The 57,671-nt window shown below is 53.2% G+C and carries 47 protein-coding genes (1 of these 47 running past the window's edge); 31 read left to right on the plus strand and 16 right to left on the minus strand.

All coding sequences use genetic code 11. From position 1 onward, the window contains the following. The first annotated feature begins 65 nt into the window (after positions 1–65). From JIN87_RS16770 to JIN87_RS16780, 3 genes are all read left to right on the plus strand, one after another. Positions 66–857, plus strand: a complete 792-nt coding sequence (locus JIN87_RS16770) for an enoyl-CoA hydratase/isomerase family protein (protein ID WP_200356748.1) — start codon at positions 66–68, stop codon at positions 855–857. A 148-nt stretch (positions 858–1,005) separates the two neighbouring features. Then, a complete protein-coding gene (aldA, locus tag JIN87_RS16775) occupies positions 1,006–2,463 on the plus strand; it encodes an aldehyde dehydrogenase (RefSeq protein ID WP_200356749.1) in 1,458 nt (485 codons plus the stop codon). A gap of 136 nt (positions 2,464–2,599) precedes the next feature. Beyond that, on the plus strand, positions 2,600–2,824 hold the full coding sequence (locus JIN87_RS16780; protein ID WP_200356750.1) for a hypothetical protein: 225 nt from the start codon (positions 2,600–2,602) through the stop codon (positions 2,822–2,824). 83 nt (positions 2,825–2,907) lie between these two features. On the opposite strand, the gene JIN87_RS16785 is transcribed toward JIN87_RS16780, so the two are convergent. Next, positions 2,908–4,071 carry a mandelate racemase/muconate lactonizing enzyme family protein gene (locus JIN87_RS16785; protein WP_200356751.1) on the minus strand — a complete coding sequence of 388 codons (1,164 nt, stop codon included), beginning with the start codon at positions 4,069–4,071 and terminating at the stop codon, positions 2,908–2,910. 198 nt (positions 4,072–4,269) lie between these two features. Between JIN87_RS16785 and JIN87_RS16790 the strand changes: the two genes are divergently transcribed. The 8 genes from JIN87_RS16790 (at position 4,270) to lepB (ending at position 18,036) form a co-directional block, all read left to right on the plus strand. Continuing rightward, complete coding sequence (locus JIN87_RS16790; RefSeq protein ID WP_200356752.1) at positions 4,270–6,735, plus strand: glycoside hydrolase family 2 TIM barrel-domain containing protein; 2,466 nt, start codon at positions 4,270–4,272, stop codon at positions 6,733–6,735. A gap of 346 nt (positions 6,736–7,081) precedes the next feature. Beyond that, positions 7,082–9,454: a beta-mannosidase gene (locus JIN87_RS16795; RefSeq protein WP_200356753.1), complete on the plus strand. Its 2,373-nt coding sequence runs from the start codon at positions 7,082–7,084 to the stop codon at positions 9,452–9,454. A 93-nt stretch (positions 9,455–9,547) separates the two neighbouring features. Continuing rightward, positions 9,548–10,861, plus strand: a complete 1,314-nt coding sequence (locus JIN87_RS16800) for an MFS transporter (protein ID WP_200356754.1) — start codon at positions 9,548–9,550, stop codon at positions 10,859–10,861. Positions 10,862–11,130: 269 nt separating this feature from the next. Next, the gene (locus JIN87_RS16805; protein WP_200356755.1) at positions 11,131–12,207 is read left to right on the plus strand and encodes a glycoside hydrolase family 117 protein; all 1,077 of its coding nucleotides are present in this window, start codon (positions 11,131–11,133) and stop codon (positions 12,205–12,207) included. Between the two features lie 93 nt (positions 12,208–12,300). Continuing rightward, positions 12,301–13,701, plus strand: a complete 1,401-nt coding sequence (locus JIN87_RS16810; RefSeq protein ID WP_200356756.1) for a sulfatase-like hydrolase/transferase — start codon at positions 12,301–12,303, stop codon at positions 13,699–13,701. Between the two features lie 100 nt (positions 13,702–13,801). Next, positions 13,802–14,707, plus strand: a complete 906-nt coding sequence (gene fabD / locus JIN87_RS16815; protein ID WP_200356757.1) for an ACP S-malonyltransferase — start codon at positions 13,802–13,804, stop codon at positions 14,705–14,707. A 101-nt stretch (positions 14,708–14,808) separates the two neighbouring features. Continuing rightward, positions 14,809–16,605 (plus strand): translation elongation factor 4, encoded by a 1,797-nt coding sequence (lepA, locus tag JIN87_RS16820; RefSeq protein WP_200356758.1) that lies wholly within the window; start codon positions 14,809–14,811, stop codon positions 16,603–16,605. 102 nt (positions 16,606–16,707) lie between these two features. After that, positions 16,708–18,036: a signal peptidase I gene (gene lepB, locus JIN87_RS16825; protein ID WP_200356759.1), complete on the plus strand. Its 1,329-nt coding sequence runs from the start codon at positions 16,708–16,710 to the stop codon at positions 18,034–18,036. A gap of 5 nt (positions 18,037–18,041) precedes the next feature. Here lepB and JIN87_RS16830 read toward each other — a convergent pair whose 3' ends face one another. Continuing rightward, on the minus strand, positions 18,042–21,407 hold the full coding sequence (locus JIN87_RS16830; protein WP_200356760.1) for an ATP-binding protein: 3,366 nt from the start codon (positions 21,405–21,407) through the stop codon (positions 18,042–18,044). Positions 21,408–21,420: 13 nt separating this feature from the next. Further along, positions 21,421–23,253: a response regulator gene (locus tag JIN87_RS16835; RefSeq protein WP_200356761.1), complete on the minus strand. Its 1,833-nt coding sequence runs from the start codon at positions 23,251–23,253 to the stop codon at positions 21,421–21,423. Positions 23,254–23,733: 480 nt separating this feature from the next. Between JIN87_RS16835 and JIN87_RS16840 the strand changes: the two genes are divergently transcribed. From JIN87_RS16840 to JIN87_RS16880, 9 genes are all read left to right on the plus strand, one after another. Next, positions 23,734–24,387 (plus strand): c-type cytochrome, encoded by a 654-nt coding sequence (locus tag JIN87_RS16840; RefSeq protein ID WP_200356762.1) that lies wholly within the window; start codon positions 23,734–23,736, stop codon positions 24,385–24,387. A gap of 45 nt (positions 24,388–24,432) precedes the next feature. Continuing rightward, positions 24,433–24,582, plus strand: coding sequence for a hypothetical protein (locus JIN87_RS16845; protein WP_200356763.1), 150 nt, complete (start codon positions 24,433–24,435; stop codon positions 24,580–24,582). 41 nt (positions 24,583–24,623) lie between these two features. After that, positions 24,624–25,358 carry a cytochrome c oxidase subunit II gene (locus tag JIN87_RS16850; RefSeq protein ID WP_200356764.1) on the plus strand — a complete coding sequence of 245 codons (735 nt, stop codon included), beginning with the start codon at positions 24,624–24,626 and terminating at the stop codon, positions 25,356–25,358. Continuing rightward, positions 25,351–27,084 (plus strand): cytochrome c oxidase subunit I, encoded by a 1,734-nt coding sequence (locus JIN87_RS16855; RefSeq protein WP_200356765.1) that lies wholly within the window; start codon positions 25,351–25,353, stop codon positions 27,082–27,084. Before JIN87_RS16850 ends, JIN87_RS16855 begins: the two co-directional genes overlap by 8 nt. A gap of 27 nt (positions 27,085–27,111) precedes the next feature. Continuing rightward, positions 27,112–27,690, plus strand: a complete 579-nt coding sequence (locus tag JIN87_RS16860) for a cytochrome c oxidase subunit 3 (protein WP_200356766.1) — start codon at positions 27,112–27,114, stop codon at positions 27,688–27,690. Between the two features lie 30 nt (positions 27,691–27,720). Beyond that, complete coding sequence (locus JIN87_RS16865) at positions 27,721–28,128, plus strand: cytochrome C oxidase subunit IV family protein (protein WP_200356767.1); 408 nt, start codon at positions 27,721–27,723, stop codon at positions 28,126–28,128. Positions 28,129–28,146: 18 nt separating this feature from the next. Continuing rightward, complete coding sequence (locus JIN87_RS16870) at positions 28,147–28,743, plus strand: cytochrome c oxidase subunit 3 (protein ID WP_200356768.1); 597 nt, start codon at positions 28,147–28,149, stop codon at positions 28,741–28,743. 10 nt (positions 28,744–28,753) lie between these two features. Then, positions 28,754–28,981 carry a hypothetical protein gene (locus tag JIN87_RS16875; protein WP_200356769.1) on the plus strand — a complete coding sequence of 76 codons (228 nt, stop codon included), beginning with the start codon at positions 28,754–28,756 and terminating at the stop codon, positions 28,979–28,981. Between the two features lie 91 nt (positions 28,982–29,072). Continuing rightward, on the plus strand, positions 29,073–29,258 hold the full coding sequence (locus JIN87_RS16880) for a hypothetical protein (protein ID WP_200356770.1): 186 nt from the start codon (positions 29,073–29,075) through the stop codon (positions 29,256–29,258). Between the two features lie 112 nt (positions 29,259–29,370). Here JIN87_RS16880 and JIN87_RS16885 read toward each other — a convergent pair whose 3' ends face one another. The 5 genes from JIN87_RS16885 to JIN87_RS16905 all read right to left on the minus strand — a co-directional run bounded on the left by JIN87_RS16885 (position 29,371) and on the right by JIN87_RS16905 (position 36,276). Beyond that, entirely contained in the window at positions 29,371–30,612 is a 1,242-nt protein-coding gene (locus JIN87_RS16885) for an HlyD family type I secretion periplasmic adaptor subunit (protein WP_200356771.1), read from the minus strand. Further along, a complete protein-coding gene (locus JIN87_RS16890; RefSeq protein WP_200356772.1) occupies positions 30,612–32,849 on the minus strand; it encodes a type I secretion system permease/ATPase in 2,238 nt (745 codons plus the stop codon). Before JIN87_RS16890 ends, JIN87_RS16885 begins: the two co-directional genes overlap by 1 nt. Then, positions 32,849–33,724 carry a PAS domain-containing response regulator gene (locus JIN87_RS16895; RefSeq protein WP_200356773.1) on the minus strand — a complete coding sequence of 292 codons (876 nt, stop codon included), beginning with the start codon at positions 33,722–33,724 and terminating at the stop codon, positions 32,849–32,851. The genes JIN87_RS16890 and JIN87_RS16895 overlap by 1 nt, the downstream gene beginning before the upstream one ends. Positions 33,725–33,751: 27 nt before the next feature. Beyond that, positions 33,752–35,071, minus strand: coding sequence for a TolC family protein (locus JIN87_RS16900; RefSeq protein WP_325176394.1), 1,320 nt, complete (start codon positions 35,069–35,071; stop codon positions 33,752–33,754). 215 nt (positions 35,072–35,286) lie between these two features. Next, complete coding sequence (locus tag JIN87_RS16905; RefSeq protein ID WP_200356775.1) at positions 35,287–36,276, minus strand: 3'(2'),5'-bisphosphate nucleotidase; 990 nt, start codon at positions 36,274–36,276, stop codon at positions 35,287–35,289. Positions 36,277–36,354: 78 nt separating this feature from the next. Between JIN87_RS16905 and JIN87_RS16910 the strand changes: the two genes are divergently transcribed. The 3 genes from JIN87_RS16910 (at position 36,355) to JIN87_RS16920 (ending at position 38,575) form a co-directional block, all read left to right on the plus strand. Further along, entirely contained in the window at positions 36,355–37,209 is an 855-nt protein-coding gene (locus JIN87_RS16910) for a hypothetical protein (RefSeq protein ID WP_200356776.1), read from the plus strand. 5 nt (positions 37,210–37,214) lie between these two features. Beyond that, positions 37,215–37,625: a hypothetical protein gene (locus JIN87_RS16915; RefSeq protein WP_200356777.1), complete on the plus strand. Its 411-nt coding sequence runs from the start codon at positions 37,215–37,217 to the stop codon at positions 37,623–37,625. 383 nt (positions 37,626–38,008) lie between these two features. Further along, a complete protein-coding gene (locus tag JIN87_RS16920; RefSeq protein WP_200356778.1) occupies positions 38,009–38,575 on the plus strand; it encodes a PaaX family transcriptional regulator C-terminal domain-containing protein in 567 nt (188 codons plus the stop codon). Positions 38,576–38,636: 61 nt separating this feature from the next. Here the strand turns inward: JIN87_RS16920 and JIN87_RS16925 are convergent, their stop codons facing one another. Beyond that, complete coding sequence (locus JIN87_RS16925; RefSeq protein ID WP_200356779.1) at positions 38,637–41,090, minus strand: DEAD/DEAH box helicase; 2,454 nt, start codon at positions 41,088–41,090, stop codon at positions 38,637–38,639. A gap of 77 nt (positions 41,091–41,167) precedes the next feature. Then, positions 41,168–41,806: a 16S rRNA (guanine(527)-N(7))-methyltransferase RsmG gene (gene rsmG, locus JIN87_RS16930; RefSeq protein WP_200356780.1), complete on the minus strand. Its 639-nt coding sequence runs from the start codon at positions 41,804–41,806 to the stop codon at positions 41,168–41,170. A 136-nt stretch (positions 41,807–41,942) separates the two neighbouring features. Between rsmG and JIN87_RS16935 the strand changes: the two genes are divergently transcribed. The 3 genes from JIN87_RS16935 to JIN87_RS16945 are packed head-to-tail and all read left to right on the plus strand — an operon-like array spanning position 41,943 to position 45,790. After that, a complete protein-coding gene (locus tag JIN87_RS16935) occupies positions 41,943–43,415 on the plus strand; it encodes a hypothetical protein (RefSeq protein ID WP_200356781.1) in 1,473 nt (490 codons plus the stop codon). Between the two features lies 1 nt (position 43,416). After that, the gene (locus tag JIN87_RS16940; protein WP_200356782.1) at positions 43,417–45,123 is read left to right on the plus strand and encodes a sensor histidine kinase; all 1,707 of its coding nucleotides are present in this window, start codon (positions 43,417–43,419) and stop codon (positions 45,121–45,123) included. Further along, the gene (locus JIN87_RS16945) at positions 45,116–45,790 is read left to right on the plus strand and encodes a response regulator transcription factor (protein ID WP_200356783.1); all 675 of its coding nucleotides are present in this window, start codon (positions 45,116–45,118) and stop codon (positions 45,788–45,790) included. The genes JIN87_RS16940 and JIN87_RS16945 overlap by 8 nt, the downstream gene beginning before the upstream one ends. 70 nt (positions 45,791–45,860) lie before the next feature. Here JIN87_RS16945 and JIN87_RS16950 read toward each other — a convergent pair whose 3' ends face one another. From JIN87_RS16950 to hemG, 3 genes are all read right to left on the minus strand, one after another. Further along, complete coding sequence (locus JIN87_RS16950) at positions 45,861–46,616, minus strand: VPDSG-CTERM sorting domain-containing protein (RefSeq protein ID WP_200356784.1); 756 nt, start codon at positions 46,614–46,616, stop codon at positions 45,861–45,863. Between the two features lie 260 nt (positions 46,617–46,876). Continuing rightward, positions 46,877–48,826, minus strand: coding sequence for an alpha/beta hydrolase family protein (locus JIN87_RS16955; RefSeq protein ID WP_200356785.1), 1,950 nt, complete (start codon positions 48,824–48,826; stop codon positions 46,877–46,879). Between the two features lie 59 nt (positions 48,827–48,885). Then, positions 48,886–50,256, minus strand: a complete 1,371-nt coding sequence (gene hemG / locus JIN87_RS16960) for a protoporphyrinogen oxidase (RefSeq protein WP_200356786.1) — start codon at positions 50,254–50,256, stop codon at positions 48,886–48,888. A gap of 150 nt (positions 50,257–50,406) precedes the next feature. Between hemG and JIN87_RS16965 the strand changes: the two genes are divergently transcribed. After that, on the plus strand, positions 50,407–51,921 hold the full coding sequence (locus JIN87_RS16965) for a sulfatase family protein (protein WP_200356787.1): 1,515 nt from the start codon (positions 50,407–50,409) through the stop codon (positions 51,919–51,921). A 63-nt stretch (positions 51,922–51,984) separates the two neighbouring features. Then, positions 51,985–52,899, plus strand: a complete 915-nt coding sequence (locus tag JIN87_RS16970; RefSeq protein ID WP_200356788.1) for a carbohydrate kinase family protein — start codon at positions 51,985–51,987, stop codon at positions 52,897–52,899. A 12-nt stretch (positions 52,900–52,911) separates the two neighbouring features. On the opposite strand, the gene hemE is transcribed toward JIN87_RS16970, so the two are convergent. Together hemE and hemF are read right to left on the minus strand one after the other, a co-directional pair. Continuing rightward, complete coding sequence (hemE, locus tag JIN87_RS16975) at positions 52,912–53,937, minus strand: uroporphyrinogen decarboxylase (protein WP_200356789.1); 1,026 nt, start codon at positions 53,935–53,937, stop codon at positions 52,912–52,914. A gap of 24 nt (positions 53,938–53,961) precedes the next feature. After that, positions 53,962–54,882: an oxygen-dependent coproporphyrinogen oxidase gene (gene hemF, locus JIN87_RS16980; RefSeq protein WP_200356790.1), complete on the minus strand. Its 921-nt coding sequence runs from the start codon at positions 54,880–54,882 to the stop codon at positions 53,962–53,964. A gap of 120 nt (positions 54,883–55,002) precedes the next feature. Here hemF and JIN87_RS16985 point away from each other — a divergent pair, with 120 nt between their 5' ends. After that, the gene (locus JIN87_RS16985; RefSeq protein ID WP_200356791.1) at positions 55,003–55,164 is read left to right on the plus strand and encodes a hypothetical protein; all 162 of its coding nucleotides are present in this window, start codon (positions 55,003–55,005) and stop codon (positions 55,162–55,164) included. 90 nt (positions 55,165–55,254) lie between these two features. Here JIN87_RS16985 and JIN87_RS16990 read toward each other — a convergent pair whose 3' ends face one another. After that, entirely contained in the window at positions 55,255–55,998 is a 744-nt protein-coding gene (locus tag JIN87_RS16990; protein WP_200356792.1) for a response regulator transcription factor, read from the minus strand. A gap of 254 nt (positions 55,999–56,252) precedes the next feature. Between JIN87_RS16990 and hisG the strand changes: the two genes are divergently transcribed. After that, a complete protein-coding gene (gene hisG / locus JIN87_RS16995; protein WP_200356793.1) occupies positions 56,253–57,113 on the plus strand; it encodes an ATP phosphoribosyltransferase in 861 nt (286 codons plus the stop codon). Between the two features lie 310 nt (positions 57,114–57,423). Next, positions 57,424–57,671: the 5' portion of a 30S ribosomal protein S1 gene (rpsA, locus tag JIN87_RS17000; RefSeq protein ID WP_234033460.1), read on the plus strand. The gene runs 1,408 nt beyond the window's last position; the window shows 248 of its 1,656 coding nt (coding positions 1–248); it begins with the start codon at positions 57,424–57,426; its stop codon lies off the right edge, out of view.

Here is a 57,671-nt window from a genome sequence, read left to right on the forward strand (position 1 = left end):
GGGCCAGTCCGCCCTACCATTTTTATCCGCTTGATATTTGGAAGCTGTAATGCATATTGTATGCAATGTCATTAAATTCCGCAGAGTGGGTCCGTTTTGAACTCGAGGGAACGATTGGGGCGATCCGATTTAATCGTCCCAAGGCGAATGCCTACGATATCGATTTCATGCGGGCCTTTAACGCTGCGCTCGACGAGGCGAACGCGTGCGAGGGGGCTCGCGTTGTTGTTCTGAAGAGCGACTTGGAAAAGTTCTTTTGTGCGGGTTCGGACATTCGGACGTTTTCGGAGAATGACGTTGAGACCAATAAAGCGATGGTTGATCTCGCTCGGGCTGCCTTGGCTAAGATCGAGACGAGTTCAAAATTCTACATCGCGGTTCTAAGCGGACACGCGCTCGGCGGTGGACTAGAAATCGCTATGGCCTGCGATCTGCGTATCGCGAGCGAAGGGAAGTACCTGCTTGGCTTGCCGGAAGTGAAGCTTGGCTTGTTGCCAGGTAATGGTGGAACCCAGCGTTTGCTTCGGCTTGTTGGGGTGAGCAAAGCGATGGAGCTGATGGCACTGGGGGATAACATATCACCTCAAGAAGCGCACCGAATCGGCCTGGTGAATCGCCTGTATCCAGCAGATGGATTCGATGCTGCAGTTGCCGAGGATGCTCAGAATATTGCCGATGGTCCTCCGCTCACTCTAGCCGCTTTAAAGAAGTCCTTGCAGCAAGGCTGTGAAATGGGGCTAGCGGACGGTCTTCAACTGGAGGCCAACCTTGTCGACGATCTCTATAATACTCACGACGCACAGGAAGGCTTCAAGGCCTTCTGTGAAAAACGCCCACCGGTTTACATCGGGAAATGAACTCAAATTTTCAAAATGTAGGAGCGTGCTTGTCACGTGACTTGATCGATTTTCCCCCTGACCGAATCGCGTGACAAGCACGCCCCCACGTATCCATTTTTTGCTAATACTCTCAAAATAGAAACCTATACCCATACAAGAATCAGCTATGTCTACTACCTCAACTGAAGTTACTTACTATCAATGCTACATCGACGGCGAGTGGGTCGATAGCGCGAGCGGCGACCGTATAGACGTTGTCAATCCAGCTAACGATGAGATTTGGGCGCAGGTTCCATCCTGTACTGTTGCCCAGGCGGAAGCAGCTCTAGAAAGCTGCGAGAAAGCTCAACCAGCATGGCAAGCTTTGCCAGCGATGGAACGCGGCAACTACTTGATGGCAATCTGTGAAAAGCTCAGAGAGCGCAAGGAGCACTTCGCCAAACTGCTTGTTATGGAGCAGGGCAAGACTTTGGTTGAGGCCCGTGGTGAAGTTGATGGGACGATCACTTACATGGAGTATGCGGCGCAGGCAGCTCGTCGTCTCCAAGGACAGATTTTTCCTGCGGACGCACCCAGCGAGCAGCTATGGATCAATAAGGTTCCGTATGGTGTGACTGTTGGACTCTGCGCGTTCAATTACCCGCTGGCACTGATCGGTCGTAAGCTCGGCCCAGCGCTCGTGACGGGTAACACAATGGTGCTCAAGCCTCACGAAATCACTCCGGTTACTGCCTCTGAGTTTTGTAAGATCATCGAAGAGGTTAATTTGCCAAAGGGTGTAGTGAATATGGTGATCGGTACCGGCGCTGAGATTGGATCTGCGCTAGTCGAAGATTTCCGCACCAAGCTCGTGACCATGACCGGGAGTATTCGAGCCGGTCAGGCGATTGCTGCTTCTGCGGCGAAGAACATTTCCAAGCTCGTTCTAGAGCTCGGCGGTAAAGCTCCGTTCATCGTTCTCGAGGATGCGGACATAGACGAAGCGGTAGAGGCGGCAGCGATCGCTCGTTACGCGAACTGCGGTCAGGTTTGTATCTGTAACGAAATGGTACTCGTTCACGAAAAGATTGCCGAGGAGTTCACCGCGAAGCTCATCGAACGCTGTAAGCAGGTGAAGTGTGGTGACCCAATGAAGAGCGAAGGTATGGGCCCGAGCACCAGCAAGCCGGCTGTAGATCGCATTGATGGTATCGTGAAGCAGACGATTGCGGAAGGCGCGACCTTGGAGTTCGGCGGTAAGCGTCCAGAAGGTCCTGAGTTTGAGAAAGGCAATTGGTACGAGCCGACCGTTTTGACCGGTGTGACCAAGGATATGTCCGTCTTCAAGGAAGAGATCTTTGGACCTGTTCTCCCAATCGTAACGATTTCTGGATACGATGAAGCACTCGAGCTTTGCAACGACCGCGAAGAAGGGCTCTCCGCTTACCTTTGGACTAAGGATTACAGTACAATCCTAGATGCAGTTGAGCGTATGCAGGTCGGTACAGTGTTTGTGAATAAGGGCATCTGTGGTTACATCCAAGGTTACCATAACGGTCACAAGCGAAGTGGTATCGGCGGTGAAGACGGTACTTACGGGATCGAAGAGTACCTGCAAAAGCGAGTAGTCTATATCAAGTACTAGGCAGTTGGATTTTTTGCCCACGAAGGGCACTAAGGGGCACGAAGGATACTTTGGGTATCTGGAATCGTGTCGCTTAGTGGTTTTTGTGGGCCATTTTGTGTATGCATCCTAGGTAGCGGCCAGCGTCCTGTTTCTTTTGTGTTTCTGTAGGGCGGCGCGTCGAGCCGCCGGAGTCGTTGTGGCGGCTCAGCACGCCGCCCTACAGATGGCTCTTTCGATTGTTACTATCCTGTTCAGCTTCACACTCGCTTCTGATCCTGATGCAGCTGGATTTTACGAACACATGGGAGCTGTTCGGGTTGGAGAGGTTTGGAACGAGTTTCAGAAAGTGAACCTGCCGGTGATGCGGGTTGATACGTGATCGGAGATGATGAGCCCACGAATTGCTCGAATCTTCTCGAATTGGATTTGTGAAAATTTGTGTGATTCGTGGGCTTTTGATTCTTACCAATTGGTAAACGAGCCGTCTTTGCGGCGGAAGTGGGGGACTTCTAGGAGGGAGAATTCTGCTTTCTCTACTTCGGCTTCGTCGACTTCGACACCGAGTCCTGGCGTTTCGGATACGGGGTAGCGTGCTCCTTCGAGCTCAGGTTGGACTGGGTAAAAACGTTCGTCGCAAAGGCCGGGATTATCGACCGGTGTGTGAATCTCTTCGAGGTAGGCGAAATTCGGGGAGGCTGCGGCGAGGTGAATTGAAGCGGCCGTGCAGATGGGGCCGAGCGGGTTGTGCGGCATGAGATCGATGTAGTGGGTCTCGGCCATGGCGGCGACCTTCATGCTTTCGGTAAGTCCGCCTAGATTGCAGACGTCGATGCGGGCGAATTGGGTGAGGCCTTCTTCGATGAATGGACGGAATTGCCATTTGCTGGCGAACTCTTCGCCGATCGCGAAAGGGACCGTGGTCATACTGCGAAGCGTTTTGTAGGCTTCTGGGTTCTCGTCACGGATCGGCTCTTCGAGGAAATCCAGGGTGCCCTCTGGCATACGTTGCAAGAAAGAAACGGTTTCGGGGATGCTCAGACGGTGGTGATAGTCGAAGCCGACGACGGGGCGGGATCCGATGGCTTCGCGAAGTGTGGTGAAGCAATTGGCGATGTGATCGACAGACTCGCGTGGTTCGAAGGTGAGCGCGTCGTCACCCGTTGCCTGGTCGTCGAAATGAGTGAGTCGAAGGGCGTTCCAACCTGCGTCGAGGGTTGTCTTGCAGCGTTCGATTGCTTGCTCGGCGTCACGGAATTTGATGGAGGCGAAGCAATCAACGAAGTCGCGTTGGCGTCCGCCGAGCAGTTCGTAGACGGGGATGTTGAGCGACTTGGCTTTGATGTCGTGTAGGGCGATGTCGATGGCGGAGATCGCCGCGGTGAGCACGCGTCCGCCTTCGAAGTATTGGCCACGGTAGAGCTCCTGCCAGATGGCTCCGATGCGACGTGGGTCTTGGCCTATGAGGAAATTCTCGAAATGCCTGATGGCGCCGATGACGGCATGTTCGCGAGAGGTGAGGCCTGAGGCGCCCCAGCCGTAAGTGCCCTTGCTGGTCTCCACTTTGACGAGGAGCTGGGCGCTGTTGCCGATGCGGGTGGGGTAGGTCTTTATCTTGGTGATTTGCATGGGGTAGGAGTGGATGTGAGGCGGGACGGTGCGTCGCGAGCGACGACCCTACAGTTTGGCGTTTGCGAGCATTGGTACAAAATTTTGCGGTAAGGTATCAATGTTACGAACCTGCATATTGTGTACAATTCGTTTCTTGAGTTTCTGTCGAGTCTGTGTTCCTTAAACCGTCTCCTTACCCCTAGGAGGCTCCCAATTATGAAGCGAGAAAAAGACTTCAATTTCGGTTGGCGCTTTGCGCTTGAAGACGAAACGAGATTTAGTGGACAGGGCTTTGACGACAGCAAGTGGCGTGAGCTCCGTCTGCCGCACGACTGGAGTGTCGGATTCAGTTTCGACAAGGAAAAAGGCGAGGGCGCGACTGGTTACCTTGTTGGTGGAATCGGTTGGTACCGTAAGCATTTCCCGACTCCGGAAGGAGGCGATGATGTGTCGACCTTCGTGGTGTTCGACGGCGTATACAACAACTCCGAGTTTTGGGTGAATGGCCACAAGCTAGGTTTCCATCCTTACGGTTACTCTCCGATCAAGTACGACCTGACGCCCTACCTGACGAAGGACGGAAGCGACAACGTGATTGCCGTGCGGGTAGACCATTCACGCTATTGCGATAGTCGATGGTATACGGGATCTGGCATCTACCGTAATGTTAAGCTGGTTACCGTGAGCAAGGTGCACGTGCCAATTTGGGGTACCTTCGTGACGACACCAGAAGTCTCGGCCGAAAAGGCTGAGGTGAGTTTGGAGTACAAACTGAGGAATGATTCTGGCCAAGCAGTAGAGGCGAAGGTGACGACTCGTTTCTATTGTCCAGGTCGCTACGAGGTAGCTTCGGTAACGGATATGGTTTCGCTTTCTGCCGGAAGTGAGGCGACTCGGAACCAGAAGACCTCAATTGCCAATCCTCACCGTTGGGATCTCGAGACTCCGGAACTCTACAAGGCGGTGACAACTGTGATCGTGGATGATGAAATTCTGGATACCTACGATACTGTTTTTGGAATTCGCAGCATCCGCTTCGATCCAAACGAAGGCTTTTTCCTCAATGGGAGAAATGAACTGATCAAGGGAGTGTGCTTGCACCATGATGCAGGGCTTGTCGGGGCGGCCGTGCCGAAGGAGGTTTGGCGTCGACGATTCCAGGCTCTGAAGGATGGCGGATGTAACGCTATCCGTATTGCTCACAACCCTGGCTCTACGGAGTTTATCGATCTCTGTGATGAGATGGGCTTGTTGGTGCAGAATGAGTTCTTCGACGAGTGGGACAATCCCAAGGACAAGCGCCTGAACAAGGAGGAGCAGGAGCCGGACTACTTGTCGGAAGGGTATACTCGCTATTTCCAAGAATGGGCAGAGGCGGACCTTAAGGCAGTCATGCTGCGTGATCGCAACCACCCGTCGATTATTCAGTGGTCTATCGGTAACGAGATCGAATGGACCTACCCGCGTGACGTGGCGGCGACTGGATTTTTCAACATGTCATGGGAGGGCAACTACTTTTGGGAGCACCCGCCTCGGAATTTCGAGGAAATCAAAGAGGCGTACGACAATAGCCCGGCCGACAATTATACATTAGCTGACACTGCAAAGAAGTTGGCTGCGTGGACGCGTGAGCTGGATACGAGTCGCCCGGTGATCGCGAACTGTATTCTACCGTCGGTGAGCCATGTTACAGGCTATGGTGAGGCGCTTGATATTGTTGGATACAGCTACCGCCGCGTGATGTACGACCTCTGTCACGAGAACTTCCCGGACAAGGTGATCATGGGAACCGAGAATCTCGGACAGTGGCATGAGTGGAAGGCGATTGAAGAACGTCCGCATATTTGCGGCACCTTCCTCTGGACGGGTATCGACTACATGGGAGAGGTTAACAAGCAGTGGCCCGTGAAGGCGCTCGCTGCAGGTCTGCTCGATGTGGGGGGCTTTAAGAAACCGTCTTTCCACATGATGAAGACGCTTTGGAATAAGGAGGAACCGCATGTGTACCTCGCGACTCAGACGCTTGAGAAGTCGATCAACAAGATCGATGAGGAGTCTGGCGAGATTGTTGCCAAGGATCCGAAGGCTTGGGAGCAGGCTCTCTGGATCTGGCACGACATGAACGAGAGCTGGAATTACGAAGAAGGTGAAATGATCGCGGCCGAGGTTTACTCGAATTGCGAGGAAGTGGAGCTCTTCTTGAATGGCGAGTCTCTTGGCGTGAAGCGTTTAGAGGATTTCGAAGATCGCATCTACAAGTGGGCGGTTCCGTTTGCAGCCGGTAAGCTGGAAGCGGTTGGGCGCGGAGGGGCGGGGGAAAGTTCCTGCTCTCGGATCACTGATGGTGACGCTGCGGCGATTGAACTTTCAGTCGATAAGCCGAAACTTGCCGCGGACTCCTACGATGCTGCCCACATCGTAGCGCAGTTGAAAGACGTGGACGGAAACGACGTGGTTTGCAGTGAAGCGGAGATCAAGTTCGAGGTCAGTGGCGATTGCGAATGGCTCGGTGTCGATAACGGAGCACGTGACAATGTGCAGGACTTCCAGGCTAAGAAGATCGTTACCAATAGGGGACGTTGTTTGGCGATCGTGAGAGCGGGCAGCGAAGCTTCGAATGTGACAGTGACGGCTAAGGCGGAAGGTTTGCCGGATGCGGTGGCTACGATTGAGATCGGGTAGTTGAATTCTTGCCCACGAAGGGCACTGAGGGACACGAAGGACCATTTGGGGTGTTTATCTTCGTGCTTCTTCGTGTCCTTCGTGGGCCGATCCGTATCACAACCTTTGCGTTGCGGTATCAACCCTTCGGGAAATGGGTTTAAGAAATATAAAAGTGAGTTTTGCTAGTGAAATTTACTTGATGAGATTGCACACAATCTACAAGTAGATAGATATGCGCTTCGCTTCTCCGTGGAGCTCTGTTCGTTGGACCCCAATATTTTAGTCAACGTCCGTGTAGGCCCTCTGTCAGCGGATTGCTCCCAACGCGTGAGAAGCTGAGTGAAACAGAAAGAGAAAAAGACTGATGAAGCCTAAAGCACTCGAAATCGACCTAAGCGGTAATCACTGGAAGATGGAGAAGATTCGCCCTGGAGCCGGGGTGATGGAGGGATGGCACAAACTGCCGTCCGAGTATCAGGGAACCTACTTCAACTGGAATCAGGCCTCCGTTCCAGGTGACGTGTACACTGACCTGCAACGCGCAGGGGAGATCGATGACATCCTGATGGGGCGTAACATGGGCAAAGCCAAATGGGCCCATGAGTACGAGTATTGGTATGTATCCAAATTTAACGCCCCAGAAGAGATGCAGGGCAAGAAGATCGAGCTGCTCTTCGAAGGGGTCGACTATTCTTGTGAGGTATGGCTGAACGGCCAGTACCTCGGAAAGCACGAGGGCATGTACTCGGACTTCTCCTTCGATATCACGAGCAAGACACGTTTCGAACAGTGGTTCGAAGGCTGCAACATCGTGATGATCAAGCTCGACCCACCGCCACGCAATTACCGTCGCGTAGCGGGCAAGAAGTTCTGCTTCTCTGGCGACTACATGCCAGGTCTCGTACCGTTTGGTATCTGGCGTCCGGTGAAGGTGCGTGCCTCTGGCATCGCTCGTATCGAGAATTTCCGTATCGAATCTGATCTCCTTGAAGGAGATGCTGCGAATGTGCGTGTGGAAGTCGAAGTATCCAATCTTGGGTACAACCCGTTCGAAGTAACACTCGACTCCGTACTCAAGGGCGAGAACTTTGAGGGTGCTGAGCAAAGCCAATCGAATACCTTCCGTGTCGGACCGGGTAAGAACACTCTGAAATTTGAAATCCCGGTCGAGCAGGCGAAGCTTTGGTGGCCTTGGGATATGGGTGATCAAAATCTCTATCAGTTGGACGTATCCATGAAGTCTGACGGTGCCGAGCTCGATGCCGCGAGCGAGGTATTCGGTATTCGCGAGGTCAAGATGGAGATGAATCCAGGCTTCACTGAAGACGAGGTTGAGAATCCTTGGACCTTCATGATCAACGGCAAACGCCACTTCCTCCGCTCGAACTGCTGGGGTGGCCCGCCGTCATACTTCTACGGACGCAATTCATTCAAGAAGTACGAAGACCGTCTAAACATGGTTAAGGAGGCGAACGTCAACAACCTCCGTATCTTTGGCTGGCACCCTCCAGAAGTTCCTGAATTCTACGAGCTGTGTGACCGTCTCGGCATTACAGTTTGGACAAACTTCGGTTTTGCGACCCAGGCTTTCGAAGCGACCACCGAGTTCCTCTATGGCGTACTTGACGAGTGTAAGGCGACTGTGGTGCAGCGTCGTAACCATCCGTCCAATATTATCTGGATGGGGGGCGAAGAGGTCTTCTTCTCTGATGCTCACGTGGACAGCGACAACAAGCTGATCATGGAAGAGATCGGCAAGGCGGTTGCTGAAGTGACCAACATTCCTTACTCGCTCGCGTCTCCATTAAGTGGGCACTACGGCCAGAAGCTTGGATTCAAGCCGAAGGAATCCACGCACGCCAACGAGCACTATTATGGCGCCGGTCACGTTCTCATGGAGGACTATTATGGTACCATGGATTACTGCGTGATCCCTGAGTTAACCGCTGCGTCCGCTCCGTCGGTTGAGAGCCTCAAGAAGTTTATCCCCGAAAACGAGCTTTGGCCAATGGGGCCAAGTTGGGGCTACCACTGGGCGGATATCACTATCCTCAAGCTTCTCAATGTGGAGGTATTTGGTGACACGCGTGACGGCTCGCTGGAGGAGTTTGTCGACTCTACGCAGTTGGCCCACGGCATCATCGCCCAGTATGCGCTTGAGCACTTCCGGCGTCGCAAGCCGCGCGTGAGCGCGGTGGCTCTTTGTCACTTCATGACTTATCTTCCAGATATCAAGTGGGGCATTATCGACTACTACGGTGAGAAGAAGGTTGCTTTCGATTATGTGAAGCGTGCTTACCAGCCGTTGCTTCCAAGCCTTGAGTACCGCAAGCGTCGCTTCAAAGCAGGTTCTCCGCTCGAAGCCAGCGTTTGGATCGTGAACGATCATCAATTCGCTTATGAGAATCTCACGCTCAACTGGGCGGTTGAGAATCCAGCGGGCGAGGTAATCGATTCCGGTAGCCACGCGGTAAGTGCCGAAGCGGATAGCTCTGCGGAAGTTCTCCCGCTCAACACGACGATCGAGGGTGAGGACTATGAACTCTTCAAGGTACGTCTCGAGCTTGTGAACGCTGAAGGCGATGTACTCTCTTCGAACTTCCATACGCTTATGGTCGGAGACCAGGAAGCTGCGATCGACCGCAGCAAGAAGCTCCACGCGGAGATGAATAACGAGAAGGAAGCCTTTGGTAAAGGCTACTACCGCTATCACGAAGAATTGTGGGATATCGACTAAGGTTTTACTAAACTCGGCTTTCGAGGCGCTTTCCAGGTGAGGGGAGCGCCTTTTTGCTTGGGGATTGGGCGATGAGTTGCAGTTTTAGTCATCGTGAGTGCCTCTTCCTCTGTTTCTGATACCCCTTCTGTAAAACAGTCCAATGCCCGCTATTTCGTGCTGGCGGCGGTCTTCCTTAGTGTTGCGGTCAACTATATGGACCGTAACAACATCGCGTTTGCGGCCAGTTCGCTGCAAGGGGAACTCGGTTTTACAAATGTGCAGATGGGATACATATTTTCCGCATTTGGTTGGACTTATGCGACACTGCAGATTCCTGGCGGAATATTGGCCGACCGATTTAGTATCCGAAGTTTCTATACTGTCTGCATCGCTCTCTGGTCACTTGCCACAGTGGCAATGGGATTTGGATACGGATTGGCGACATTCGTGGGCTTGCGAATCCTAGTAGGAATTTTTCAAGCGCCCTCGTATCCAATGAACAATCGCATCGCGTCGAGCTGGTTCCCTGAGAGCGAACGCGCCGGAGCCATTGCGACCTATACTTCGGCCCAGTTTCTCAGTCTTGCATTCCTTGCTCCCGCGATGATTGCCGCTGAGCAATACATCGGATGGCGTGGCCTGTTTTACGTGACAGGTGGAATCGGTGTCGTGTTTGCGGTGGTCTGGTGGTTCTTTTACAGGAATCCGGAGGAGCATCCGATGGCGAATGAGGCGGAGCTCAAATACATCGAAGATGGTGGAGGCATCGTCGATCGAAGCAATTCTGAGACGAAGAAGAAGGGCGAGCCCTTCCGCCTGAGCAATCTGGGTTGGGTGCTCTCGCAGCGTAAACTCTGGGGAATCTACTTGGGGCAGTTTGGTCTAGGTTCGACGCAAATTTTCTTTCTCACTTGGTTCCCGAAGTACCTGAAGGATGACCGCGGGATAAACCTCTCCGAATCTTGGCTGGTTGCGGCTGTGCCATTTCTCTTTGCCTTCCTCGGAGTGCTGCTTTCTGGGTTCACCTCTGACTTCCTGACACGAAAAGGTGTGTCGCCTGCCGTTGCTCGCAAAACTCCAGTTATCACGGGGCTATTATTGTCAGCGAGTATCATAGGCGCGAACTTCGTGGATGAACCATTCTGGGTGGCGGTCTTTATGAGTATCGCCTTCTTCGGCAGTGGATTGGCATCGATCGCTTGGGTCTTTGTTTCACTCTTGGCTCCGAAGAATCTGCTTGGTTTGGCTGGAGGTACCTTCAATTGCATCGGGGGCCTCTCGGGGATCGTTACTCCCGTAGTTATCGGTTATCTTGCAGCTGACGGAAACTTCGCGCCCGCTCTAATCTATATCGGAGTGATGACTCTGCTCGGAGCCATGAGCTACGTCTTCCTCGTCGGGAAGGTGGAGCGACTGGAGCGCTAGCGGACAGGATTTTTTTAACGATGATCGCTTCGCGAGCGATGATGGCTTTGCCAACATGATGAGTGTGAAACTATTGTGTTTGTTCTCTCATCCTGCTCGCCTGAGGCGATCATCTAGGCCGAAGGCCGTATCATCGTTAAAATAGATCATTCGTTTTCCGGATGTGAGCTGTTCGTAAAACGCGTCCGATTGGAAGATATTCCATCATTTTGGGCTTCGACAAAGGATGTTATTGTGTACAATGTGCAACTTTAACCCCTTTGTACGATATGAGCGAAAAGAAACTAAGCGCCGCGACGCTTCGCGCCCAGAAGAACAATCACATGCAAGGTCCTGAGTGGTACTGCGAAATCCGTGAGAAGCCGATCACGGGCGATTTGGCCGAGGTGAAGGAGGGCATGGTACGCCGTGATCCCTCTGCGGTCATTTTTGCGGATGGTCTCTACCATGTTTGGTACAGCAAGGGCGAAGGCGAGAGCTACGGATTTGGCTCGGGAGATCTGGAAAAGAAGACTTTTCCATGGGACTACTGCGAAGTCTGGCATGCCACGAGCAAGGACGGTTGGCATTGGGAAGAGCAGGGGCTAGCGGTCGGACGTGGTCCTGCAGGTTCGTACGATGACCGAAGCGTATTTACTCCAGAAATCCTCGCTCACGATGGCAAATATTACCTTGTCTACCAGGTTGTGAAGTCGCCGTACGTTCGTCGTTCTTACGAGCACATATCTATGGCGGTCGCTGACTCGCCTTATGGTCCCTGGACCAAGGTGGATGGCCCGATCCTTGAGACTGCCCAAGACGGCGTCTGGAAGGGAGACAAGGACAATCGCTTCCTTGTCGAGAGCCAAGGTAGCTTCGACAGCCACAAGGTCCACGATCCATGCCTCATGTACTTCAACGATAAGTTCTACCTTTACTACAAGGGTGAGCCGATGGGCGAAAAAATGTACATGGGTGGACGTGAAACCAAGTGGGGAGTCGCTATTTCCGAGAAGCCAGAGGGGCCGTATGTTCGCAGTGAATACAATCCGATCACGAATTCGGGTCACGAAGTATGCGTGTGGCACTACAAGGGTGGAATCGCAGCCATGCTGACAACTGATGGCCCCGAACGCAACACGCTCCAGTGGGCTCCCGACGGTGTGAATTTCGAGATCATGTCCTACATCAAAGGCGCTCCCGAAGCGAATGGCCTCTTCCGAACACCAGACCATGACAAGGGACCTCTCGAAGGACTTCGTTGGGGGCTTTGCCACCGAGTCGATGGCCAACGTGGCTGGATGGAACGCTTCGAAGTCGACGAGTGGTTGAAGGAATTCTTCCTCTCTCGCGATACCTACGAGTAAGTCATCGGTATTTTCATTCTCAAGGCTCGGCTATTGGCCGGGCCTTTTCTGTTTAAGTGGTAGTTGGGGTGGTGATTGCATGCAATTTTAGCAATGAAATATCGTGTGAAGAATCTCCTGTGTTTTGCCCTCGTTTTGACTGGTATCGTCAGCTGCGCCTTTGCTGCGAAAAAGCCTAACATCATTCTGATCTTCTCCGATGACGCAGGGTATGCGGACTTCGGGTTTCATGGCAGCAAGATCATGAGAACGCCTCGCCTCGACTCATTCGCGGAGCAGGGGATGTTGTTCAAGGAAGCCTACGTTTCGGCGGCTGTTTGCGGTCCCTCGCGGGCCGGTCTCTATACAGGCAAGTATCAGCAACGTTTTGGATACGAAGAGAACAATGTTCCTGGATACATGAGCCTGAACAGTACGACCGGGGACGACATGGGCCTGCCGCTCGATCAGAAAACGATTGGCGACTACATGCGAGAGATTGGTTACCGCACCATGATCATTGGCAAGTGGCATCTAGGAAATGCGGACCGTTATCATCCGCTAAAAAGAGGCTTTGACGAGTTCTATGGTTTTCGTGGTGGTGCTCGCAGTTTCTGGCCGTATCCGACATCTGATGACGTAGAGCGCAAAGAGGACCGTATCGAAATCGGTTTTGGCAAGTTTGAAGAACCCAATAAGTACCTGACCGAGGTCTTTACGGATGAGGCGATCAATTTTGTGGAACGAAACCAGGATCAGCCGTTCTTCCTCATGCTCTGTTACAATGCCCCCCACACTCCAATGCACTCGGAGAAGAAGGATCTCGCTCAGTTCCCAGAGCTTACGGGAAGGCGTAAGGCGCTTGCGGGGATGACGCTCTCACTGGATCGGGAGTGCGGTCGCCTGCTCGATCAATTAGATGAAATGGGATTGTCCGAGAATACTCTGATTGTCTATACGAACGACAATGGAGGTCCGTCCGATTCGAACCACTCTGTCAACGATCCGCTTAGCGGCACTAAGGCGAATCATCTCGAAGGCGGTATCCGCGTTCCGTTCCTGATGCGTTGGCCAGGAGTTGTAGATGAGAATTCAAAGTTTGAATACCCGGTGAGTACCTTGGATCTTTTGCCGACTTTTTATGCAGCCGGTGGAGGAGATGTTGGGAATCTTGATGGAGTCGATGGCGTAGACCTTCGACCCTTTGTGGTTGGAGAGCGAAAAGGCCGTCCTCACCAAACTCTTTACTGGAAAAAGGAAAACCGTGGAGCTATTCGAGACGGCGATTGGAAGCTGCTTCGTTTCCCTGATCGTCCGGCTGAACTCTATAACATAGCCGAAGACATTTCAGAGGTTAATAATCTCGCGAACAAACATCCGCATCTCGTGCGTGAACTCTACAAGAAGCTCTTCGCTTGGGAACTCACCCTTGATCGTCCCATGTTCCAGCTTCGCCGAGAATACGAAGGCAAGGCAATGGACCGAATGGACAAATTTCGGAAGCCGAAGTTGTGACCTAGTCGCCTCTAGCTGCGATCAGTTCTGGTTATGACACGGAAGGGCTGGCGTTTTTTGGTTGTCAGGGAAGGGGAAATGTTTTGCGAAGTTTGCTCTTATGACGACCGCGTTGATGTTTTCCGGACAAGGCGCCCAGAAAGTGGGCATGGGCAAGGACCTCTACGAGAACAGCGAGATTGCTCGCGCTCTCTATGACAAGGCTGATGAGATTCTCGGCTGGAAGATTACAGATCTATCTTTCGAGGGGCCTCAGGAGGCGTTGACTGAGACCAAGGTCTGCCAGGTTGCTCTTTTCGTGCACGGCTATGCCGTCTACGAGATCATGAAGTCTCAGGGGAAGCTCGACGATGTGAAGGTCGCTATGGGGCTGAGTCTTGGGGAAGTAACCGCGATGACAGCGGCGGGCGTTTTCGATTTCGAGACAGGGCTTAAGGTCGTGGCCGAGCGTGCTCGTCTGATGCAGGAGGCCTGTGAGGCGACGAACGGCTCCATGGCGGCGGTCATTGGGGTCGAGCGCGATGTGGTGGCGGAATTTTGCCAGGAAATGGACGTGGAGATGGCCAATCTCAATTGCCCAGGCCAGATCGTGATCTCTGGTGAAGCAGCCAAGATCGAAGCGGCTGTGGCGGCCGGCAAGGAACGTGGATTCCGCCGTGTGATGCCGTTGGATGTGGCAGGCGCCTACCACAGTCGCCTGATGATGCCGGCACGCGACGGGTTCGCGGCGTTTTTGGCGGGTATCGAGTTCAAGGCTCCACAGGTGACAGTTTTCACAAACACCACGGGTAAAGAGGTTTCCGAGCCGAACGACTTGCGCGAAGCTCTGGTGAAGCAGGTGGTTTCCTCCGTTCTCTGGGAAGATTGCTTGGTGAACGCTCAAGCTGGCGGAGTGGATCTCTTCTGGGAGCTTGGCGTAGGCGGAGTGCTCAAGGGCCAGGTGAAGCGTACGAATCGTGAGTGGGCGAACGCGGCCTTCGAGACTTGGGCGGATTTGGAAGCGTAAAAGCTCCAGTAATGTGGCCGCTAGAGACAGCGGCCGCTACCTTTGTCTTCATTGTGACTTGAAAGCGGTGGAAGGAGTGCGCAACTTCTTCCGCTTTTCATATGGAGACGGTTAACAAGCGTAATTTCAGCATCATTGCCCATGTCGATCATGGGAAGACGACTCTGTCCGACCGTCTGCTTCAATTCACCAATACCGTGGCGGATCGCGTGCTGGAGGATCAGCACCTCGATTCCATGGATTTGGAGAGGGAGCGTGGCATCACTATTAAGAGCCACCCGGTTACTATGTTCTACCCGGCTAAGAACGGGACGACTTATCAGCTCAACCTGATGGACACCCCGGGCCACGTGGACTTCTCCTACGAGGTCTCGCGAAGCTTGGCGGCTTGTGAAGGTGCTCTGCTCTTGATCGATGCGGCGCAGGGCGTTGAAGCCCAGACAGTTGCGAATGCTCACCTTGCGGAAGAGCAGGGGCTGACGATCATCCCGGTGATCAACAAGATCGATTTGCCAAGCGCGAATCTCGACCTGTGCTTGCAGCAGCTTGAAGACTTGCTGGCGATTCCTGCCGAGGAAGCGATCCTCGCCAGTGGTAAGAGCGGAATCGGGATCGAGGAGATTTTGGAGGCGGTAGTGGAGCGAATCCCGTCACCGCGTTGGACGGATAGCGATGCGACGCGTTCGCTCGTGTTTGACTCTGTTTACGATGCCTACCGTGGCGCGATCGTATTCCTGCGGAATTTTTCGGGTTCGATCAAAATGCGCGATCAGATCCTCATGATGAGCGATCACACGCGTGCTGAGGTGAAGGAAGTTGGCGTGTTCACGCCTGCCCCGCAGAAGGTCGATTCGCTCGGACCTGGTGATGTTGGCTACATGGTGTGTAACATCAAGAATCCAGCGGACATCAAGGTAGGGGATACTATCACGCAGAACGCGAACCCGGCTGCGGAGATGCTTCCTGGTTATAAGGAAGTTCGCCCGATGGTTTTCAGTGGTATCTATCCGGTGGAGACGCAGGACTTCGAAAAGCTCAAAGCCAGCATGGCTAAGCTGCAGCTCAATGACGCAGCCTTCAGCTTTCAGGCGGAGAGTTCGGTTGCTCTTGGTTTTGGTTTCCGTTGCGGATTCCTCGGTCTCTTGCACATGGAGATTATCCAGGAACGTATTCGCCGCGAGTATGGGGTGGATATCATTTCGACGTATCCAAGTGTTGTTTACAAGGTGCAAAAGCAGAATGGCGAAGAGATCGAGGTCGATAACCCGATCAACCTTCCTGATCCCTCTGCGATTGAGACGATTTTGGAGCCGACGATCGTGGCCCACATTCACGTGCCGAATGACTGCGTGGGGGATATTCTCGCTCTGGTCATGGAAAAGCGTGGTTCGTGTGAACGTACGGATACTCTCGATGGCACTCGCCTGATTCTCGAGTGTATTTTGCCGCTCAATGAGATCCTGGTCGATTTCAACGATCGCCTGAAGAGCATCACTCGAGGTTACGGTTCGATGGAGTACGAGCTCGGCGACTACCGACCTGCGAAGCTGGTCAAGATGGACATTCTCGTGAACGGCGAGCCGGTCGATGCGTTCTCCTCGATCGTGCACACCGACAAGGCGCACACCAAGGGTGGCGAACTTTGTTCTAAGCTGGCCGACATCATTCCGCCGCACCTCTTCAAGATCGCTGTTCAGGCCGCGATTGGAGGTAAGATTGTCGCCCGTGACAATGTGCGGACGATGCGTAAGGACGTTACGGCAAAGTGTTACGGTGGTGATATTTCACGTAAGCGGAAGCTGCTCGAGAAGCAGAAGGAAGGTAAGCGGAAGATGAAGAACATCGGAAACGTATCCATCCCGCCGGACGCTTTCATCAAGGTTCTGAAGAACGACTAATATCTAGGGTTCGACGCTGGAGCTCGCAGGCGATTGCTCGGATTTTTCGCTCGCGGGATCGATATTCGCTAGCCAGTGTCGGGCTTCCCTAGCGTAATTTCTATGTTTTCCTTCCTCAAAAACGAATCCACCAAGTTGCGGGAAACTGCGAAAAACTGGCTCTACCATGCCGGTAAGGTCTATCATTTCCGCAAGGATTTGTTGAGCGAGACGGAGCTGTCCACGCTCGTGCGTTTGAGCGAGGAGGTTAAGGTCGGGATGAAGGACAAGTCGGATTCGTCTGACAATCGCTTGCGTTCTTCCATCGAGGCTTTGAAGGACCATATGGAGCAGGTGGGGGGCAACTACTACCCACGCACTTCGATGGCGGAGAACGTGGAGTTCTTTTTTGCGGCTCTGATTATCTACGTCGGGTTTACCACCTTTTTCATCAAGCCGTTCAAGATCCCTACCAATTCTATGTGGCCGAGCTACTTTGGAATGACGGGCGAGGTGTATCACGAGGACGAGGATAAGCCTGGCGCGATCGCCAAGGCGTTTCGCTTCGTCAGCTTCGGGGCTAAGCACTATGACGTGAAGGCTCCTGCCAGTGGAGAGTTGCTGATACCGATGCAGCGTAGCGGCAGTGGCTATCAGGTGTTTCGCCGTCCAGCCAACGTGAAGCGCTACTTTCTAATCAATGCTCCGGGGATCGAGCATAGTTTTTATGTGGGCGACGAGCGTGTCTCTTTCAAGTACCCGGCAGACTTCAATTTGGAGAGGCAGGTGCTCGAGCCGATGAAGAAGGCGGGTACTGCTACTCCTTTTGATCGTGTGGCGAGTATGAATGGGCTTGGTCCGGATGCGTTTGCTGGTCAGGTGACGGAGACGGTCTACGACCCGCGAACCGGGCGAAATGTAAATGTGAAGCTGTACTTGTTGCGTACTGGTCGAAAGGTGGAGGAAGGGGAGACCTTGCTGAGCTTTGATCTGATGACGGGTGATCAGCTTTTCGTCGATCGCATGTCTTATCATTTCGTGTCTCCAAAGGTTGGTGACGGCTTTGTGTTTAAAACGGATTCGATTCCTGGTATCCGAGAGGACAAGTTCTACATCAAGCGATTGGTGGGGACGCCGGGCGATAAAGTGCGAATCGACGGTCAAGCTATGATCGTAAATGGCGAGCCGGCTAAAGGTTCGATCGCCTTTGAGAAGAATGCCCAGGGCGTTGATGGCTACGATGGGTATTTGACGATGAAAGGGAAGAGTCGTCTGTCGGTCGACCTGACTCGCGAAAACACTGTTCCCGAGGGGCAGTTTCTCGCCTTGGGCGACAATAGCGACAATAGCGAAGACGGCCGCATGTGGGGCTATGTGCCGGAGGAGGCGGTCGTTGGCCGCCCCATCATGATCTACTATCCGTTTACCAAGCGTTTTGGTCTAGCGAAGTAGCTGTTTTACGCGAGGGGGATGGGGGTGGCTTTGGTGCCGCTGCTGGTGCGTGAAGTCTTCTTGTTTTTGGGAGATACGGGAAGCGTGACGGTCACTGTCGCTCCTTTACCAACTCCTTCGCTGTGGATTTGGAGACTGCCACCTAGGACTTTCGCCGCGTTCGCGCAACTGTGCATGCCGAATCCGTGTCCGTCCTTTTTGGTGGTAAATCCGTGAGTGAAGATCTTGCGGAGGTTGGATTCCGATATGCCGACTCCGTTGTCTGAAATCTGAATACGGACGAAGTTAGGGTCTTCGTCGGTTTTCGCTGATACGCTGATAAGGCCGAGCGGAGTTTGTTGCTCCTGGATAGACTCTTTCGCGTTCTTTATGAAATTTGTCACCATTTGCAGGATACTGTGCTTGTCGGAGACGATTTCTAAGTTGGACTCGAAGTCGGTGTTTATCTCGTAGAGGGAGTGTTCGAGGTCTCCGATGATCAGGTCGATCGCGGACTCGATCAATTCCGGAAGGTTTACTGTCTGCAGGACTTCAACGGTTTTGGCGTGTGTCTGTTGAGTCGCGATGATCTTTTTGATGTGCTCGATGTTCTCGTGGATGCAATCGACTTCGACTTGGTAGTGGGAGAAGTCGTCTAGCAGTACATTCGAGAGTTGGGTCAGGTAGGCGGGGATCGCTTTGCCTTTGGGATCGTCGGTCAGGAATTCTGGGAGGTTTTCCTTGTTGTCGTTGATGAGGTCCGAGACGCGGGAGAGTTTGGTGACGCGTTCGAGTTCGAGGCGTTCTGAGAGGGTAAGGATTCCGACGTTGATGCTGTTGAGGACGTTTCCGACGTTGTGTAGTACATTGGTCGCGACCTCCGCCATGCCCGCTTTGCGAGAGGTTGAGATGATGGTGTCCTGCGCGTTGCGAAGCTCTTCAAGCGCTTGTGTTAGGTCGAGTGTGTTTTGTTCAAGCTCCTGGTTTTTGCTTTCGATCGTCTTGGTTCGCTCGGTCACCATTGACTCGAGTTTGGCGTTGCGATCGTGGAGGCGTTTTGTGAAGCGATAGTATCCAAAATGCACTACGCCGCCCGCTATGAAGAGGTAGAGGAGGTAGGCAAGTGGGGTCGCTGTGGCTTTGGGCTCGATGTGGAAGGGGATCGTGATTTCCGTCTCTTGTTTGGATCCTCCGGAACGCGTTTTGACTTTGAGTTGGTAGTCGCCGTGAGCAAGGCGAGGGAAAGTGAACTGGTTCGATACGCTCCACTTCGACCACTCTTCCGATAGTCCTTCCAGGAAAAAGGAGAATCTAGGTTGCTTGAGCGTGGCGGATCTTGGGTTGCTGAACTCGAAAACGAGGTTTCGAATGTTTGAGCTGAAGTCGAAGATTGGAGTTTCTTCAGTAGAACCGAGATTGGTGTAGAAGCTTCGGGTCCCGTCTATATTTGTCGTTCTGGTGAGGATGGGGGGAGGGGGCGTTGATTGAAACTTGCGATCGAGTTTTTCCAACCTGACGTGAAACATTTGATAGGCTGTTAGCAGGATGGCGTCGCCGTTGGAAAGGAATGAAAAATGGTTTATGAATAGTTCGTCGAGTGGTGCGAGCGACTCGGCGTCTTTTGTGTAGGTTCCGTCGTCTTGTTTCCAGAGGATGTAGTTAAAATTATCGTACGAGACCCAGATGTTTCCGGATGGGTCGGTTCTCACTCTATGGTACGGGCCGGTTTCTCGTGGGAAGTATGAGTCTAGGATGTTTGATCTTTCGAAGCTATCCGAGTTGGGGTCGTATTGATAGATGCCAGTGCGTTCGGCGAACAAGACATCGTCCCCATGTTGCCAAACCGTGATCCAATCGGTGGGTAGCCCTTTTGATTCGTCGTATAGAGTTATTTGAAGTTCGCCGTTCTTGTATTGGATTTTCTGTAGTTTCCCCATGCCGTATTCGATCCAGAAATGATCTGAGGAAGTGCATGCGATTCGGTTCACGAAGTCGGAGCGGGCTGGAGATGCGGCGAGTTGTACTAGCTTGTTCCCTCTTCTTTGGAGAACCATTACCTGCTTGGGGGAGATCGCTAAGATCTTGCTTGGGTCTGAATGGAAGGGGTGGGCTCGTTCGATGCCTGTGATGGTGCTGAGCTTTTTGAGGCCTTTTCGGGTGTGGAGAAATATGCCTTCGTCTGCGAAAAGGTAGAGCCCGTCGTTCGTTGGAAGGATTGCCGAGGAGGAGAGCTCTTCTCCCGTTAGGATGCTTTCAAAGGTTTCGAGTTCCCCGTTGGTGTTGAAGCGTGGCTCGAGGACGGTGCTTTGGTTGTTTAGGTAGGGGATGCCATTCGCTTCTTTTATAGTTGGGTAGAAGAGGTTGGGGCGGATGCGTTGGTCGATAGAGGTGAGAGCGCTGTCGATAAGGATCTTGGCGATCGAGTTATCGGTTAGGGTCCAGAGTGTTCCGTAGCGATCAGAGTGAAGCTGGCCTGCTCCGGCCCAGCGATAATCGATTGGCTTGTGCAGGGTGTGACGCAGCTTTCCGTGTTGGTCGATTATATCGATTCCTTTTCCTGATATTGAAAGGGCAATGAGACCGTCCTTTAGTTGGCAAATGTCGGTTGGGTCTTCCGCGGGGTTGTAATTGAATGGGGAATACGACGAAAGTGGCGCGAAGGGCTCGGTTTTGTAGATTTTGCCGCTTTGGGTGAGGAAGACTATTCCTACGTGAGGAGAGTGTGAGAACTTTACGATGACGTCCCTGCCAGTGAACCCAGTGAAGGAGGGGACAACGGTAAAGTCGCCATTCTTGAACTTGAGGAGGCCTTCGTCTTCGGTCGCTACGAACAGGCTGTTGTTTTTGACGATCGATCCTTTTGTCCAGGTATCCAGTTTGTGGACTCTGGTTTTTGCGTTAGCGAGGTTGTGCTGGATTACGCTTTGCTCTCCGATGAAGAAGAGTTCGTCCCCAATGTTGTGGGCGGTCGCGAAAAACTCGTTCTCGACGGTTTGTAGGCTCTCGGCTTCGATCGGAGTGAAGACGACGCCATGTTCGATCGATCCCTCGAATCTTCCGAAATTGCCTTGGCTTGCCGCGTACAGGCCAGATTCAGTCCAAATTAGACTGCGAATCGAGTTTCTGGTGTTCGAGGTCTGGTATATGATGTTCCACGAGGATCCGTCGTATATGTGCACGCCGGCTTCGTTGCAGTAGAAGAGGCGGCCATCTGGAGCGCTTGTTATGAAGTTGCCTTGTGATGAGCCCCCGATGTCCTTCTCGTCGAAGATTTCGTAGGGAAGGATGCCGGCTAGGTTGAGGGGGGCATTCAGGGGCTGGCTGGATGGCGCAGCCGAAATATGGGACGCGAAAAGCGCTATCGATACAGTGACCAGTGGGATCAGCTTCATCGCACTGCTAGGGCTATGGGGATTGGGTTCCTTCTGATGTCGGTATCCAGCGTTCCAGTACCTCGCTCAGCGCGTTAACGCGGAGAGGCTTGGTTATGAAGTCCTGCATGCCTGCGTCTTTGCATTGCTCTTTGACTTCTGCGAATGCGTTGGCCGTCAGGGCGACGATGGGAACATCGCTTCTAGGGGAATCGCTCTCACGTATCTTCCGGGTGGCGGCAATGCCGTCGAGTTCGGGCATTTGCAGATCCATGAGGACCAGGTCGAAATCTTCAGTGGTGGCCTTCTCGTAAGCTTCTAGACCGTTTTCGGCGAGCTCGACTTCGAACTTCATTTGCTTGAGGAAGCGTTTGCCGAGCTTTCGGTTGATGGCGTTGTCGTCGACGAGGAGGATGCGTTTGGAGCCGAAGTCCTGATGGACCGCTTTTTGGACGCTATCGGTTTCCTCCTTTTCGGTTTTGGTTTTCTCGATCTCGACGGGCTTGGCGTTGTCGGTTGGGAGCGGGAGTTCGAGCACGAAGATGAAGGAAGAGCCTTTGCCGAGTTCGCTGGTGACGTCGATCCGCGCGTTCATGGCGTCGGCGAGCAGTTTGCAAATTGCCAAGCCGAGCCCTGTGCCTCCGTATTCGCGGGTGGTCGAGGAGTCTGCTTGCATGAAAGCGGAGAAGAGGCGTTCGATGGTGGAAGGGCTCATCCCGATGCCTTCGTCCCGGATTTCGATGTTCAGCACGACGCTGTCGTCTTTTCTCTGTTCGGTTCGCAGTGAAAGGGTCACCACACCGTCACGACCGAATTTGAAAGCGTTGTTCAGGAGGTTTAGAACGACCTGGCGGATGCGGGCGGGATCTCCGACCACGAGTTCGGGCAGGGTTTCCTCTTGTTCCAGGTTCAGGGTGACGTTGTGTTTGGTGAGTGCAGTATCCATGAGGTTGGTGCACTCTCTAGCGAGGTCTTTCAGCGAGAAGGGGGTCCGTTCTAGCTCAAGTTGGCCGCTTTCGTATTTCGAGTAATCGAGGATGTCGTTGATGATGATCATCAACGCGTCGCCGCTGGTTTGGATGATGTTGGCGAATTCGCGATCCGAGTCGGGCAAGCTCGGGGAGTGGTTGAGCATATGGGATGCTCCGATGATGCCGTTGAGCGTGGTGCGAATCTCGTGACTCATGGTCGCAAGGAAACGTCCTTTGGCTCTTTCGGCTGATCGGGCTTCCTCGACTGCGATCTGTAGCTCGGTGTTGAGTTTGTTGAGCGTTTGATTGGCTTCGGTAATCTGGGTAGTACGCGTTTCGACTTTGCGCTCGAGATCGTCGAGGAGGTCGCGGGTGCGTTTCTCGGCGAGCCACTTTTCGCTCAGGGCGACTGCGAGCTGATAGACTTCTGCCTGATCGAAGGGTTTTTTGAGGATTAGCAGGCGATCGGTATGTCCGACGCGTTCGATGATCTGGCGCCAGGAGTAGTCGCTGTAAGCGCTGCAGATGACGAGCTGGATGTTGGGGTCGACTTTGAAGACTTCTTCTACGGTTTTGAGGCCGTCCCAGCCTGGTGGCATACGCATGTCGACAAACGCGACGGTGTAGGGGCTGTCGGTTTGGCAGGCGTCTTTGATCTTTTGGTAGCCTTCTTCGCCTTGATAGGCGTGGTCGATTTCAAAGCTGAACTGAAGCTCGGTTTCAGCTTCGGAGCTCCGCTCGTCGTCGAACATGAGACGGTCCAGTTCTTCTAGAGCGCGTTCGCTCTTGCTGGAGGAAGTAGGGGAGAGGACTTTCTCGAAGTCTGAGTGGATCGACTCGGTATCATCGATCACGAGGATGCGCCGTCGTGGCGCGTTGGGGTGCGGCTCGATCATCTTCTATGGGGATGCTGGTCGAGTGTAGGACGAAGCATGGGAATGGTCTGGGTCAGTGAATGGGAGACGCTGTGGTGCGGCGTCTAGGAATCCTTCGCTTCATCTTCGGCGTGATGTCGTCAATTGTAAGCCTGGAAGGCGGTTCAGGGGCCTTTTGAAATAAGTTTTACTCTAGGTCCGCTATTAGCTGGATTGGCATCGCGCCGGGGCTTGGCAATTATGCCTAATAGGGCTTGAACCAAGGCTGGAATCGCTGTGAATCGAAGGTGGATTATCTCTTTCGATCTCAAGGCCTTTTGCCTTGACAATAGGGAAGCCAAAAAGGGTATTAGCCGGTTTTCTGGCGGCGATTATGCGATGCTGGGATGCCTGTTTTCCGTATCCTAGATTTTTGCACCAAGACGAACCCGGAATAATAACAACATAGCTCTGATTTGACGTTGCCTCGATCCCACTGTCGAGGAGCGTCTTTACTCTAACATGAAATCGAATCGATCGTCTCTCACTAAGTCTGGACTCCGACTCGCAATGGTCGGATTTTTAGCGTCTTTGGTTGCCGCTACCTCGAGCGCTAACGACGAGAAGGGCAAGCAGCTCTACGTCAATTGTGTGGCTTGCCACCAAGCTGATGGCTCCGGCAACAAGCTTCTCAACGCTCCGGCGATCGCTGGACTTTCAGAAAAGTACGTTGGCGAGCAGATCAAGAAGTTCAAGGAAGGTCATCGCGGTGGAGATCCACGCGACGCTACCGGTCTGCAGATGCGTCCGATGTCGATGTTGCTGACGTCCGAAGCGGATATCGCAGCTGTCTCCAAGTACGTGGCTTCGCTTCCTGCGAAAACTCACCCGGACACGATCGAAGGCGGCAACCCGGAAACTGGCAAGGCTCTCTACATGACGTGCCAAGCCTGCCATGGCGCGGACGGCAAGGGTAACGATCTGCTCAACGCTCCTTCTCTTCTTGGCCAGCACGACTGGTATCACGTGGCGCAGCTAAAGAAGTTCAAGGATGGCATCCGCGGTGGCAACCCAGCCGACATCACCGGTTCCCAGATGCGTCCGATGGCTATGACTTTGGCGAACGATCAAGCGGTTAAGGATGTTGTTGCCTACATCCAGACGCTGAACAAGTAGCGCGCCGCCTTATCCTCCTCCTTTCCACCCTCAAGACCTGACAGAATGAGCGAAGAGAACACACCTCCAGATCCGGAACAAGAGCAGTACGCGTATGCGATTACGCGTCGGCTCTTCAAATTCACGCTTTGGGGAACGGTTTTGTTCTCCGGCACGATCCTCGCAATCTGGTATTTCTTCCATCTGGTCGCGTAGCTTGCCTGACAGCTTTGCGTACTGCTTAACCTAATCCTCACATGCTAGAGTACTTCCTTCCAAGGGCCTCATCGTTCGCTGGAAGCATCGACCATCTCTTCGACCTGATCACGTATCTGGTCATGTTTTGGTTTTTGCTGACCATGGCGTTCTTCTTCTACGTCGTTTTCCGTTTTCGCGCCAAAGCGGGGCAAAAAGCCCAATACGTCACGGGCGAGAAGCACAAGGAGAAGATGGCGGTGGAAATTCCGCACTATCTGATCCTCGTTTGCGACCTGGTTATTCTCATCTACACCTTCAAGGTGTGGCATGAGGTTAAGATCGATATGCCTGAGTTCGATGAAGAGGTTCGCGTCATCTCCCAGCAATGGGCTTGGACGTTTGAACACGCTGGTGCGGACGGCATTCTCGATACGGACGACGATATCGTGACGATCAATGAGCTCGTTCTTAAAAAGGACACGCAGTACAAGTACGAGCTGCAAGCGCTCGACGTGATGCACAGTTTCTCGATTCCGGTTTTCCGTTTGAAGCAGGACTCTATCCCCGGCCGTAACATTTACGGTCACTTCAAGCCGATCCTCGAAGGGGAATGGGATATCCAGTGTGCGGAAATGTGCGGTTATGGACACGGTTTCATGCCGGCACGCGTTAAGATCCTTCCTGCAGACGAATATGATGCTTGGATCGCTGCCAACACGCCTGCTGATGCGGCGAACACTGCCTACGCTAACAACGACGAATCTGAACTGAAGGAGGCCTCTAACAATGGCTGATACTGCAACTGCAACCGCCGTTGATCATCACGACGATCACGGTCATTCCGAGTCTTTCTGGAGCAAGTACATCTTCTCCACCGACCATAAAATTATCGGTTTCCAATACCTGTTCACAGGTATGGCGATGGGACTCATCGGAGGATTCTTCTCCTATGTTTTCCGCATGCACCTGGCATTTCCAGGTTCTGAAGTTCCTTTCTTCGGAATCGTTTCGCCAGCGGCTTATAACTCTCTGGTCACCAACCACGGTACTATCATGATTTTCTGGGTAGCGATGCCAGTTCTCATCGCTGCTTTGGGTAACTTCCTGATCCCTCTCATGATCGGATGTGACGATATGGTCTTTCCGAGGATCAACCGTCTCTCTTATCAGATCTTCCTTATCAGCGCGATTGTGCTGATCGCTTCCTTCTTCGTCCCTCAGGGCGGTTTCGGAGGTGCGTGGACCGCTTATCCTCCACTGTCGTCGGAGGCTGAATACAATGGAACGCCGTTCGGGGCGCCTATGTGGCTGATAGCGGTGACGCTGGAAATTGTAGCGTTCCTTTTGGGTGGTATCAACTTCATCACCACAGTAATGAACGCCCGTGCTAAGGGCATGAAGCTCTACGACATCCCAATGGTTGTTTGGATGATCGTTATCGCTTCCATCCTCTTCATGGCTTCAGTTGGACCACTCGTTGCTGGTGCTGTGATGCTGCTTTTCGACCAGACCTTAGGGACTGGATTCTTCGACCCGGCAGCAGGGGGCGATCCAGTTCTCTGGCAGCACCTGTTCTGGTTCTTCGGTCACCCTGAAGTATACGTGGTACTCCTCCCAGCGATGGGTGTTGTGATCGAGATCATCTGTACCTTCGCTCGTAAGAAGCTCTTCGGCTACAAGATGATCCTATACAGCTCAGTTGGCTTGGGTATCCTCAGTTTCTTCGTTTGGGCTCACCACCAGTTCATCTCTGGTGTAGATCCACGTGCAACTTACCTTTTCACCACGACGACACTTCTGATCTCGATTCCGGTCGCTCTCATGCTCTTCGCCATGATCGGTACACTCTGGGGCGGTTCGATCCGCTTCACGACCGCGATGCTTTTCGCTTTGTCATTCATCGCTGAATTCCTCATCGGTGGTGTGACTGGTATCTGGCTCGGCTCGAGTGGCACGGACATCTATTTGCACGATACGTACTTTGTATTGGCTCACTTCCACTACACTTTCGTACCGATCGCGATCATTGGTACATTCTCAGCCCTCTACTACTGGTTCCCGAAGATGTTCGGCCGCAAGCTCAACGAGTTCTGGGGTAAGATTCACTTCTGGGGTACGATCATCCCATTCAACGGGATCTTCCTTCCGCTCTTCATTTTGGGCGCAGCAGGGCAGCACCGACGTATCGCTGGTTACACGGCGTATCCGGACCTCTACACTGAGAATTTCCAAGACCTTCGCGTTTTCGCGACTGGCTCGCTCATCGTTTTGATCCTCTTCCAAATCCCATTCTTCGTTAACTTTATCGTTAGCTTGAAGCGTGGTCAGAAGGCGGGACCAAATCCATGGAACGCGAACACGCTAGAGTGGGTTGCTCCATCTCCACCTCCACATGGCAACTTCGGTGATGACCTCCCGCAAGTTTACCGTGGTCCTTACGAGTTCTCAGTTGAAGGACGTGAGGAAGACTACTGGCCTCAGAACGAGCCTGATCCAGGTCCGTCAGAAACATCCAAGTAATAGCAACGTAACCAATCTCTAGATACAATGGGTCATAAAATCATTGCAACGGGCCGTAGCGCTACTGGCATCCCAACTGGCCGTCTCGCGGTTTGGTGGGTTATCGCTTCTGAAATCGTAATTTTCGGCGGCTTGATCGCGACATATTTGCTCAACCGTTTCTTGCACGGTTCTTGGGCGGAGTCGGCTGCTTACACCAATACTTTCATCGGCGGCGCGAATACCTTCTGGCTGCTCACTTCTAGTTACTTCGTAGTGCTCGCGCACTCTGCTGCTGAAAAGCGTGACGCGAAGACTGCGCGTAAGTACCTGTGGTACACAATTGGGCTAGGTGGCATGTTCATGGGCTTCAAGAGCTATGAGTATGCGACTGAAATTTCGCACGGCTTTACTCTCTTCACGAGTAACTTCTGGAGCTTCTACTACACGGCGACCGGACTTCACGGTTTCCACGTTCTATGCGGTATGGTCATTATGGCGATCATCGCGGAAAACGACATCAAGAAGGAGCGTAACTGGCATCGAGTGGAAAACATCGGTCTCTACTGGCACTTTGTAGACATCGTTTGGATCTTCCTCTTCCCGCTCCTCTACATCGCTAAGTAGTTTAAACCCGAATACGGAATAATTTCAGAAATGGCATCACATAGTCATCCAAGTTACCTTAAGATCTACATCATGCTGCTAGTGCTCTTCGTGATCAGCGTCGCTGGACCTGAGATCGCAGACATTATGAAGCTAGAAGGGGCTACTCGCCTCATACTCGTATTGATCACCGCTTTTGGTATCGCTTTGGTTAAAGCGTACTACGTTCTCGCATACTTCATGCATTTGAAGTTCGAGAAGATTTACGCCCCGTACATTCTTCTGTCGATGGTCGCTCTATTGTTCGTGTTCTTCTTTGGCACAGCGACGGACGCTATGAAGTCAGAAGGTCACAACTGGGAGAAAACTCCAATCGTTCTCCCTGAAGACAAGGGCTTTGATCACCATGACGACCACGGTGATCATTCACACGACGATCACAGCGGCCACGACCACTAGGTCCGGCGCTTTTCTAAAATGAGGTACGCGGAGGCAGGATTGTCAGCAGAGGGCGGTTCCAGCAAGGAACCGATCTTCTCCAATAGCGTATTGGGAGTCATCATCTTCATTATGGCGGAGGTGATGTTCTTTCTTGGATTGATCAGCGCATTCATGATCTCCAAGGCCAATGCGGTCGAGTGGCCTCCGGTCGGGCAACCGCGGCTTCCGGTTGAAGCGACTGCTTTCAACACTGCTATTCTGCTTTTGAGCGGAGTGACGATGTACCTCACGGGGCGTGCCTTTGATCGCGAAGGATTTAGCTCGAAGAGCAAGATGCTCTTTCTCGTGACCTTGGGCCTAGGAACGTTTTTCGTCGTCTTCCAAGGTTTCGAGTGGGCTCGCATCCTCAGTGACGGTTTGACCATGCAATCTGGAAACTACGGCGCCTTTTTCTACCTCATAATTGGCGCCCATGCGATTCATGCGGTCGGATCTTTGATTGCTCAGGGGCGTTTGTTTTGGAAATTCCGCAAGGGAACGCTTCGATTGCAGAGTTTTAGGGCAGGGCAGACCTTCTGGTACTTCGTAGTCGGCGTTTGGCCTGTGCTCTACTATCTGGTTTATCTCGACTAGGATTCGGAAGATGAAGATATCGCGTTCAAGTTCATCTGTTCGGTTGGCTTTCTTTTTGATTGCCGCGCTTTCACTCGTGAGTGTCAGCCAAGCCTGTTCGGTTTGCGTGGTTGGTAAAGAGGAGGCTCGTACCGCTTACTATGCGACAACGGCGATTCTTAGCTTCTTGCCGCTAATCATGATCGGCGGCGTCGTTTACTATATCTTCAAGAAGAACCGCAAGATCCAGAAGGATTAGCGAATCTGATTTTTGTGAATTAGAGTTATTCATCATTCTAATGTTGCATTAAGAAGAAAAAGAGCTCATTATTTCACGAAAATAAAGAGGGATGAAATCCGACACTACAGAGACCTTAGAATTTTCGAATGCGCAGAGCAGCAAGAGCTTTGTGATCAAGGTATTGGGCACTTGTCTCGTCGCCGTTTGGGCGTTCGCTTACAGCGTGTTGAATGGAAGTCCGATCGAGGAGGTTTCCGATTTAGGCACCACTTACGAAGAAGTGGGAAGTGAGTGAGGCGGTTTAGATCGCCAAGAGCAATTTGAGTAGAATTAGGTTAGGTTTGTAGTTAAAAGGCCGCGGTTTTATCCGCGGCCTTAAAATTTTTGATAGAGTCTGACTGTCCCGATTAGCGCTCGGTGAGGGCGTTCATCTTGGCTCGAAGGAGAGGCTTGAAGATGTAGTCGAGGATCGTCTTTTCGCCGGTAAGGATATCGACCTCAACCTGCATGCCCGGGATGATCTTTAGACTTTGTTCCGAGGTCGAAAGGGTCCGCTCGCTGGTTCGGACGCGAATTGTGTAGAAGCTGTCACCCCGTTCGTCGGTTAGTGTGTCGGCGCTTATGTGTTCTACGACTCCCTTAAGCCCGCCATAGATCGAGAAATCGTAGGCTGTCAGCTTTACGGTCGCTTCTTGGCCTGGGTGGATGAACCCGATGTCCTTAGGGGCAACGTTTGCCTCAACAATCAGGTCGCTCTCGTTGGGTACGATCTCGATGATCGGTTCTCCCGAGCGGATGACTCCTCCTAGCGTTTTGAAGTTCACCTTGTTGATGGTGCCTGTGACGGGAGATTGGATATTGGTGCGGCGAATCTTGTCTTCGAAGGCGATGATGTTTTGCAGGACCTGCTCGAGTTTTCCTTTGGCGTCGTTGCGGCTGGTGAGGACTTCCTTGGTATACTCGGATTGGATACGAGCGAGTTCGCTTTCAGTGTCGTTTACGACGGATTCCAATCGTAGTAGCTCCACTTGGGAGACGATTCCTTTAGCGGCGAGGGGACGGGTCATGTCCAGCTCTTTTCGCTTGAACTCGAGGCTCTTCGTCAGGTGCTCGACCGAACTTTTCAGATTTTCCCGTCTGCTTTGGAAGAGCTTGCTTTCGCTCTGGACGAGGTCTTGACGGTGTTCGGCGATGTGTTGAGGGAACTCAATTGTCTCTTGAGCGGCCGCTTCCGCTTCCAGGCGAGCGATGCTTGCCATGAGGTTGTCGCGTTGAGCGGAGCTTTCACTCATGGCTGCGGTGAAGGCGGTACTGTCGATCTTGAGCAGACTCTGGCCCTTTTCAACGATGTCGCCTTCAGCTACTTTCAACTCGGACAGGATGCCGCCTTCAAGGCTTTGCACGACTTGTAGGTAGGAGCTGGGTACCACTTTCCCCTGCCCGCGAGTGACCTCGTCGATCGAGGACTTGCTGGCCCAGAAGGTGAACGCGGAGATGATCCCAACGATTACGAAAAGCAAAATGCTAGCGTAGGGGCTGCGGTTTTCGAGGAACGCAGCCTTGGTGTCGGCGACGAAATCGAGATCGCTCTTTTGAGGTTTCACGTCCTGTTTGGGGGCGGGTGTTGGTTTGTTGCTTTGCTCAGACATTAGTTTCTTCCGGCTCCACCTGAAAGTTGTCTCATTACTTCTGCCTTTGGTCCATTGGCGGCGATTTTGCCTTGGTCCATAACGATGATGCGATCGGCTAGTTTGAGCATGGATGGCTTGTGGGTTGAGAGGATTAGGGTGCGATCGCCTTCGTTTCCGTATGTGTCCATGCTTGAGATGAACTCGCGTTCGGCGTTCGCGTCCATGGCGCTCGTCGGTTCGTCCATGACCAGAACGGGCGGCTTGGCGATGAGGGCCCGGGCGATGTTGATCGCTTGGCGTTGTCCGCCGGAGAGGCGTTCTCCGCGCTCGCCGATTTGCAGGTCGTAGCCCATTGGGTGAACGGATGCGTAACGCTCTACGCCGGAGAGCTTGGAGGCTTTGAGCAAGTCTTCCTCTTCTGCCCAAGGGGCGCCCATCATGATGTTTTCTTTGAGAGATCCGAAAAAGAGATTGTTGTCCTGAGCAATGTATCCAAGGCGACGGCGCAGTTCGGCCGGGTCGAGCTGGCGGATATCAGTGCCGTTGACCAAAATCATTCCAGAGGTGGGCTGATAGAAACCGAGTATAAGGCGGAGCAGGGTGCTCTTCCCTGAACCAACGCGTCCGAGAATCGCGACCTTCTCGCCGGGCTCTATCGTAAAACTGGCATTGCGTACGGCGGGCTCAGTATCCTCCGAATAGGAAAAGGTAACTTCCTTGAATTCGATGCTTGGGCGGAAGTCGTTTTTGCGAACGTAGTTCCGGTTCTCTTCACGTTCTTGCGGAAGCTCTACGATTTCGTTGAGGCCCTTAAGCGAGAGTAGCGATTGCTGTAGGCGAGAGAGCAACGAAGCGACCTGACCGATCGGCCCCATTGCTCGGCCTGCTAGAATAGTACAGCCGATCAATGCTCCCATGCTCATCTCTCCTTCGCGTATCCGAAATACGGATGCGACGACGATACAAACGGAAACCATTTGCGTTACGAAGATGGTGAAGTTCGTGGCTGCCGCAGAGATTCGGCGGGATGCGACTTCACTCTTCGCGGAGTTGCCGAGGAAACTCTCCATTCGGCGCTGGAAGATGCCAGCGGCAGAGAGTCCGCGAATGGCTTCGAAGCCTCCGATCGCTTCGACAAGCAACGCGTGCTTTTGAGCTGCGGCGCCTTGTGACGATTCAGCCGCACGCTTGAGAGGGATATGCAGTGCGGCGCCGATGGCTAGCACTGCCAAGATTCCTGCGAGCGGAATGAAGGCGACCCATCCGGCGATGAAATACATGAACCCGATGAAGAGCAATACGAAGGGGAGATCGACGAGGGTCGCCAAAGTTGCGGAAGTGAAGAACTCGCGAAGGCTTTCGTACCCTTTGACTTGGTTGGCGAAGCTTCCGGCGGAAGCTGGCTTATGCTGCATCTTGATGCCGAGGACTCGCTGGAAGATGAAGCTGGAGAGTAGGACGTCCGCGTTTTTCCCTGCCTTGTCGATGAGGGCGCTGCGCAAGGTTTTGAGCAGGAAGTCGAAGGCGTAGACGAGAGTGACGCCGATGGCCAGTACCCAGAGGGTGTCGATGGCGTTGTTCGGAATGACGCGGTCGTAGACGTTCATAACGAACATCGAGCCAGCGACGGCGAAGAGGTTGATGAATACGGCTGCGATCAGTACATTGCGGTAGACGCGGCGGTATTTCCAAAGAGTACCCCAGAACCAGTTTTTGGATGAGACTGTACTCGTGGAATCATCGGCACGGGAACCGAAAGCGAATTCCGGTTTGAGGAAGATACAGCTTCCGATGTATTCAGATTCCAACTTCTCTTGACTGAGGGAAACCTGACCGGATCCCGTTTCTGGAAGAATGACTGAATAGTCGTGGCCGGAGCGACCGGTGAGTACGGCTGCTCGATTGTCCTTTAAAAGAAGTACGCAGGGGAAAACGAGCTCGGGAATGGAGGCGAGGGATCGTTTTACGATGCGGGCGGAAAAGTTTGCGTTGTTCGCGGCGCGAACGAAAAGGCGCGGGGTGAGGCGATTGTCGACGAGGGGAAGCCCGGAGGTGAGGACGTCGCCGGAGAGTTGGCGATCGTGAAGCTTGCCGATGAGAATGAGGCAATCCAGAAGCTGATCGTCAAAGACTGGCGGCTCCTCGGCAGGACGAGTCTTCGCCTCTGCTTTAGGCTCAGGCTTTGCCAGGCGAGACTTGGGGGGAGTCTTGCGAATCGCTGGCGCGAGCCGGCTGTTTTTCTTGTCGGAGATCATTAGAGGTTGCTGGTCAGGTCGATGAGGGATTCGTGAAGTTGCTCCATTTCGCGGAGTTTTCGTTCCATCTCACGCTGCTCGGTTACGTCTTCGATGGTGCCTTCTAGGAAAATGCCGTCGGTGTTTTCGTCCTCGATGGACCAGACGTTTATGATGGCTTCCATGACGGTCCCGTCTTTGCGATGGAAGATTGCCTCGAAGCGTCCTCCTTGAGCCGCTTCCTCGGCGAGGTCTACGGTGTAGGCTTCCTGAGTGTCGTTGTCATAAACTTCCGGTGTCAGCTTTTCGGATACTTCGATGCATTCTTCGCGTGAAGAGAAACCGAGGGCTCCCGCTAGGAAGGTGTTCACGTCGAGAATGTTGCTTTCTCCGTCGCATCGGAAAATGCCGATGGCGGCGTTTTCGAAGAATCCGCGGTATTGCGCTTCGCTCTCGCGCAGCTTGCTTTCGAGGCGGATTTTCTCGCGGCGGTTGGCCGTTTCCTTGAGGTGGGTTTCGATGGCTGGGAGCAATCGGGCAGTGTTGCCCTTCATTATGTAGTCGTTGGCTCCCATCTTCATGAGGTCGACGGCGCTTTCTTCGCCGATCTTGCCGGAGACGAGAATGAAGGGGATGTCCAGGTCGTAGGTCTGGAAAAGCTCGAGCGCTTGCATGCCGTCGAACTCGGGCATCTGGTAGTCGGAGATGACGATGTCCCACTCGTGGTTGTCGAGTTGCTCCTGCATGTCGTCGCGGGTCTCGACACGTTCGCTGGTGACTTCGTATCCGTTTTTCTTGAGAAGATTGGCGGTGAACTTCGCTTCAATCTTGGAGTCTTCGACGATGAGGACTCTGAGCTTACCTTTTGAAGTCTTGTTGTTTGATGTGGAACTCATGTGACTGGAATGTGAAGTAAGTCGGGATTATTGGTTAACGGATGAGGTAAGGGTGCCCATCGCGGAGAGGAGACGGTAGGCGGCTTGGAGGCGATTGAGGCGTTCCTCCTCGACTGAGGCTCGAGCGGAGGAAAGTTCGTTTTCGACATCTAGGAGATTGATGAGTGGGCGTTTCCCGAGTTCGAATTGTTCGTTGTAGGCTTCGACGACCGCTTCCATGGCGTCGCGATGCGTCCTGAGCAGGTGGATACGTTCCTCGGTCGAAGACAAATCTTCCCAGGCGTTGGCGAAGGAGGTCTCTGTTTCGATAAGTGTGTTTTTGAGCTGCCAGTCCGCTTCATCGATTTGGGAATTGGCTCGGCGGACTTCGGAGCGGCGTCGTCCGCCATCGAAGATACTGTAGGAAAGGGTGATCAGCGCCATCGCGTCCTCTTGCACATGTTCGTAGCGGTCGGACTGAGCGGCGTCGCCTTCGAGGACGAAGTTAAGCTGCGGGCGGAACTGGCTTTCCGCGACCTTGCGTCGGGAGTAGGTCGCTTGCAGTTCGGAGTGGGCGGCTCGGATGTTTGGGTTGCTTTCGAAGGTGACCTCGTCGATCGATTCGGGGAGAGCCCAGATTGGAAATTCCGGTTCGATCAGTTGTTGCGGGTATTCGCCGGTGAGCTTGAGAAAGCTGTTGCTCGCGGTATTGAGTTGGCGCCTACGTGACTCGAGAGTGGCTTCCGCCATGGCGAGGCGAGCCTTGACGAGAATGACGTCTGCTTTGGGGCCGGCTCCTGCTTCGAACTTTTCCTCGATCTTGTCTAGGGCGTCTTCATGCAAGTAGACGCTTTGCTGGGCGAGGTTAACGAGGCGGGTGTACTTGATGACGTTGACGTAGGTGGTGACGAGTTCGAGAGCGATTTCTTCGCGGACGCGCCGAAGAGATTCTTCGCTGGTACGCAGATTGGCTTGGGCTTCGGTAATGCGGTGCTTGGTGTTTCCGCCGTCGAAGAGCAGCTGGCGACCCTGGAGAGAGGCGTTGCCTGTTTCGCCATAGATTTGCACGCCTTTGCTGTCCCCGAAGCTTTCCTCGCCCCCTCGCATGCTGAGCGAGAGTTGCGGACGGAGGTTTGAGCGCTCGGTGTCGAGCTTGCCTTGCTCGATCTGAACCCGGGACTCGAGCACCCGGATTTTCGGGTAGTTGTCCAATGCGGAAGCAAGCGACTCGCTGAGCGACTGGCTATGGGCGGAGACGGCAAGGAAGGCGCCTGAAAGCAGGGTGATGGCAGACGCGCGAAGGCCACGAGCGAGGGGACTCGAATCGGGGCTTCCTGAAGGGATGCGATTGTGAGTTCGTGTTTTCAGAGTGCTAACTAGTTAAGTTCGGCACTCTATGATCGTTCGAAAACGATGAAACTTGAGCTCTGGAAGAGAGAGAGGAGAAAAACCTACGTAGTAAGGTATTCGCCTTAGCTTTGCCTCTGTGGGAGAGGGCTATTCGGATCTGTATGGTGGGCTGGGAGCGACTCGCCGGCGAAATTGTAACATTTCGATCTGAGCGAGTCGGATGGATTCGAGGCCTACTCTGCTGAATCGACGACCGCTTTTACAACGGATTCAAAGACGGCAGGAGAGGTGGCGACGATGCCCTTGTTGTTTTTGAGCGTGCGGCCCAGCGAGAAGTCGAGGGGATTGCCAAAGGTGTCAGCGATGCGGCCTCCGGCTTCCTGGAGCACAATGTAGCCGGCAGCATGGTCCCAGATCTTCTCCTCGTAGCCAGGACGAGTCGGGAGGCGTAGATAGACAGAGGCTTGGCCGCGGGAAACTGCCGCGTATTTGCATTGGCTGTCCATTCTGAATGGCTCTACCGAAGTGCCGAGCGCGTTGGTGATGGCTGCGGAACGACCGTGAGCGGTGTGGCCTGACTCGACGGATTCGCAGAAGACGGCTTTGGCAGGATCGTCGATCTGGTCGACGGAGATCTTGGTGGCGGAATCGATTTCGCTTAGTGGCGCTTGGAACGCTCCCTGGCCTTTGACGGCGAAGAGGAGGGATCCTTTTTCGCTGTTTGCGTTCGCGGGGTCGACGGGAAGGTTTGGGCAACCCAAGACGCCGAGCACGACTTCGCCATTTTCGATGAGAGCGAGGGCGACTGCGTATTGTTGGCCGCGGAGAAAGCCCTTGGTGCCGTCGATTGGGTCTAGCGTCCAGAATCGACCTTGTGAGCCGCCGGCGTGCTTGCCGCGATCGATGGCGGCAAGCACGGATTCGGCGTCCAGGCTGCCGTCTACTTTCTGCGCATATTCGACGACGCGGGAGAAGAGTTCGGCGTTTTCTTCTTTTCTGAGGTCGCTGGAGTCTTCTTCGCCGACGGCCGGATCGTTTGGAAATGCGGCGGCCAGGGTCGACAGGACGAGGGCTTGGGCCCCGTAGTCGGCGACGGTTACGGGGGATTTGTCAGCTTTGTCGTGCTTTTCAGAGTCGACGAGACCAGCTTGGGCGGCGGAGCAGAGGAGGGAAGCTTTGCGTACAGCTTCTTTGGCGACTTGGAGTTCCTGTTCGAATGGCATGGGGCGACGATGGAAAGTGTCTCGTTCTATGCAAGAAAGACTTAACATAAGCGTAGCATGTCTTCTTGATGGAGTACTGTGTTAAAGACTATCGAACCCTGCCTGTTTTCTTTTGATTTGGAGTGGATCCCCGACCCCTTAAGCGCGGAGATGCTATTTGACGTGGATACAAGTGGGACTCACGGCCCGGAGGAGGCTATGAAGCGTCTCTGGAAGGAGGGGGGAGCGACTGAGGAGATGCCCCAGCCGTATCTGAAGACGGTACTTTGCCGGATCGTATCCGTTTCGGGAGTACTGCGTGAAGTGGCTTCGGGAAATGTGCGACTTAAGTTAGTGACGCTCCCAGCGGTCGCGGGAGACCCAGAAAAGGAGAAGGAAGGGACCATTCTTAAGCAGCTTCTCAAGGCGATCGGCACGCGAAAGCCTCAGCTTGTGGGCTACAATTCTCACAATGCGGATGTCCCCATCATCGTCCAGCGTGCCATTGTCCATGGACTTTTTGGGCAAGGAATGGGTGAGCGTCCAAATAAGCCTTGGGAGGGGGTCGACTATTTCGCGACGAGCGGAGACCATAACGTGGATCTGGCCCCGATGGTTGGACGTTGGGGGCAGACCCCCCGTCTCCATGAGATCGCGACGCTGTCGGGGATTCCCGGCAAGGTGGATACTGAGGGTGGTTTTGTATCTGATCTCTGGTTACAGGGGAAACTGCAGGACATTCTTGATTACAACGAGTTTGATGCGATCACGACGCACCTGCTTTGGGCGCGGATCGCGCATTTCTCGGGATTGCTGAATGCGGAAGCTTACGATCGGGAACAGGCGTTGGTGCGAGTGTTGTTAGATGAGGAAATCGCCAAGGGAAAGAAGCACTTCGTCCAGTATATCGAGGAATGGGACCGCTTGAAAGCTCTAGCGGATAAGCGTCTGTAGTTTTGATGAGAGTTGTTGCCCGATACCAGAAAGCTGACGATGCGTATTTGGCTGCATCGGTTCTTGAGGGGAGCGGGCTGTCTCCACATATCCGAGACGGGCATACGATCGGAGTCGACTGGTTTTACTCGCAGGCGATTGGTGGAGTGAAGCTGGAGGTTCCGGAGGGGGAATTCGAAAAGGCAGTGGAGTTGCTGGGATTGCCGCCTGTTGAAGAGCCGACTCTGAAGTGTCCGTACTGTGATTCCGCTAAGGTGAAAGTTCGGGAGCTTAGCGGAGTCGCGGCTCTAGGGATCGTGCTGTTCGGGTTCGCTGTGCCGCTCAAGACTCGCAAGGCCGATTGTCTTGATTGCAAAACGAGCCTTAAGGTGAGCACCAATGAAAACGGTGAACAGGTCGCTGAGAAGATCGATTAACTAATCTGGTTTTCGGTTCGGTTGAGACTCAGCTGACCAGCCAATGCCCGGCTCGGCCGTGAAATGCGCAACGTTGCAATTTTCGCGGTTAATCTCCAGCCTGGTAAGCGGAATTCAATCTTGAAGCAGTTTGGAGTCGATCGATACGAAGCTGCTTCGGCTCTCTCTTGTTGCCTATGCGTCTTGGACCCAGAACTCGTTTGTTTTTGGAAGTATTAGTTACTACCGGATTCGATACTTTAAACACGGTGTGCCGTCCTAGCTCTCGATTGATTGAGGGGTGTGGCTGGGACAGTTCGGACCAGCTGCGAAAACAGTTGGCCCGATTGGAAAGAAACGGGCTGTTGAGCTATGAGCGGACTGAGGGCAAAGGGAACTGGGTTTTGAGTTTAACAGAGAAAGGGCTAGCGGTCGCGAATGATGGAATCGTGCCCGAAGAGCGATGGAATCGGGACTGGAACGGAAAGTGGCATCTGTTCTCGTTTGATTTGCCAAGTGCCTCCCGGAAGATGCGAAATCAACTGGGAGATTGGTTAGACCTCAACCGATTTGGTCGGCTTCAAGGAAGTGTCCGCGTTTCGCCTTGGTTCGAATCCTCATGGCGTATCGCTTTGGAGGAAATGAAGATTCCTAGTTCAAGCCTTATTCTGTTTGAAGGAGAACCACATTCGTTGAGTTCTGATTTTGCTGTTGTCACGGATGCTTGGGACTTTCCTGCGATTAACCATGGGTATCAAAAATACATCGCGTACTTGGAAAGTTCGATTGCTGAAGAAGTCGTGTCGGGCGGTTTGGAAGACTGGCTATTTGAGGAGAATCGTCTTTGGCGTGCGGCGTTTGAAAGAGATCCGTTTTTGCCGTCGAAGCTACTGCCTGAAGACTACCTCGGGAAAAGAGCTTACGAGCTCCGAAAGAGGAAGCTAGCGCAACTGACACTCGTGCGACCGTGAAATATGCAACGTTGCGCTTTTCGCGGTCGTGGATGGGGTGGTGTTGAGGATGAGGGGGTGGCTAAATGAGCTCTTTGAGGTCTTGGAGGGTGATCTTGGCGTTGGCGGCCTCGCTGGCTTCGAAGACGTCTTGGAGGAGCTTCCGCTTCTTGGTCTGGAGCTCGAGTACCTTTTCTTCGACAGAGTCGCTCACGATCAGCTTGTAGCTGGTGACCACCTTGGTTTGTCCGATACGGTGGGCGCGGTCGGTGGCTTGAGCTTCCGCTGCGGGGTTCCACCAAGGGTCGAAGTGGACTACGGTGTCCGCGGCGGTGAGGTTGAGTCCGGTACCGCCCGCTTTGAGGGAGATGAGGAAGATTGGGATGTCGTCCGATTCGTTGAATCTGTCCACCTCGGCCATGCGGTTGCGAGTGGAACCGTCGATATAGCAGAAGGGGATCTCCTGGGATTCGAGCTCTTCCTTTAGTATCGAAAGCAAGGATACGAATTGGGAAAAGACGAGAATGCGGTGTCCTCCATCGATGGACTCCTCGAGGAGTTCGTTGAAGGAGTTGAGCTTGGAGGATGCTTTGGCTTCTAGTGACTCGTCGAGCAGGCGCGGGTCGCAACAGGTTTGGCGGAGGCGGAGAAGTTGGGTGAGGGTCTTCATGCGAAGAGCGCCTTCGCTGGCTCCGCTTTTCTCGAGTTGGGAGATTTCTGCTTCGGCGTGTTTGCGAGCTGTGTCGTATACCTTCTTTTGCTCGCCGGTCATCTCCATGAAGAGAACTTGTTCGATCTTGTCGGGCAGTTCTGTGGCAACCTTGTCCTTGGTGCGACGGAGAATGTAAGGGGCGGCTTGGTCGAGGATTCGGCGTTCGTGCCAGCGTCGCTCATCGCCGCGAGCCCCGCTTGGAATAGGCTTCCAGCCTCCGGGCATGATGAAGTCGAGTAGCGACATCAGGTCCTGGATGCTGTTTTCGATTGGTGTACCCGTGAGCAGGATACGCCCGTTGGTTTGCAGGGCGGTGAGGGCTTTGGCGTTTTGGGTGCGACGGTTTTTGATGTGCTGGGCTTCGTCAGCGATCACGCAGGTGAAGTTTAGCTCTGCGAGCAGCTTCTTGTCGCGGATGAGCGTACCGTAGGAGGTGATGATCAGATCGTAGGCGTAGGCATCAGCTGGAGCCTTCAATCGGGTCGAGCCGTGGTTGCAAAACACCTTTAGCTCAGGAGTGAACTTCGCGGCTTCACGTCGCCAGTTCTCGACGAGAGATGCTGGGCAGACAATGAGGGAGGGGGATCGTTTGGTATTGTTTACAATACTGGAAAGCAGGGCGAGAGCCTGAAGTGTCTTACCAAGACCCATCTCGTCGGCGAGGATGCCGCCCAGTTGGTGGGTGAAGAGGTGGTGGAGCCAAGCGACGCCGGTTTTTTGGTAGGGGCGGAGTGTGGAGTCGAGCGACTTGGAAAGTCGTGGAACGGCGAGTCTGTCGAGATGCTTGAGGGCTTCGCTGCGCGAGCGCCAGGTGGATGGGGGCTTGAAGTTCGGGTTGAGTTCGGAGAGGGGTTCCTCGACCTCAAGACTGCGCGAGTAGGGGATCTTGTAGCTTCCGTTGTGAAGGAGCGGGGCGTTGAAATCGCCGGTTAGCTGCTTCTGGACGGTGTTGAGCTTGTCGAGGTTTGAGCGCTTTATGAGGAATACCTTGTCGCCATTTTCGATGTAGTGCTTGCCGGTGTTGAGGCTTTGACTGATTTCGTGCTGTGAGGCTTGTCCTGCGTTTATGGATACGGTGAGATTGTATCCGTTTCGCTCCTCGACGATTTCGGTTTTTATCTTGGCCTCGGGCAGGGAACCGACGCGTTGCTTGAAGTTGGAGGTGAACTCGGCTTGGTATTTTTCTTCGAGGTCTCCCCAGTATTCGCCGAGAAAGTTTAGGGCGAGGTGTCGATTGCGGAGCCACCATTTTCGGTTGCCAGGCTCTAGCTTGAAGCGGTGCGTTTGCAGGAGCTCGCGGATTTCTTCGTAGAAGGGGTGCTCTCGAGAGGGGAGGGAGATGGCTAGGTAGTGTGAGGATCCGTCGACCTCGAGGGGCTTGCCGTCGAAGGTGGTGGGCTCTCTTTCTTTTCGGGTGGATTTAGGCGCCGGAGATCGCGACGCAAGGTCGCTTCCCACATCGGGTTGTGGGGATGGAGATTTTAAATGTTCGGTTACGCCGATGAGTTCGGAGCCGTTCCAGGGAATGGGATTGTGGGGTTTGTTGGCCCAGTAGAAATCGTCTTCTCCTTGGAGTGTGGATACGAGGGTGGAGAGCTTTTCGCGGTCGAGTTGGAGGAAGGGGGAGAGCTGGCCGCCGCACCACTGGAAGAGGGAGAAGGCGGCGACACGGCCGGCTTCGTTGAGTTCGCCGAGTTGTTGCGGTCCGAGCTTGTCGGGCTGGATGTTGCTTCCGTTGGTGAGCTTGATCTCGATTTTGGTCGGGATGGCGTCGCGTGGAGCGCTGCTTTCGAGATTTGGCGGGAGTATGATGCGGAGTCGCATTCGGCGAATGAAGAATTAAGAATGCAGAAGTGGGAAGTGGATCGGGTTTGGGTTGTGGCCACTGGGGACAGCGGCCGCTACCTTTTTACGGGGACGTGGATGACGTATTTTTGGTCGAATTCGTCGTAGTCGAAGTAGTTTCGGATCGGATACGGTTCTGGTGTTTCTTTTATGGAGGAGAGCTCTTCGCTTAGTTCGCCGCCTTTGAGGTAGAGGACTCCGTTGGGCAGGTCGTTGAAGCAGGAGCGTTTCACTTTCTTGCGGATCCACTTCATGAACTTAGGGAGTTGGGTGACGGCGCGGGCGACGATGAAGTCGACTTGGCGGTCGACCTCCTCGACTCGGCATTGGATGGCGACTGCGTTTTCGAGGCCGAGGCGTTCGATGCAGTCTTGCACGACTTTGATCTTTTTGCCGATCGAGTCGACGAGGAGAAAACGTGTTTCCGGGAAGGCGATGGCGAGGGGGACGCCTGGGAATCCGCCTCCGGTGCCGACATCGATCACGGTGGTGTCGGGCTTGAAGGCCATGGTTTTGGCGATGGCGAGGGAGTGGAGGATGTGTCGCTTGGGGAGGTTTTCGACGTCTGAGCGGGAGATCAGGTTGATCTTCTCGTTCCACTCGGCGATGGCGGAGGCGTAGGTTTCGAATTTCGCGATCTGATCGGGCGTGAATTCGGGAAAGTGTTGGGCGACGATTGAGAGGTCGAATTTCATAGGAAGTCCGGCAGGCAAAGCCTGTTTTCTGTTTTTGGCAAAGCGAAAGCGGTTCTCTTTGGTTGATGAAGAAAGAATTAAGCGATTACCTATTGGTAACATGCGGGTAACACGAAGTCGGTAGCATGGTGTGATTATGAGAACGACGGTGATTTTTAGGCTGGTTGCGTCTTGGGGCGCGTTGACGGGGTACGCGTGGGGAGCGGCAAATGAGGGTGATTCTGTTTCCTTGAAGCTGTCTGATGAATTGGAGCAGGCGATCTATTTGCACGAGGGTGAGGCGGACTTGGGGAAGGCTGCCCAAGCGTATCGTGGCATCTTGGAGGAGAGCGAGCTTGTCGATTCGATAGCGGCGGAGACGAGTTATCGCTTGGCGATGGTCTATTTGGACCAGGGGAAGCAAGCGTTGGCGATGAAGCTGCTGTCGGATTTGGTCGAAAACTATCCAGAGGAGTCGCAGTGGGTGGCGGAAGCGGAGGCGGTGCTGCCAAAGAAGTTCGTGCCGGAAATCACGCCCTGGGAGGATGGCGAGAGGACTTACTACGACTGGCTAATGCCGACCGGAGATTTGGTTGGGCGTAGCTTTTCGACGATTTACTCCTATGAATGGGAGGGCAGGGAGCTTTGGCGAAAGGAGACGCGATTTGTTCTCAATGGGCATCGCTCGACTGCGGTGGAGTTTGACAAGAAGACTTTCAATACGGCTTACGGCCGGATGAATCTCGAAAAGATGGGGAATTGCCGGGCTTGGTACGCGGAGGATGGACGTTCGGTGAATGTAGAATACTCGAAAACGGGTAAGAGCAGTAGTTTCGATTTTAACCAACGTGTTTACGACAACGAGCAAGCTGTTGATTTGATGAGGCAAATCCCGATCGAGCTAGGGTACCGGATGGCCAAAAAGATTTTTGTGTCTTTCTCGGGGATGCCGATCGATATCACTTTTGAGATTAAGAGTATAGAGGAATTGGATACGGCTCTAGGTCACCTCGAATGTTATGAAGTCGAAATCGATATGCAGGTGCAAAAGCAAAGCGTTATCTTTACCGCAGATGAGCGCCGCATTCCAGTCATCTACAAGGTGGGTGGAGTAGAGGCTCACCTCACGAAGGTAGAGACGGTCAATTTCGATGCTCCACGTTTGTACGAGAACGAGAAGCATGGTTTCTCGTTGGAAGTCCCTGCTGCTTGGTCGGTGATTCCGCACGATAAGGCGAGTGACGAGAGCGACCAGGTCGTGTGGTTGGCGGAGCCGATGGTGCGTGGCGTCTACATGGCGGCCTCAGAGCTCAACACGGATTGGAAGAAGGAGGAGCCGATTTCGATCGATGGGATGCTCGCCGAGATGACTGGGAAGGTGAGGAGACAATTTAGCGAAATCAAATCTGATCCGGTCGAATTGAAGCGATTTGAGTTGGGCGGTTTGGAGGCGGGAGCTTTTCTCTTCGAGGCTCCTGAGGGATCGCAGACGCAGGGAGACGTCTACCTCTACATTTTATTGGGAGAGGAGAAGCACTACGTTTTCCAGGGAGCGATGCCCCCAGGTGATACAGACGAGATGCTACCGATTTTCGAGAAGATCGTAATGAGCTTAAAAACGGAACTCTAGTATGTTTGGCCGTACTGGTAATGCGAAGCCAAGTGTCACCCAAGCGTCGGCTTGGGTGACTTACTTGCTTTTGGCGATCGGGATCATCAGTCCAGTTGTTTGCGTAATCTGGCTTTTGCAAAAAACGGTTGAAAGCGAAACCGCTCAGGTCCGGGAGCTGGTGAAGGAATCGCAAGAGAGGAGCCTGCTCGATGCTGATTCTCTGATTCGTCTTACGGCGATGAACATGGTTCCTAGTGAGGAGAATGGTGGCGTCCGCTATTTCTTTGGCCGTCGATCGGTCGCGGTGTCGAGAGATGAGCAGAAGGCGAGCAAGGCTCTGTTGGACGAGATACGGGAGGAGTTGAAAGGGCTCGAAAGTCTAGCGGTGCAAGAGAAGTTGGCTGGCTATTTGGCTGATGCTGATGTGTCGGATGCGAGACTGTTGGGCGGTAGACCGATTGGACCCGTTCTGTTGGAATTGGGGATGAGCTCAAGTGGTGAAGGTGATGCGTTGAGCGATACGTTTATCGAATCGGCGGATGAGTACATCGCTAAGCAATCGGAGGAAACATTGCTGAGTCGTCAGTTCCGGTATTCGGTGCAGCGATACGCGGCCTATTCGGAGTCTTCCGAAATTCAGCTCATTTTAGAGAAGCAAGAACTGGTTAATCGATGGGTCGAGGATGCGGATCGTCTTCGTGAGCTAGGCAGTGGAGAGGGGTATTTTAGTGTGGTGAATCTGGATGCTCAGGAGGCGTTGCTTTTCCCGCATGATGCTTTGTTGGAGGCAGGGAGGCAGCTCGAATCGCTGCAGGTGAATCGATTCGAGCTCGAGTTGGAGGGAAGCTCGGACAATCAAAGCGTGAAGCAGCTTTCCGAGCCTTTGGACTTTTTGTACATTCACTCCTCGTTCGAGGAGTTTCGTTCCGAGGTCTCGGTCGAGAAGTCGGTGCTTTATTTGTGGATCGCTGTGATCGTGCTCGGTTTGTCTATCTTTTCGGGGGTGGCGATTGTGATGTCGGTTCGTCGTCAGGCTAGCGTGACTCGCTTGAAGGATAACTTGGTCGCCACGGTTACGCACGAGTTGAAGACCCCTGTGGCATCCATTCGTTTGCTTGTTGACACATTGATGGATGAGGAGCGTCGAGGAAAGGTGGATACGCAGGAGTATATCGAGCTGATTTCCCGAGAGAACCATCGTTTGGGACGATTGATCGATAACTTTCTATCCTTTTCGCGAATGGAACGCTCGAAGGGCAGTTTTGATATTAGTCCGATTTCTCCGATTGAAGTTGTGGAGTCCGCGGAGGAAGCGTTTCGCGAACGTTTTCAAGGGCAGCGTTTTTCGCTTGAGGTGGTGGTTCCTGATAACTTGCCACAGATCCAAGGGGATGCCGATGCGTTGTCGACTGTGTTGGGCAATCTTTTGGAGAATGCCTTCAAGTACGGCGGGCGAGATCGTGAGATTGTCCTGAGAGCTAGCAATGTGGTGGATGGGGTGGAGTTTGAGGTCGAGGATTTTGGGCAAGGGATTCCGAAGCGTGAGCAAAAGCGGATCTTCCGGAAATTTTACCAGGTGGATGGGGTCCGCGGCGCTCAGAGTGGAAGTGTTGGCCTGGGGTTGAGCATTGTGGATTTCGTTGTATCCAAGCATTCCGGACGTATTGAGTTGGAAAGTGAAGAGGGAGTAGGAAGTTTGTTTAAAGTGAGGATTCCTTATGCCTAAGATTTTGATTGTTGAAGATGATGAAGCGCTCGCTCGTGGATTGAGAGACAACTTTGGCTTCGAGGGCTACGAAGTGCTCTATGCGGCCGATGGCGATACGGGGCTCGATATGATATTGGAGCAGGGGCCCGACATTGCGTTGTTGGATGTGATGCTGCCGGGGCTTGACGGTTTTTCGATATGCGATACTGCTCGGAAGGAAGGCTGCGACATGCCGATCATCATGCTGACGGCGAAGGGGCAGGAGCGGGATATTGTGCGCGGGCTCGAGTTGGGGGCGGACGATTACGTGGTAAAGCCGTTTTCAGTAAAGGAGCTGATGGCTCGAGTTAAGGCGTTTCTTCGGCGTCACCGTTCGATCGAGGAGCGCGTATTCGAGTTTGGGGAGTTTCGTTTTGATCGGGATTCTCAGGCGTTGAGCCGAGATGGCGATGTGGTGAAACTGACTCGTAAAGAGTATCAGTTGCTCGAATACTTATTGACAAATCAAGGCAAGGCTCTGACTCGCCAAGGCATTATGAATACGGTTTGGGGAAGCAGCGTGCTGGTGACGCAAAGGAGTGTGGATCGCTGTGTGACGACGCTGCGCTCGAAAATCGAACCAGAGCCCTCGAGGCCGAAGCATGTGCTTACGATTCGAGATGTAGGGTACCGTTTCGAGGCGTGATTGCTGAGCGGGTACAAAAAAGCCTCCGCACGTCTGACGGAGGCTTAGAGAAATTGATTGTATTGGGAAATTAGCGGCGACGGCGCATCGCGGCGAGGCCAAGAAGAGCAAGGCCAGCGAGACCGAGCGTCGATCCAGAATCAGGAACGGTCCATGTGATATTGTCGACTGCGCCCGAGCCTCCGAGGTGAACTTCGACTTTGTCGAAGGATGTTAAATTGTGGTCTGATGCGAGAATCGGGCTAACCCGATTGATTTTGTTGTCACCCCAATCCGTGACCCCGAGTGAGTCAAAACCCACTGTTACCGAATTGAGTCCGCTGAAGAATTTTAGAGCTCCATCTTCGGGCGTTCTTACGCCTTCAACGTCAATTAGATCGAGACCAAATGAAAAAATAGATTGGACGAAATCAAAAGTGAGAACGCCGGTGTATTTGTTGCTGAAGCGCGTTCCTTCGTCATCTGGTAGATCTGCCACTCCATCGCGAGTGCCGGTATTGTTCTCTTGGACTATGAGGAGTCGATTTAGGACTGTATCCTTGTCGAGATTCCCTCCATCCCAAGCGTCTTTGTCCGTTCCGTATCCAGTTCTTTGTAGGTCTGGGTCTCGGGTGTCAGTCAACTCACTGTTAAAGAGTACTGCAAGTTCGAGACCGTTGTCGTTGTTTAGGCCGCTGATTACCACTCCATGACTCGATTCGAAATCGTTTGTAACGATTTTCCCGTGAGCGAGAGCTCCTTCATCGAAAGTTAGGGTTTTGGTAATCGCACTAGCAGACACGGTTAACAGTCCGGCTGCGGCAAGAGAGAGGATTAGGTTTTTCATTTCTGCTTGGTGTTTGGGAGTTGGGCAGAAATCTAGCAATCGGTATGCCTATTTGGGGTGTTTCCCTCTACGTTTCTTATAAGTACCTGAACCTTATTGAGTAAGGTTGTTTGTGAGTAAAGTTACTCACGAAGTTGGTATCCCAAGGTTTGTTAGGCTTTCGTTACGTTCTCTGGGTTTGCTTACAATCCAGGTAACCTTAAGCGCTTAGGGTATTTGCTAGACGCTTCCCGCTTAGGGCCGAGGCGTGATACGAGTGCTTAGCTCATGTGTTTGTTGAGGAAGGCTAGAACTCTCTCGTAGGTTTTGACACGTTTCTTTAGCGAAAAGATGTTATGACCTTCGTCACCAATGAACAGTACCTCATGCTCCACTTCGTGTTTTTGTAGCTCGGTTTTTAGCTTTTTGGACTGTCGAATTGAAACGTTGGAATCGTCTTTTCCGTGAATCACAAAGATCGGAATTTTGACTTTGTCTATGTGGTAGATGGGAGAGATCTCTTCGAATCGGTCTTGGTTCTCTTTGGGATCGCCCAACTCTTCTTTCAGTTTGTGATGCGAATAGTGATGGTCTTGGCGCTTGCGAGACTTGATCATTTCCTCCCAATCGAAAACCCCCATATTTGTGATGGCGCAACTGTAAAGATCGGGTTCGAATGTTGCTCCGCACAAGGCTGAGTAACCCCCAAAGCTGGCTCCCATGATGGCGAGTCGATCAGGATCGGCGATGCCTTGCTTGACCATGAGTTTGGCAGCTTGCGTGATATCGTCCTGCATTTTTCGGAAGTGGTATTGGGGATCGAATGAGATCTCTTTCCCATATCCTGTTGATCCCCTATAGTTGACTCGGACTACTGCGTATCCGTTTGATGTGAAAAATTGAGTTTCATCATCATAACCTCCCGAGTCGCGGACCCAAGGTCCTCCGTGTATCAGACATATCGTTGGATAGGGACCTTTTTTCTTTCCTTTTGGTAGAGTAAGGTAGCCCTCTAATCGGAGACCGTCTTTTGTTTTGTAGTGAAAAACCTGGGTCGGAGATAGCTTTTCGTAATCGAGCCAAGGAGCTGTCTTGGATATTTGATTTAGGGTCTTTGCTCGAAGATCTAGGATAGAGTATTCTGGAGGCACTGAATCGGAGTAGGAGTAAACAAGATGCCTGCTGAAATCAGTGCTCGAATTGTAGATAATGTTTACTCGATTCGGTATCGCGCTATCGACCATGCGTTGGATGCTTTCTAATTCATCATGAAGCCATACAAAAGTCATGGTATCTCTTAGGTAACGAAAGCCGACGACTTGCTTCCCGTAGTAAAGGTAGCGAGCTGTATCCGAAAAGTCATAATAGTCGTCGCGAAACAAAAGTTCCCCGATTGATTCAGATTCTATGTCGTAGGTGTAGAGACCCTTGGTTTTTTCACCATTGTAACCGGATACGAAGAGTGTGTTCTTTTCTGCTCCGAACAGCTCGATGTCCCAGCGCTCTGGGTCTAATTTGAGCGGTTTCCAGTCCTCCTCTTTGGTGTAGCGGTGAATATACTCGAGTTTGTCCTGGTGGAAGCGAAGAACGATTCGAGGCTGATGTTCATGGTCAAACCCCCACCAGAAAATGTCACCTGGTGGATTGTAGATGCGATTTGAGATGAGAGGATTCGAGCTTGTTGGTGCTGTTTCGGTTTCGCCAGGACCTGATCTGATCTTTGCGTTTCCGGTAGCTCGAAGTCGGGCTAAGCCCGGTTTTGCTCGGAAACTGTCCCGTATCCAGATCCATGCGTCTTTGTCTTCTCTCATAGGATCGGCCCAGCTTACGACAGCGTCATTGGCTATCAGAGGGTAGATCTCCTTGCGGTTGACGTTTACGCTGAAAATGCCTTCGACGTAGGCACCCCATTTGCTGAGGTGGAAAGCAACATCTTCATTGGTGGTCCAGGTAACGCTATCGATATCCTTGGCCCGCCACTTGAAGGATCGATGGATCTTCATGGTATCGAGATCGAAGATGACGAGCCCACGATCACCGTCCTCACCAATAGGTGCCACGCTCGCGGCGTATTTACCATCTGGTGACATCGTCATATTGTAGACGCGTGGCGGACGTAGCAGGTTTTCTGTGGTGTTGCCAATTTTGGGCTGTTTCTTCTTCGCTTCGAGATGGGAGGGCAGGGCACAGAGAAGAACCGCCACGAGGAGTGCGGGGATTGGGATTTTCATTCTAGATTTGGGCCGGGCCCAGGTCGATGGGCCTCTCTTCAAAGGGAAATCTAGATTTACTAGGTATTTGTGCTAAGGCAAGCCGCTATTCGCTTCCCGCTGAGAATCGAGGATCCCATGGCGATGCCGTCGACGCAGTTACCTCCGAAGTGGAGGCCTGGAAACTCAAGCTCGAGGGATTTGAGCGTTTCTTTCCAAGGGGAGAAGTTCTGGGTGTATTGAGGAATGGCTCGGGGCCAGGAGCTGCAGTGAGAGAATGTGGGAGATCCTTCTAGCCCGACGAGATTCCTGAGGTCGTTGAGGGCGATCTCTTCGAGTTTCTCTTTGCTGAGTGCAGCTAAATCAGGTCTGCGAATGCCGCCGATCATAACGGTGAGCAGGCAGTGTCCTTCTGGCGCTCGACCGTCGTAGAGTGAGGAGCTAAACAGAGCCCCAAGGATGGTGGGTGACTCCTTGCTTGGCACCAGCATCCCGAAGCCATCGAGGAGGTGGGGAATCTGCTCCCGTTTGAAGCCAAGGGCGAGGCTGTGTACGGCGGGGTATTCGAGGTTTGGAGACGCTTTGAGAGGGGGAGCTATGGCTTCGCTCCAAGCGATCCGCTTTATGGCATGAGAGGGTAGGCAGACGACTAGCTTTTTTGCGAAACCTTCGAAATTCTCGCCGTCGCGTTTCCAGGTGACTTGCCAAGCGTTGTCGATGCGATTGACCGCTACTACCTCGGAGTCGAGCCAGAGACGGTTGCCGAGTTTGCGAGCGAGCGTTTTGGGCAGAATGCCTAGACCTTCTTTGAAGCTTATGGAGCGTTTCTTGTAGGCGGTGCCTTCTCGCTTTTGCTTTTTCTTGTGTTTGATGGCTCCGCGGATGATGGAGCCGCCTTCACGCTCAAAGCTCCGCATGATTGGAAAGGCGTGTTCGAGAATGAGTTTATGGGGGTCTCCGGCGTAGACTCCGCTGACGAAGGGGTCTATGGCGTAGTCGAGGAAGTCGCGTCCCATGCGACGGCTGACAAAATCGGCAACGGTTTCAGTCGCTCCTGCTCGGTTGGAGATTTGCTTGCGAAAGGGCTCGAGGAGGAAACCTAGTTTACCGACGAAGGAGAACAGCGGGGTCGTGATGGCCTGTAGTGGACTGGTGGGTACTGGTACTGGGCGGCCATTTTTGATGATATAGCGTTTGCTCGCTATTGGCTTTGTCTCTTGCAACTGGTTGGTAAGGCCAAGTTCTGCGATGAAACTCTCCACCCAAGGCTCGGGGAGAAGCAGCGAATTGGGGCCGCGTTCGACGAGGTAGTCGCCTTCCTTGTGCGTAGAGATAGGGCCTCCGGGCTCGGTTCGTTTCTCGATTACGGAAACGTCGAGACCTTCTTTTTGCGCGAGGTATCCCGCGGTGAGTCCGCTGATGCCTCCTCCAAGTATGATCGCATCTTGCATGAGAGAATAAGGGTCCTAGGGTGAAGGGTGGACTTTGGCAATGCCTCAATGCTAGGGCTGGCGGGATGCCGTATCTGAATGGACCGGATGATCGCTATTCAAGGCCCTTTGTTTACCCTAGTATTAATGTGGATCAATCCCGGTTGTGTTATGAAAATTCGTATTCCCCTCGTTTTCTTTGTGGCTTTAGCGTCGGCGTGCAGCGTGTTGGTTGGCGAAGCTCGCAAGCCGAACATCCTTTGGATTTTTCCCGAGGATATGTCTCCATTTCTTGGATGTTATGGGGATCCGATCAATGCGGGGCATACCCCGGCGATCGATCGTTTGGCGGCATCGGGAGTTCGCTTTGAGCGTGCCTATGTTTCGGCCCCCGTTTGTTCTGCTAGCAGATCGGCTATCATCACAGGAGTGATGCAGACGACGACAGGGACACAGGAGCATCGATCGAGCCGTTGGACGGATGGGGAGGTCGTGCCTGCTCATGTTCGGATTCACCTTCCGGAGGGGATGAAAACGATCCCTGAGCTAATGAAGGAGGCTGGCTACTTCACCTTCAACAACGGGAAGGACGACTATAATTTCCACTACGACCGCCGAGCTCTTTACGATATTGGAACGGAGGAGAGCTATGTTGAGGGGATGAATGGGTGGCAGGGAAACAAGTCGCCTCATGGGGCGTCGGTGGTGCATGACGTGTGGAGCTCGCGTCCTGACAAGGACCAGCCATGGTTCGGCCAGTTGACTCTACGTGGGGGGAAGGGGAACAACCGCTTTGTGCGTGAAGGTGAACTGCTCGCGGACAAGGCGGTTCCATTGCCTCCGTATTTTCCGGATACCCCCGCTCACCGAAAGGCTTGGACGGCCCATTACAATGCGGTGCGGGGGACCGATGCGGAAGTGGAGACGGTGATGTCGCAGCTCGAAGCAGATGGAGAGCTTGAGAATACGATCGTGTTTTTCTTTTCGGACCATGGCAGCAATCATTCGTTGCGTCACAAGCAGTTTTGCTACGAGGGAGGCGTGCATGTGCCGCTAATCGTTGCGGGGGGACATGCTGCGATAGGGGAAGGCGTCGTTCGGAGCGAATTGGTATCTGGCTTGGACATCTCAGCGACTACTCTCGCTTTGGCGGGAGCGAAGATGCCGGACTATCTCGATGGGCAAAACCTGTTCAGTCCTGAGTACGAGGAGCGTGAGTTCGTCATTTCCGCTCGTGATCGTTGCGACTTCACGATTGATCAGATACGTACGGTTCGTACGGATACATATCGTTATATTCGAAATTATTTTCCGGAGCGGACGCTTTCGCAGCCTCAGTATCGGGATAAGTCGAAGGTAGTGCTAGACATGAGACGACTTCACGCTGCGGGGGCGCTTACCGACTATCAAGAGGAGCATTGGTTCGGTCTACGCCCTGAAGAAGAGTTGTACGATATCGAGAAGGATCCGCATCAGGTTAATAATTTGGCTAAGAGTCCGGAGTTTGCGGCGCAATTGGAACGGCATCGAAAGATCCTGGAGGATTGGATCGCTGAAACGGGTGATTTGGGGCAAGCGGATGAGGCGGACGTTCAGCTGGAAGCTACCTATAATTTGTGGAAAGACCGCGAGCAGTTCCGCGATCAGGACACGAATCCCGAGTACGATAAATTCAGAGGTAAATAGTAAGAGAATGGCGAGGTACCAATCCGCTTGAGGGAAGGCGAAGAAGGAGAGAGGCTCGTTCGCATGAGCCCTCCGGAAACGTCCCCGCTCAAGGCGTATGTCTATGGCATGTCCTTGCTTTCTACGATTCACAAGCTCAAGACGGGGTACCCGGCTGAGGATACCTACGAGGAGATCGTTCAAACGGAAACCGTTCCCGGGGGAGAAGCGGCCAATGGGGCTATTCTATTGGCGAAATGGGGCGTCGAGACAAAGCTAGACGGAACGCATCTGGGGAGTCGGACCCGGCAAGCGTTGTTGGCCGCTTTTGGAAACTTCGGGGTGGATTGTTCGCTTTTGACTTACGACCCGAGTTTCGAGGGGTGGAAGGATATTGTTTTGTGTGGAGGTGGGACGCGTACCGTTTTTGGTTGGTTTCAGGCTCTGTTCGCGGTCGAAGACAAGTATTGGAACGAATTGAATACAGAGGCGGTCGCGGAGGCTGACGTAGTTGCTTTGGATCCATTTTTTGGTGACAGCTCCCGTGCTGTTGCGGAAGCGTGCTTGGACGTTGGGACCCCGTTCGTTTCAGTGGATGCTCCGTTTGATGATGTGTTGGCTAGGGGAGCGGCTGCGATTGTTGTATCCGGCGAGTATCGGGATCAGCAGTACGAGGGCGTTGGAAAGAGGGAGTTGCTGGAGCTGTATGCTAAGGAGTGCTCGGGCTTGGTGGTGTTTACCTCGGGAGAGGGTGAGATCTTGTACGCTGAAGATGGCGAAGTGAAATCGATAGATCCGTATGACGTCGAGGTTGTGGATACGCTCGCTGCAGGAGATTCCTTTCGAGCGGGGGTGGCGTATGCGGTGGCTCGAGGGTACGATGGGGAGAGGACTGTTCGGTACGGAGCAGCAACCGCAGCTTTAGTGTGCGCTCGATTTCCATCGATCCACCCCGTGCCGAGCTTGGATGAGGTGAAAGCGTTGGCGAATGGTCGTTAGGGCTAACGGCCGTTACCTGTAATTGCAGACGGTTTCGACTAGGGTCTCCATGTTCTCGATACGGGCGGTTGGGTGGATACCGTGACCGAGATTGAAAATGTGTCCAGGGCGGTTTTTCATGGCGTCTAGGATGCGCGTGGCGCTCTCTTTGACGATTTCGGGTTTGGTATCGAGTAGGACGGGGTCGAGGTTTCCTTGGATAGCTATGTTGGAAGGAATGCGTTCGGCGGCTTCCTCAATTGGGATTGTCCAATCAACCGCTATCGCCTTGGGATCGCAGGCGGCTTGGCGAGCGATGTGTGGTGTGGTGCCCTTGGCATAGATGATCATTGGAATCTCGTCGCGGACTGCGTCGATGACTTTGCGTATCCATTTGAGGGATGCGGCTTCGTAATCTTCGCCGGAGATGATTCCGCCCCAGGAGTCGAAAATCTGGATCGCGTCTGCTCCGGCTGCTTTTTGCATGCGGAAGTAGGCGATGAGGGCGTCGGAGATCTTCTCCATGAGGAGATCGAAGGTGGCTCTGTCTTGATAGAAGAGGGCTTTGACCTTGGCGAAATCTTTGGAGCTGCCGCCTTCGAGCATGTAGGTGCCTAGAGTCCAAGGGGAACCGCCGAAGCCGAGAAGCATCTTGGAACCGTCGAGTTCAGCGTCGATGAGCTTTAAGGCTTGGGCGACGTAGTCTAATTTTTCTTCGATGGCGGTGGTCGAGAGTTTTTCGATCTGCTCGCGGTTTTCGAGGGTGTAGTCCATGCCGATGCCACCGCGTTCGCGGAAGTGGTAGCCTTGGCCCATGGCCTCGGGGATGACGAGGATGTCGGAGAAGAGGATGGCGGCGTCGAGATTGAAGCGGCGTAGTGGCTGCATGGTTACCTCAAGCGCGAGTTCGGGAGTTTGAGCGAGCTCGAGAAAACTGTATTTTTCTTTGAGTGCTCGGTACTCGGGGAGGTAGCGGCCGGCTTGGCGCATGACCCAGATGGGAGGGCGGTCGAGTGGTTGACAATCGAGGGCGGCGAGGAAGCGTTCTTTGGAATTCATCTGCTTTGAGAAGGAATTTAGAAATTATGCGAGCCAGTCAGTTGGCTTGAGGAATGTGTCGTAGAGCTCGGCTTCTGGACTGTCAGCTTCAGGCTGGTAGTCGTATTTCCACTCTACAATAGGAGGTAGGGACATGAGGATGGACTCGGTGCGACCATTGCTTTGCAAGCCGAAGTGTGTGCCGCGGTCCCAGACTAGGTTGAACTCGACGTATCGGCCACGGCGATACAGTTGGAAACTGCGTTCGCGTTCGCCGTAGGATGAGTTGACTCGCTTGGTTACGATTTCCGAGTAGGCGTCCTTGTAGTGTTCCGCCACGCTTTTGATTAGGCCAAAGGCGTTTTCGAATCCGCCTTCGTCGAAATCGTCGAAGAAGAGACCGCCGATTCCGCGGGGTTCATTGCGGTGCTTGAGGAAGAAGTAGTCATCGCACCAAGTTTTGAATTTTGGATACAGGTGTTCGCCGAAGGGGTCGCATGCGTCTTTGGCATGTTGGTGCCAATCTCTGCAATCTTCCGTGAACCCGTAGTAGGGAGTTAGGTCGAAGCCGCCGCCGACCCACCAGATGTCTTGCTCGCCTTCTTTTTGAGCCGGAGCGATAAAGAAGCGCACATTAGCGTGGGATGTGGGGACGTAGGGATTTCGCGGGTGGATGACGATGGAGACGCCTGTGGCGTGAAAAGGGCGACCGGCGAGTTGTGGGCGATTGGCTGTTGCGGATGGGGGGAGTTTGTTTCCCATGACGTGGGAGAAGTTTACCCCTGCTTTTTCGAAGATGTCTCCGCCTTCGAGCACTTTTGAGATTCCGCCCCCACCTTCGGCCCGCTCCCAGGGATCGGTGAGGAAGGTTTTTCCTGAAACCTCATGATTCTCGAGCTTGGCGCAAAGTCTGGCTTGGTAATCGAGTAGGAAGGTTTTGGCTTGTTGGAGTTTGTCGAGGTGCACGGTGGGGTATGTGTAGCGGGAAAGGGCGTGAGGGCTAGATCTTTGTGCCTTGGGATTAATTTTTAGCTAATTGGTATTGGACCTTATTCAGTTGGAGGGGGGAAAGCCGATAGGAGGGGAATGCTCGAAACGTTTTTATTCATCTACGGTGCAATGGTTGTAGCTGGCTCTTGGCTCATGCTGAATAGTGTGGCGGAAGCTCCGGTTGGCTATGAGGACGAAGATGGATTTCATTATTTGCCGGTCGATGGCGAGGAGGCGTTGAGCGAGTTGCGAGACTAGAGCTTCACTACTTTGTCCAGACGCAAAAAGCCCTGCTGGTTTAGGTCCAGCAGGGCTTTTGTGTCTTTAGCGGTAACTTAAAATCTAAAATTAGTCAGAAGAACGGACCAGCGGCTCGTATTGGTAGCCGATGCCGTGGATGGTCTTGAGATTGTCGAGAGGTGCTTCCTTACGTTTGAAGAGATCGCGGATTTTCACGATGTACTGGTCGAGGGAGCGGCTTCGGATATCTGCATGGATGCCCCAGACGGAGTGGATCAGGTTTTTTCGTGTGATGATCGTGTCTGGATTCTCGTGCAGGTAGGAAAGGATGCCGATTTCTTTGCGGCCGATATTCACGATTTCGCCGTCTGGGAAGGTAACTTCCATAGAAGTCGGGTTGACGGAGGCGGTGTTGAACTCGAATGGCGCGTCGGTGAGCTTGACGTTTTTGGTGACGTTGAAGTCGTGGGCTACTTCCGCGCGGCGGAGAACGGCGTGGATACGAGCTACGAGCTCAGGAGCGGAGAATGGTTTGGTGACGTAGTCGTCAGCTCCGAGTTCGAGGCCTTTGACCTTTGAAATCTCCGAATCGTTGCCAGTGAGGAAGATGGTGGGGATGTTGATGTCCTCGCGCTTGAGGTCTTCCAAAAAAGAAAATCCGTTTTGATCGGGAAGGGTGAGGTCGAGCAGGAGGATGTTTGCGAAATTGTGCTTGAGGAAGCGCATCGCAAGGGCGCAGCGGTTGCAAACTTGGGTTTGCATGCCGGCCGCTTCCAGGTGCTCCGAAATCACGTTGGCGAGTTCGGTTTCGTCTTCGACGATGAGTACGAGCGGTTTTGGTTTTGTCGGCATGTCAGGAGGATACTGAGTTATTTAATTTTGAGGATCGATCACTCTTCCGTTTAATACGCTAGTGCTTGAATCAGGTGGGGCACTTAGAGAATTCAAGGTGCTTTGAAGTAAGTGATGTGGGCAACAATACCCATTTTTAACAAATGTAAAATCACAAAATGTAAAAAAATGGAATTTTCTTGCGTTCTTTTGTCTTGTGACCTGCGGCGTCTCGGTTTTTTCCCTTTTGCGTGTCACAAGAAGAGTCACTGATCATGTTTGGACTGCCGAAGGGTAGTCTCGAAGAACCAACCATCCGCCTTTTCAAAAAGGCGGGCTGGAATATCCGCAAGAGCTCGCGCTCCTACAAGCCGAGTATTGACGATCCTGAATTGGACGGACGCTTTGTCCGTAGCCAGGAGATCAGCCGTTATGTTGATCATGGATTCTTCGATTGCGGTCTTTGCGGCTACGACTGGGTAGTGGAAAACGAGTCCGATGTGGTTGAGGTTTGTGACCTCGTTTACAGCCGCGCTTCGAACCGCCCGTCCTACTGGGTTCTCGCGGTACCTGAAGCGTCTCCAATCAAGGAGATCAAGGACCTGCAAGGTAAGCGCATCGCGACTGAAGTTGTGGGCATGACACGTAACTTCCTCGCTAAGCACGGCGTTGAAGCGGAAATCGAATTCTCCTGGGGCGCGACCGAGGTGAAGGTACCGGACATGGTGGATGCCATCGTCGATCTCACCGAAACTGGTAACTCCCTTCGGGCCAATAAGCTCCGCATCGTCGACACGCTTCTAAAGACTAACACCAAGCTCATCGCTAACAAGAAGAGCTGGGAAGACCCAAAGAAGCGGGCGAAGATCGAGAATATGGCGATGATGCTCCAAGCAGCTCTCTCTGCAGCGGACAAGGTGGGCCTCAAGCTTAACGCTCCGAAGGACAAGCTCGACGCGATTCTCGAAATTCTCCCTGCGCTTCGTAACCCAACTGTTAACCGTCTCTCAGATGGTGAGTGGTCAGCGGTAGAGGTGATTCTCGAGGAGAAGGTTGTTCGTGACATCATTCCGCAGCTTAAGGAGCTCGGAGCGGAAGGTATCATCGAGTACCCGCTCAATAAGGTCGTTTACTAGGATTCGACCCTTTGATGGCCGCTCGGGGCAGCGGTCGCTACCAATCCAGTTTTTCGGCGGCGATTACTAAAAATCGCCGCTTTTCTTTATATTAGAGGGCTTTTCTCGCATTTACGCTTGCCCAAGGCAGGCGAGGGTGCGATATCCGCCCGCTCGCGACACAAAACAAGCTCGGCCTAGTCGCAAATTCTTCCGGTTGAGCTATTCAAAAATCAAACCCGAGCCGGTTCGCTGGCTCACCTCTAGGAAGGTCATCGCGGAGGTTGGAAGTTCCCGAGATGAAACCGCCACATACATCATGAGTTCAATAATGTCTGAACTTCTCGCCCAAACTTCCTTCGACCAGCTCAAGGAAGGTTCAATCGTAAAGGGCACCATCACCGAAATCCGTCAAAACGAAGTAGTCGTAGACATCGGTGGTAAATCCGAAGGACTCGTTCCTGGCCAAGAATTCGTCGACCTCGGCGAACTTCAGATCGGCGAAGAGATCGAAGTCTACCTTGAAAAGCTCGAAGACAAGGAAGGTAATCCTCTCCTCTCATTCGACAAGGCTGAGCA

The organism is Pelagicoccus mobilis, assembly GCF_016595505.1.
Taxonomy (GTDB): domain Bacteria; phylum Verrucomicrobiota; class Verrucomicrobiia; order Opitutales; family Opitutaceae; genus Pelagicoccus; species Pelagicoccus mobilis.

Coding starts and splice junctions, on each gene's coding strand:
- JIN87_RS16770 (WP_200356748.1), top strand. CDS start 66: ATGTCATTAAATTCCGCAGAGTGGGTCCGTTTTGAACTCGAGGGAACG.
- aldA (WP_200356749.1), top strand. CDS start 1,006: ATGTCTACTACCTCAACTGAAGTTACTTACTATCAATGCTACATCGAC.
- JIN87_RS16785 (WP_200356751.1), bottom strand. CDS start 4,071: ATGCAAATCACCAAGATAAAGACCTACCCCACCCGCATCGGCAACAGC.
- JIN87_RS16790 (WP_200356752.1), top strand. CDS start 4,270: ATGAAGCGAGAAAAAGACTTCAATTTCGGTTGGCGCTTTGCGCTTGAA.
- JIN87_RS16795 (WP_200356753.1), top strand. CDS start 7,082: ATGAAGCCTAAAGCACTCGAAATCGACCTAAGCGGTAATCACTGGAAG.
- JIN87_RS16805 (WP_200356755.1), top strand. CDS start 11,131: ATGAGCGAAAAGAAACTAAGCGCCGCGACGCTTCGCGCCCAGAAGAAC.
- JIN87_RS16810 (WP_200356756.1), top strand. CDS start 12,301: ATGAAATATCGTGTGAAGAATCTCCTGTGTTTTGCCCTCGTTTTGACT.
- fabD (WP_200356757.1), top strand. CDS start 13,802: ATGACGACCGCGTTGATGTTTTCCGGACAAGGCGCCCAGAAAGTGGGC.
- lepA (WP_200356758.1), top strand. CDS start 14,809: ATGGAGACGGTTAACAAGCGTAATTTCAGCATCATTGCCCATGTCGAT.
- lepB (WP_200356759.1), top strand. CDS start 16,708: ATGTTTTCCTTCCTCAAAAACGAATCCACCAAGTTGCGGGAAACTGCG.
- JIN87_RS16830 (WP_200356760.1), bottom strand. CDS start 21,407: ATGAAGCTGATCCCACTGGTCACTGTATCGATAGCGCTTTTCGCGTCC.
- JIN87_RS16835 (WP_200356761.1), bottom strand. CDS start 23,253: ATGATCGAGCCGCACCCCAACGCGCCACGACGGCGCATCCTCGTGATC.
- JIN87_RS16840 (WP_200356762.1), top strand. CDS start 23,734: ATGAAATCGAATCGATCGTCTCTCACTAAGTCTGGACTCCGACTCGCA.
- JIN87_RS16845 (WP_200356763.1), top strand. CDS start 24,433: ATGAGCGAAGAGAACACACCTCCAGATCCGGAACAAGAGCAGTACGCG.
- JIN87_RS16850 (WP_200356764.1), top strand. CDS start 24,624: ATGCTAGAGTACTTCCTTCCAAGGGCCTCATCGTTCGCTGGAAGCATC.
- JIN87_RS16855 (WP_200356765.1), top strand. CDS start 25,351: ATGGCTGATACTGCAACTGCAACCGCCGTTGATCATCACGACGATCAC.
- JIN87_RS16860 (WP_200356766.1), top strand. CDS start 27,112: ATGGGTCATAAAATCATTGCAACGGGCCGTAGCGCTACTGGCATCCCA.
- JIN87_RS16865 (WP_200356767.1), top strand. CDS start 27,721: ATGGCATCACATAGTCATCCAAGTTACCTTAAGATCTACATCATGCTG.
- JIN87_RS16870 (WP_200356768.1), top strand. CDS start 28,147: ATGAGGTACGCGGAGGCAGGATTGTCAGCAGAGGGCGGTTCCAGCAAG.
- JIN87_RS16875 (WP_200356769.1), top strand. CDS start 28,754: ATGAAGATATCGCGTTCAAGTTCATCTGTTCGGTTGGCTTTCTTTTTG.
- JIN87_RS16880 (WP_200356770.1), top strand. CDS start 29,073: ATGAAATCCGACACTACAGAGACCTTAGAATTTTCGAATGCGCAGAGC.
- JIN87_RS16885 (WP_200356771.1), bottom strand. CDS start 30,612: ATGTCTGAGCAAAGCAACAAACCAACACCCGCCCCCAAACAGGACGTG.
- JIN87_RS16890 (WP_200356772.1), bottom strand. CDS start 32,849: ATGATCTCCGACAAGAAAAACAGCCGGCTCGCGCCAGCGATTCGCAAG.
- JIN87_RS16895 (WP_200356773.1), bottom strand. CDS start 33,724: ATGAGTTCCACATCAAACAACAAGACTTCAAAAGGTAAGCTCAGAGTC.
- JIN87_RS16905 (WP_200356775.1), bottom strand. CDS start 36,276: ATGCCATTCGAACAGGAACTCCAAGTCGCCAAAGAAGCTGTACGCAAA.
- JIN87_RS16915 (WP_200356777.1), top strand. CDS start 37,215: ATGAGAGTTGTTGCCCGATACCAGAAAGCTGACGATGCGTATTTGGCT.
- JIN87_RS16925 (WP_200356779.1), bottom strand. CDS start 41,090: ATGCGACTCCGCATCATACTCCCGCCAAATCTCGAAAGCAGCGCTCCA.
- rsmG (WP_200356780.1), bottom strand. CDS start 41,806: ATGAAATTCGACCTCTCAATCGTCGCCCAACACTTTCCCGAATTCACG.
- JIN87_RS16935 (WP_200356781.1), top strand. CDS start 41,943: ATGAGAACGACGGTGATTTTTAGGCTGGTTGCGTCTTGGGGCGCGTTG.
- JIN87_RS16940 (WP_200356782.1), top strand. CDS start 43,417: ATGTTTGGCCGTACTGGTAATGCGAAGCCAAGTGTCACCCAAGCGTCG.
- JIN87_RS16945 (WP_200356783.1), top strand. CDS start 45,116: ATGCCTAAGATTTTGATTGTTGAAGATGATGAAGCGCTCGCTCGTGGA.
- JIN87_RS16950 (WP_200356784.1), bottom strand. CDS start 46,616: ATGAAAAACCTAATCCTCTCTCTTGCCGCAGCCGGACTGTTAACCGTG.
- JIN87_RS16955 (WP_200356785.1), bottom strand. CDS start 48,826: ATGAAAATCCCAATCCCCGCACTCCTCGTGGCGGTTCTTCTCTGTGCC.
- hemG (WP_200356786.1), bottom strand. CDS start 50,256: ATGCAAGATGCGATCATACTTGGAGGAGGCATCAGCGGACTCACCGCG.
- JIN87_RS16965 (WP_200356787.1), top strand. CDS start 50,407: ATGAAAATTCGTATTCCCCTCGTTTTCTTTGTGGCTTTAGCGTCGGCG.
- JIN87_RS16970 (WP_200356788.1), top strand. CDS start 51,985: ATGAGCCCTCCGGAAACGTCCCCGCTCAAGGCGTATGTCTATGGCATG.
- hemE (WP_200356789.1), bottom strand. CDS start 53,937: ATGAATTCCAAAGAACGCTTCCTCGCCGCCCTCGATTGTCAACCACTC.
- JIN87_RS16985 (WP_200356791.1), top strand. CDS start 55,003: ATGCTCGAAACGTTTTTATTCATCTACGGTGCAATGGTTGTAGCTGGC.
- JIN87_RS16990 (WP_200356792.1), bottom strand. CDS start 55,998: ATGCCGACAAAACCAAAACCGCTCGTACTCATCGTCGAAGACGAAACC.
- hisG (WP_200356793.1), top strand. CDS start 56,253: ATGTTTGGACTGCCGAAGGGTAGTCTCGAAGAACCAACCATCCGCCTT.